53 protein-coding genes (1 of these 53 running past the window's edge) are annotated in these 57,671 nt (G+C 38.9%); all 53 read left to right on the top strand.

Going from position 1 to position 57,671, the window contains the following annotated elements:
• Positions 1 to 225: the final stretch of a ribosome maturation factor RimP gene (gene rimP / locus AC1UFB_RS01865; protein WP_025908947.1), read on the top strand. It extends 246 nt beyond the left edge of the window; the window shows 225 of its 471 coding nt (coding positions 247–471); its start codon lies beyond the left edge, outside the window; its stop codon occupies positions 223 to 225.
• Between the two features lie 41 nt (positions 226 to 266).
• Positions 267 to 1,382 carry a transcription termination factor NusA gene (gene nusA, locus AC1UFB_RS01860; RefSeq protein ID WP_025908946.1) on the top strand — a complete coding sequence of 372 codons (1,116 nt, stop codon included), beginning with the start codon at positions 267 to 269 and terminating at the stop codon, positions 1,380 to 1,382.
• Between the two features lie 12 nt (positions 1,383 to 1,394).
• Positions 1,395 to 1,670 carry an RNase P modulator RnpM gene (gene rnpM / locus AC1UFB_RS01855; RefSeq protein WP_025908945.1) on the top strand — a complete coding sequence of 92 codons (276 nt, stop codon included), beginning with the start codon at positions 1,395 to 1,397 and terminating at the stop codon, positions 1,668 to 1,670.
• Complete coding sequence (locus AC1UFB_RS01850) at positions 1,667 to 1,975, top strand: YlxQ family RNA-binding protein (RefSeq protein ID WP_100346932.1); 309 nt, start codon at positions 1,667 to 1,669, stop codon at positions 1,973 to 1,975. Before rnpM ends, AC1UFB_RS01850 begins: the two co-directional genes overlap by 4 nt.
• Positions 1,976 to 1,995: 20 nt before the next feature.
• On the top strand, positions 1,996 to 4,038 hold the full coding sequence (gene infB, locus AC1UFB_RS01845) for a translation initiation factor IF-2 (RefSeq protein ID WP_482588410.1): 2,043 nt from the start codon (positions 1,996 to 1,998) through the stop codon (positions 4,036 to 4,038).
• Positions 4,035 to 4,313, top strand: coding sequence for a DUF503 domain-containing protein (locus AC1UFB_RS01840; RefSeq protein WP_025908942.1), 279 nt, complete (start codon positions 4,035 to 4,037; stop codon positions 4,311 to 4,313). Before infB ends, AC1UFB_RS01840 begins: the two co-directional genes overlap by 4 nt.
• Positions 4,314 to 4,428: 115 nt before the next feature.
• Positions 4,429 to 4,794 carry a 30S ribosome-binding factor RbfA gene (rbfA, locus tag AC1UFB_RS01835; protein WP_025908941.1) on the top strand — a complete coding sequence of 122 codons (366 nt, stop codon included), beginning with the start codon at positions 4,429 to 4,431 and terminating at the stop codon, positions 4,792 to 4,794.
• Between the two features lie 101 nt (positions 4,795 to 4,895).
• Entirely contained in the window at positions 4,896 to 5,810 is a 915-nt protein-coding gene (gene truB / locus AC1UFB_RS01830) for a tRNA pseudouridine(55) synthase TruB (protein WP_100346933.1), read from the top strand.
• Positions 5,811 to 5,838: 28 nt separating this feature from the next.
• Positions 5,839 to 6,795, top strand: a complete 957-nt coding sequence (ribF, locus tag AC1UFB_RS01825; protein WP_025908939.1) for a bifunctional riboflavin kinase/FAD synthetase — start codon at positions 5,839 to 5,841, stop codon at positions 6,793 to 6,795.
• A 146-nt stretch (positions 6,796 to 6,941) separates the two neighbouring features.
• Positions 6,942 to 7,211: a 30S ribosomal protein S15 gene (gene rpsO / locus AC1UFB_RS01820; protein WP_025908938.1), complete on the top strand. Its 270-nt coding sequence runs from the start codon at positions 6,942 to 6,944 to the stop codon at positions 7,209 to 7,211.
• A gap of 171 nt (positions 7,212 to 7,382) precedes the next feature.
• Positions 7,383 to 9,509, top strand: coding sequence for a polyribonucleotide nucleotidyltransferase (gene pnp / locus AC1UFB_RS01815; RefSeq protein ID WP_025908937.1), 2,127 nt, complete (start codon positions 7,383 to 7,385; stop codon positions 9,507 to 9,509).
• Between the two features lie 120 nt (positions 9,510 to 9,629).
• The gene (locus AC1UFB_RS01810) at positions 9,630 to 10,601 is read left to right on the top strand and encodes a polysaccharide deacetylase family protein (protein ID WP_025908936.1); all 972 of its coding nucleotides are present in this window, start codon (positions 9,630 to 9,632) and stop codon (positions 10,599 to 10,601) included.
• Positions 10,602 to 10,672: 71 nt separating this feature from the next.
• Positions 10,673 to 11,917, top strand: a complete 1,245-nt coding sequence (locus tag AC1UFB_RS01805; protein ID WP_025908935.1) for a M16 family metallopeptidase — start codon at positions 10,673 to 10,675, stop codon at positions 11,915 to 11,917.
• A gap of 390 nt (positions 11,918 to 12,307) precedes the next feature.
• The gene (locus AC1UFB_RS01800) at positions 12,308 to 12,541 is read left to right on the top strand and encodes a YlmC/YmxH family sporulation protein (RefSeq protein ID WP_035320336.1); all 234 of its coding nucleotides are present in this window, start codon (positions 12,308 to 12,310) and stop codon (positions 12,539 to 12,541) included.
• Positions 12,542 to 12,771: 230 nt separating this feature from the next.
• Positions 12,772 to 13,671, top strand: coding sequence for a dipicolinic acid synthetase subunit A (gene dpaA / locus AC1UFB_RS01795; RefSeq protein ID WP_100346934.1), 900 nt, complete (start codon positions 12,772 to 12,774; stop codon positions 13,669 to 13,671).
• Positions 13,671 to 14,264 (top strand): dipicolinate synthase subunit B, encoded by a 594-nt coding sequence (locus AC1UFB_RS01790; RefSeq protein ID WP_025910560.1) that lies wholly within the window; start codon positions 13,671 to 13,673, stop codon positions 14,262 to 14,264. Before dpaA ends, AC1UFB_RS01790 begins: the two co-directional genes overlap by 1 nt.
• A gap of 185 nt (positions 14,265 to 14,449) precedes the next feature.
• Positions 14,450 to 15,493 carry an aspartate-semialdehyde dehydrogenase gene (asd, locus tag AC1UFB_RS01785; RefSeq protein WP_061784560.1) on the top strand — a complete coding sequence of 348 codons (1,044 nt, stop codon included), beginning with the start codon at positions 14,450 to 14,452 and terminating at the stop codon, positions 15,491 to 15,493.
• A gap of 40 nt (positions 15,494 to 15,533) precedes the next feature.
• Positions 15,534 to 16,760 (top strand): aspartate kinase, encoded by a 1,227-nt coding sequence (gene dapG, locus AC1UFB_RS01780; protein ID WP_061784559.1) that lies wholly within the window; start codon positions 15,534 to 15,536, stop codon positions 16,758 to 16,760.
• 80 nt (positions 16,761 to 16,840) lie between these two features.
• On the top strand, positions 16,841 to 17,713 hold the full coding sequence (gene dapA / locus AC1UFB_RS01775) for a 4-hydroxy-tetrahydrodipicolinate synthase (RefSeq protein ID WP_025910557.1): 873 nt from the start codon (positions 16,841 to 16,843) through the stop codon (positions 17,711 to 17,713).
• Positions 17,714 to 17,864: 151 nt separating this feature from the next.
• Entirely contained in the window at positions 17,865 to 19,526 is a 1,662-nt protein-coding gene (locus AC1UFB_RS01770) for a ribonuclease J (RefSeq protein ID WP_482588405.1), read from the top strand.
• Positions 19,527 to 19,671: 145 nt separating this feature from the next.
• Complete coding sequence (locus AC1UFB_RS01765; protein ID WP_100346937.1) at positions 19,672 to 19,890, top strand: hypothetical protein; 219 nt, start codon at positions 19,672 to 19,674, stop codon at positions 19,888 to 19,890.
• Between the two features lie 219 nt (positions 19,891 to 20,109).
• Complete coding sequence (locus tag AC1UFB_RS01760) at positions 20,110 to 20,871, top strand: ClpP family protease (protein WP_025908581.1); 762 nt, start codon at positions 20,110 to 20,112, stop codon at positions 20,869 to 20,871.
• Positions 20,868 to 21,077 carry a YlzJ-like family protein gene (locus tag AC1UFB_RS01755; RefSeq protein ID WP_025908582.1) on the top strand — a complete coding sequence of 70 codons (210 nt, stop codon included), beginning with the start codon at positions 20,868 to 20,870 and terminating at the stop codon, positions 21,075 to 21,077. The genes AC1UFB_RS01760 and AC1UFB_RS01755 overlap by 4 nt, the downstream gene beginning before the upstream one ends.
• 137 nt (positions 21,078 to 21,214) lie before the next feature.
• Entirely contained in the window at positions 21,215 to 23,569 is a 2,355-nt protein-coding gene (locus tag AC1UFB_RS01750) for an FtsK/SpoIIIE family DNA translocase (RefSeq protein WP_100346938.1), read from the top strand.
• A 367-nt stretch (positions 23,570 to 23,936) separates the two neighbouring features.
• Positions 23,937 to 24,662, top strand: coding sequence for a GntR family transcriptional regulator (locus tag AC1UFB_RS01745; RefSeq protein ID WP_025908584.1), 726 nt, complete (start codon positions 23,937 to 23,939; stop codon positions 24,660 to 24,662).
• Positions 24,663 to 24,790: 128 nt separating this feature from the next.
• Positions 24,791 to 25,870 carry a BMP family lipoprotein gene (locus AC1UFB_RS01740; protein WP_100346939.1) on the top strand — a complete coding sequence of 360 codons (1,080 nt, stop codon included), beginning with the start codon at positions 24,791 to 24,793 and terminating at the stop codon, positions 25,868 to 25,870.
• Between the two features lie 125 nt (positions 25,871 to 25,995).
• Complete coding sequence (locus tag AC1UFB_RS01735; RefSeq protein WP_100346940.1) at positions 25,996 to 27,525, top strand: ABC transporter ATP-binding protein; 1,530 nt, start codon at positions 25,996 to 25,998, stop codon at positions 27,523 to 27,525.
• Positions 27,519 to 28,580, top strand: coding sequence for an ABC transporter permease (locus AC1UFB_RS01730; RefSeq protein WP_412760565.1), 1,062 nt, complete (start codon positions 27,519 to 27,521; stop codon positions 28,578 to 28,580). The genes AC1UFB_RS01735 and AC1UFB_RS01730 overlap by 7 nt, the downstream gene beginning before the upstream one ends.
• Positions 28,577 to 29,536: an ABC transporter permease gene (locus AC1UFB_RS01725; RefSeq protein ID WP_025908588.1), complete on the top strand. Its 960-nt coding sequence runs from the start codon at positions 28,577 to 28,579 to the stop codon at positions 29,534 to 29,536. The genes AC1UFB_RS01730 and AC1UFB_RS01725 overlap by 4 nt, the downstream gene beginning before the upstream one ends.
• A gap of 623 nt (positions 29,537 to 30,159) precedes the next feature.
• Positions 30,160 to 31,455 (top strand): EF-P 5-aminopentanol modification-associated protein YfmF, encoded by a 1,296-nt coding sequence (gene yfmF / locus AC1UFB_RS01720; protein ID WP_025908589.1) that lies wholly within the window; start codon positions 30,160 to 30,162, stop codon positions 31,453 to 31,455.
• The gene (yfmH, locus tag AC1UFB_RS01715; protein WP_025908590.1) at positions 31,442 to 32,725 is read left to right on the top strand and encodes an EF-P 5-aminopentanol modification-associated protein YfmH; all 1,284 of its coding nucleotides are present in this window, start codon (positions 31,442 to 31,444) and stop codon (positions 32,723 to 32,725) included. Before yfmF ends, yfmH begins: the two co-directional genes overlap by 14 nt.
• Before the next feature lie 70 nt (positions 32,726 to 32,795).
• The gene (gene ymfI / locus AC1UFB_RS01710; RefSeq protein ID WP_482588399.1) at positions 32,796 to 33,521 is read left to right on the top strand and encodes an elongation factor P 5-aminopentanone reductase; all 726 of its coding nucleotides are present in this window, start codon (positions 32,796 to 32,798) and stop codon (positions 33,519 to 33,521) included.
• A 66-nt stretch (positions 33,522 to 33,587) separates the two neighbouring features.
• Positions 33,588 to 33,848 carry a DUF3243 domain-containing protein gene (locus AC1UFB_RS01705; protein ID WP_061785726.1) on the top strand — a complete coding sequence of 87 codons (261 nt, stop codon included), beginning with the start codon at positions 33,588 to 33,590 and terminating at the stop codon, positions 33,846 to 33,848.
• Positions 33,849 to 34,242: 394 nt separating this feature from the next.
• On the top strand, positions 34,243 to 35,034 hold the full coding sequence (locus tag AC1UFB_RS01700; protein WP_035320247.1) for a DUF3388 domain-containing protein: 792 nt from the start codon (positions 34,243 to 34,245) through the stop codon (positions 35,032 to 35,034).
• A gap of 12 nt (positions 35,035 to 35,046) precedes the next feature.
• Positions 35,047 to 35,994, top strand: a complete 948-nt coding sequence (locus AC1UFB_RS01695; RefSeq protein ID WP_225002363.1) for a helix-turn-helix domain-containing protein — start codon at positions 35,047 to 35,049, stop codon at positions 35,992 to 35,994.
• Between the two features lie 87 nt (positions 35,995 to 36,081).
• Positions 36,082 to 36,666, top strand: coding sequence for a CDP-diacylglycerol--glycerol-3-phosphate 3-phosphatidyltransferase (pgsA, locus tag AC1UFB_RS01690; RefSeq protein WP_025908595.1), 585 nt, complete (start codon positions 36,082 to 36,084; stop codon positions 36,664 to 36,666).
• A 13-nt stretch (positions 36,667 to 36,679) separates the two neighbouring features.
• Positions 36,680 to 37,918 (top strand): competence/damage-inducible protein A, encoded by a 1,239-nt coding sequence (locus tag AC1UFB_RS01685; RefSeq protein WP_061785730.1) that lies wholly within the window; start codon positions 36,680 to 36,682, stop codon positions 37,916 to 37,918.
• Between the two features lie 252 nt (positions 37,919 to 38,170).
• Complete coding sequence (gene recA, locus AC1UFB_RS01680; RefSeq protein WP_025908597.1) at positions 38,171 to 39,208, top strand: recombinase RecA; 1,038 nt, start codon at positions 38,171 to 38,173, stop codon at positions 39,206 to 39,208.
• A 281-nt stretch (positions 39,209 to 39,489) separates the two neighbouring features.
• The gene (gene rny / locus AC1UFB_RS01675; RefSeq protein ID WP_025908598.1) at positions 39,490 to 41,049 is read left to right on the top strand and encodes a ribonuclease Y; all 1,560 of its coding nucleotides are present in this window, start codon (positions 39,490 to 39,492) and stop codon (positions 41,047 to 41,049) included.
• A gap of 59 nt (positions 41,050 to 41,108) precedes the next feature.
• Entirely contained in the window at positions 41,109 to 41,906 is a 798-nt protein-coding gene (locus AC1UFB_RS01670) for a TIGR00282 family metallophosphoesterase (RefSeq protein ID WP_025908599.1), read from the top strand.
• Positions 41,907 to 42,140: 234 nt separating this feature from the next.
• Entirely contained in the window at positions 42,141 to 42,401 is a 261-nt protein-coding gene (spoVS, locus tag AC1UFB_RS01665; protein ID WP_003181955.1) for a stage V sporulation protein SpoVS, read from the top strand.
• A 78-nt stretch (positions 42,402 to 42,479) separates the two neighbouring features.
• Positions 42,480 to 43,394, top strand: coding sequence for a dipeptidase (locus tag AC1UFB_RS01660; RefSeq protein WP_061785728.1), 915 nt, complete (start codon positions 42,480 to 42,482; stop codon positions 43,392 to 43,394).
• Between the two features lie 179 nt (positions 43,395 to 43,573).
• Positions 43,574 to 45,331, top strand: coding sequence for a 2-oxoacid:acceptor oxidoreductase subunit alpha (locus AC1UFB_RS01655; protein WP_328100958.1), 1,758 nt, complete (start codon positions 43,574 to 43,576; stop codon positions 45,329 to 45,331).
• Positions 45,318 to 46,184 (top strand): 2-oxoacid:ferredoxin oxidoreductase subunit beta, encoded by an 867-nt coding sequence (locus tag AC1UFB_RS01650; protein ID WP_100346944.1) that lies wholly within the window; start codon positions 45,318 to 45,320, stop codon positions 46,182 to 46,184. The genes AC1UFB_RS01655 and AC1UFB_RS01650 overlap by 14 nt, the downstream gene beginning before the upstream one ends.
• 106 nt (positions 46,185 to 46,290) lie before the next feature.
• Positions 46,291 to 46,452 (top strand): hypothetical protein, encoded by a 162-nt coding sequence (locus AC1UFB_RS01645; RefSeq protein WP_222482823.1) that lies wholly within the window; start codon positions 46,291 to 46,293, stop codon positions 46,450 to 46,452.
• Between the two features lie 169 nt (positions 46,453 to 46,621).
• Complete coding sequence (tdh, locus tag AC1UFB_RS01640; RefSeq protein ID WP_100346945.1) at positions 46,622 to 47,665, top strand: L-threonine 3-dehydrogenase; 1,044 nt, start codon at positions 46,622 to 46,624, stop codon at positions 47,663 to 47,665.
• Positions 47,666 to 47,684: 19 nt separating this feature from the next.
• The gene (locus tag AC1UFB_RS01635) at positions 47,685 to 48,863 is read left to right on the top strand and encodes a glycine C-acetyltransferase (protein ID WP_119542603.1); all 1,179 of its coding nucleotides are present in this window, start codon (positions 47,685 to 47,687) and stop codon (positions 48,861 to 48,863) included.
• Between the two features lie 229 nt (positions 48,864 to 49,092).
• Complete coding sequence (gene miaB, locus AC1UFB_RS01630) at positions 49,093 to 50,622, top strand: tRNA (N6-isopentenyl adenosine(37)-C2)-methylthiotransferase MiaB (RefSeq protein WP_025908606.1); 1,530 nt, start codon at positions 49,093 to 49,095, stop codon at positions 50,620 to 50,622.
• 1 nt (position 50,623) lies between these two features.
• Positions 50,624 to 51,055, top strand: a complete 432-nt coding sequence (locus AC1UFB_RS01625; protein ID WP_061785716.1) for a YlbF/YmcA family competence regulator — start codon at positions 50,624 to 50,626, stop codon at positions 51,053 to 51,055.
• A gap of 198 nt (positions 51,056 to 51,253) precedes the next feature.
• On the top strand, positions 51,254 to 51,799 hold the full coding sequence (locus tag AC1UFB_RS01620) for an outer spore coat protein CotE (RefSeq protein ID WP_025908608.1): 546 nt from the start codon (positions 51,254 to 51,256) through the stop codon (positions 51,797 to 51,799).
• A 136-nt stretch (positions 51,800 to 51,935) separates the two neighbouring features.
• Entirely contained in the window at positions 51,936 to 54,584 is a 2,649-nt protein-coding gene (gene mutS, locus AC1UFB_RS01615) for a DNA mismatch repair protein MutS (RefSeq protein WP_025908609.1), read from the top strand.
• A 19-nt stretch (positions 54,585 to 54,603) separates the two neighbouring features.
• Positions 54,604 to 56,505 (top strand): DNA mismatch repair endonuclease MutL, encoded by a 1,902-nt coding sequence (mutL, locus tag AC1UFB_RS01610; protein WP_100346948.1) that lies wholly within the window; start codon positions 54,604 to 54,606, stop codon positions 56,503 to 56,505.
• A gap of 241 nt (positions 56,506 to 56,746) precedes the next feature.
• Positions 56,747 to 57,262 (top strand): hypothetical protein, encoded by a 516-nt coding sequence (locus AC1UFB_RS01605; RefSeq protein WP_482588390.1) that lies wholly within the window; start codon positions 56,747 to 56,749, stop codon positions 57,260 to 57,262.
• Positions 57,263 to 57,671: the final 409 nt, after the last annotated feature.

Raw genomic sequence — 57,671 nt, 5'->3', positions numbered from 1 at the left:
GCTGAGCGACCTTTAAAGAAGGACAAAGACTTTGAACGTTCAATCGGTAAGCATGTATACATAAAAACATATGAGCCAATTGAAGGAGCAAAGGAGTTTGAAGGCGAACTAGTAGCATTTGACGGTACAACAGTAACGTTATCAATTCGCATTAAAACACGTACAAAAACAGTGGAATTACCATATGAAAAAGTTGCGTTTGCTAGGCTGGCAATTGTGTTTTAACGCATTAGCAACTAGTGAATATTAAAGGGGGATTAACCAAAATGAGCAGTGAGTTATTAGATGCCTTGGTAGTTCTTGAAAAAGAAAAAGGCATTAGTAAAGATGTTATTATTGAAGCGATTGAAGCAGCGTTAATTTCTGCTTATAAGCGCAATTTTAATCAAGCGCAAAACGTGCGTGTTGATTTAAATTTAGATCGAGGAACAATGCGCGTATTCGCACGTAAAGACGTTGTAGATGAAGTGTATGATCCACGCTTGGAAATCTCAGTTGAAGAAGCACAAGGGATTAATCCTAACTTTCAATTAGACGACGTTGTAGAAATTGAAGTAACGCCAAAAGACTTCGGTCGCATTGCTGCACAAACAGCGAAGCAAGTTGTAACACAGCGCGTTCGTGAGGCAGAGCGTGGCGTTATCTATTCTGAGTTTAGCGATCGTGAAGAAGACATCATGACAGGAATTGTTCAGCGTCAAGACTCACGCTTTATCTATGTAAGCCTTGGGAAAATCGAAGCTCTATTGCCACAAAGTGAACAAATGCCCAACGAACAATATAAACCACATGACCGTATTAAAGTGTATATCACAAAAGTGGAAAAAACAACAAAAGGTCCTCAAATTTACGTTTCAAGAACACACCCTGGATTACTTAAGCGTTTATTTGAAAAAGAAGTACCAGAAATTTATGATGGTACAGTTGAATTAAAGTCAGTTGCACGTGAAGCTGGCGATCGTTCTAAAATCTCTGTTCACTCAGAATATGCTGAAGTAGATCCAGTCGGTTCTTGTGTAGGACCAAAAGGTCAACGTGTTCAGGCTGTTGTGAATGAATTAAAAGGTGAGAAAATTGATATCGTTCGCTGGTCAAATGACCCGGTAGAATTTGTGGCAAATGCATTAAGTCCATCAAAAGTATTAGAAGTAATGGTGGATGAAGAGGAAAAAGCAACAACGGTTATCGTGCCAGATTACCAGCTGTCATTAGCAATCGGTAAACGTGGACAAAATGCACGTTTAGCAGCTAAGTTAACAGGATGGAAAATTGACATTAAGAGTCAATCCGAAGCCGAGCAAGAAGGTATTTATATTCAAAAAAGTGATGACATGTTAGTGAGTCAGCATGCATTTGATTCAGACGAAGATGACATGGAATAAGAGGTGAGCCAAATGAACAATCGTAAAAAAGTCCCGATGCGAAAATGTGTGGCCACTGGTGAAATGATGCCTAAAAAAGAGCTAGTACGCGTTGTACGCTCTAAAGAAGGTGAAGTTTCGGTTGACTTAACGGGTAAAAAGTCCGGGCGCGGTGCCTATTTAAGTAAAGATAAAGAAGCCATTTTATTAGCAAAAAAGAAAAATGTCTTATCTACTCACTTGAGCGCACCGATTGAAGATGCAGTTTATGATGAATTGTTGACGCTTGTAGAGAAGGAGAAGCAATGACATTGAATAATGAAAAGTGGCTCTCTTTTTTAGGACTTGCAAATCGAGCACGTAAATTAATTTCTGGTGAAGAGCTTGTAATAGGAGAAGTGCGCAAAAAAAAAGCAAAGCTTGTTCTTTTAGCCGGTGATGCATCAGATAACACAACAAAAAAAGTCATCGACAAATGCACGTATTATCAAATTCCGGTTCGAACCGTTGTGGATCGCTACGTTTTAGGAGAAGCAATCGGTAAAGATGCACGTGTTGTCGTTGCAGTGATGGATAGTGGCTTTGCCAAAAAGCTAATCACGATGCTCGATTAATCTTTTTGGGGGTGAAAATATTGAGTAAAGTTCGCGTACATGAATATGCAAAACAATACAATATTTCAAGCAAAGACGTTATAGAAAAATTAAAAGAAATGAATGTTGAAGTGTCTAACCACATGACAACGTTAGAGGATGAGCATGTGAAAAAACTAGATGCAGCACTAAATAATAATTCAAAACCAAATAATAATGATAAAAAAGGCAACAAAAAGCCAGCAAAACCTGCTGCCAACAAAGGTGGAAAAGGTAATAAAAAGCCTCAGGGAGGAAAAGGAAGACCGGCTCCGGCACAACCAAAAGAACTTCCTGAAAAAATCACATACTCTGAAAGTTTAACAGTTTCTGAATTGGCAAAAGAGTTAGGCAAAGAGCCTTCAGAGATTATTAAAAAGCTGTTCATGGTTGGGGTTATGGCAACAATCAACCAAGAGCTTGAAAAAGAAGCAATTGAATTAATTGCTGGTGAGTATGGCGTAGAAGTGGAAGAAGAAGTTGTGTTAGACGCAACTGATTTTGAAGCAATGGAAATCATTGACGATGAGAAAGACCTTCAAATTCGTCCACCAGTTGTTACAATTATGGGTCACGTAGACCATGGTAAAACAACGCTATTAGATTCAATTCGTAACACGAAGGTAACGGCTGGAGAAGCTGGTGGAATCACGCAGCATATCGGTGCTTACCAAGTTGTGGTAGAAGAGAAGAAGATTACGTTCTTAGATACACCAGGACATGCCGCGTTCACAACAATGCGTGCGCGTGGAGCAAAAGTAACAGATATTACAATTCTTGTTGTTGCAGCTGATGATGGTGTAATGCCACAAACAATTGAAGCAATTAACCACGCGAAAGCTGCTGAAGTACCAATTATCGTAGCTGTTAATAAAATGGATAAAGAAGCAGCAAACCCAGACCGCGTTATGCAAGAACTAATGGAACACGGATTGGTAGCGGAAGAATGGGGTGGCGATACAATCTTCTGTAAGCTATCTGCTCTATCAGGAGAAGGTATTGACCAGCTTCTTGAAATGATCCTATTGGTAAGTGAAGTAGAAGAATTAAAAGCAAACCCAAATCGTCGTGCTGTTGGAACAGTTGTCGAAGCACAGCTTGATAAGGGCCGCGGTTCAGTAGCTACTTTACTTGTTCAAAATGGAACACTAAAAGTTGGAGATCCAATCGTTGTCGGAAACACGTTCGGTCGTGTTCGTGCAATGGTAAACGACATCGGTCGTCGCGTGAAAGAGGTTGGTCCTTCAACTCCAGTTGAGATCACAGGTCTAAACGATGTACCGTTAGCTGGTGACCGCTTCATGGTGTTTGAAGATGAGAAAACAGCTCGTCAAATCGGTGAGCTACGTGCTCAAAAGCAGCTTGAACAACAGCGTGGTGAAAAAACGCGCGTAAGCTTGGATGATTTATTTGAGCAAATCAAGCAAGGTGAAATGAAAGACTTAAACTTAATCGTAAAAGCTGACGTACAAGGTTCTGTTGAAGCTTTAGCAGCATCTTTACAAAAGATTGATGTTGAAGGCGTAAACGTACGCATCATTCACACTGGTGTAGGTGCAATTACAGAATCTGATATCATCTTAGCAACAGCTTCTAATGCAATCGTAATTGGATTTAACGTACGTCCAGATGCAGGTGCAAAACGCACGGCAGAAGCTGAAAAAGTAGATATTCGTCTACATCGTATTATCTACAAAGTGATTGAAGAGATTGAATCAGCGATGAAAGGAATGCTTGATCCTGAGTTTGAAGAAAAAGTTATTGGTCAAGTTGAAGTTCGTCAAACGTTCAAAGTATCTAAAATTGGTACAATTGCCGGCGGTTACGTCACAGAAGGTAAAATTACGCGCCACAGCAGCATCCGTTTAATTCGTGATGGTATCGTTATCTTTGAAGGTGAAGTTGATGCCCTAAAACGATACAAAGATGATGCAAAAGAAGTAGCTCAAGGCTACGAGTGTGGTATTACAATTAAAAACTTCAATGACATTAAAGAAGGCGATGTTATTGAAGCATATGTAATGGAGCAAATCGATCCTAAGTGATTGGATTAGTGGAATGTGAATGTTTAATTTATAACGCGGCCTCACTAAAGGATAAGCGAGCGGTTTTACAGCGGATTTTAATGCGCCTAAAACAAAAGTATAATGTATCGGTATCCGAAACAGATTTTCAAGATGTGTGGCAGCGTACAAAAATTAGCATAGTTGCAGTTTCATCTAGTCGCGTCGCAACGGAACAAGAATTACAAAAAGCAATTGCTCTAATGGATTCTTTTCCAGAAATCGAACGCACTATTACAACCTTTGATTGGTTATAATACCGATTATAAGCAGAAAATTTTTCTGTTGATGAAGTGTTGGAACCAATTGGATTTTTCAAGCTGATTTAATAGCAGTCAGCCTGTTGAAGTGGTATAAAAGGGGTGACACAGTATGAAAATTAGAGCAACTAGAGTCGGTGAACAAATGAAAAAAGAGCTAGGTGAGATTTTAAATCGAAAGATTAAAGATCCACGCATCGGCTTTGTAACGGTTACGGACGTTCAGGTTTCAGGCGATTTGCAGCAAGCAAAAGTATATATCTCTGTATTAGGAGATGCTGAGCAGCGTGAGAATACGTTAAAAGGTCTTGCAAAAGCAAAAGGCTTTATTCGCTCAGAGATTGGTCAGCGCATTCGCTTACGTAAAACACCTGAAATTACATTTGAATTTGATGAGTCAATTGATTATGGTAATCGGATTGAGTCGTTACTTCATGAAATTAAAAAAGAAAGCAACGATGAGCAAGACCATAATTAATGGATGATTAGGGTGCTCAAATGAGCATGATAAAGGGTGTCTCAACAAGTACATGTGCTTTTTGAGGCACCTTTTTTATGGAGGAAAAGGAGTTGAGTAAGTTGGATGGTGTTTTAGTTTTAAATAAGCCAGCGGGGATGACGTCTCATGACTGTGTCTTTAAAGTTAGAAAGCTACTAAAAACAAAAAAAGTAGGTCATACGGGCACGCTTGACCCAGATGTAACAGGTGTACTCCCCATCTGTATCGGTCGCGCAACCAAAATTGTAGAGTATTTAACAGGTGCAACAAAAACGTATGAAGGGGAAGTCACTATTGGTTTTTCTACCACGACGGAAGACTCATCTGGTGATGTGGTGGAAAGAAAAGAGATAAATGCGACGTTTACGCGTGCTCAAATTGAAGAGGTTCTTAAATCCTTAACGGGGACGATTGAACAAGTTCCTCCCATGTATTCAGCCGTAAAAATTAATGGTAAAAAGTTATATGAATACGCAAGGCAAGGGATTGAGATTGAAAGACCTGCGCGTACTATTCAAATTTATCAGTTTGAACTTCTTGATGACCGAGATGTATTTACGGGCGAAAACATTTCATTTCGCTTCCGTGTGACCTGTAGTAAAGGAACGTATGTTAGAACACTTGCTGTTATGATCGGTGAGAAACTTGGTTACCCGTCTCATATGTCTTATTTAAAAAGAACAGGATCGGGTCAGTTTTCTTTAGAGGATTGCTTAACGTTTGAACAGATTGAACTAGCAGTAAAAGAAGGAACAATTCAATCACTTTTACATCCTATTGAGCGTGCGCTCTTTCATTTGCCGAAATTCAAAATAAATGATACATTAGCAGAGAAAGTGAGAAACGGTGCGGTATTACCATGTCCAGAAGATGAATCTTTACTCGAGGGGCAATTTCTAATGGTGGATTCAGCTGGAAAATGCATGGCGATTTATGCGCAGCATCCCACAAAAAAACATTTAATTAAACCGGTAAAAGTCTTAGCAATCGACTGAATTGGTTAAGGAAAAGGTGAAGTGCGTTTTGGAAACGATAGAGATTCGACATCCACATCATTTAGGACGAGAGGTTGTACAGCGTTCTGTTTTAGCTCTTGGATTTTTTGATGGTGTACATTTGGGGCACCAGCAAGTGATTAAAACAGCAAAGCAAATCGCTGATGAGAAAAATGTAGCGAGCGCAGTGATGACTTTCACACCTCATCCATCCGTCATTCTTGGGAAAAACGTTCAGCACGTTGATATGATTACACCTTTAGAAGAAAAAAAACGACTTATTAAAAAACTGGGAATTGACTTTTTATATATAGTGCATTTCGATCGGGCGTTTGCATCTTTATTACCACAAGAGTTTGTTGATCAGTATATTATCGGCTTAAACGTAGAGCATGTTGTGGCAGGATTCGATTATTCATATGGTAAGCTAGGAAAAGGGACGATGGAAACGTTACCTTTTCACTCTCGTTCACAGTTTACGCAGACGGTCGTAGATAAGCTAACAACAAATGAAGAGAAAGTAAGCTCAACGTTAGTTAGACAATTCTTAGCTGATGGTGAAATGGAGAAAGTGAAATTGCTGCTTGGACGTAATTATGAAGTAGAAGGAACGGTCGTTCATGGTGAAAAAAGAGGCAGGCAAATTGGGTTTCCAACGGCAAATGTTTCCTTAGCCGCTGATTATCTCCTGCCAAGAACAGGCGTATACGCAGTGGAGTTAGAGCTAAATAATCAATGGTATCAAGGAGTATGCAATATAGGATATAAACCAACATTTCATGAAGACTTAAAAAAGCCCACAATTGAAGTGCACCTTCTATCATTTAATAAGCAAATTTACGGTGAGCATGTAAGAGTTCGTTGGCATAAGCTCATTCGTAGTGAGCGCAAATTTTCTGGAATTGAAGCGCTAATTGAACAAATTTCATTAGATAAAGAAGAAGCAAACCAGTACTTTTTAGGTGTTTCAAAAAACGTACAATAAACTAAAAGAAAAAGTAGAGATCTTCTTGCTTTTTTGAAAAGAAAGTAGTAATATAACACTTGTATGCAAAACAACCATTGCTTGGCATGACGATTCACCAACGTCTTGCTCGGTAACTGGGGTTTATAAACAAGGAGGTGAATAGGATGGCTATCACACAAGAGCGTAAAAATGAAATCATTAATGAGTACAAAACTCATGCAAACGATACTGGATCTCCAGAGGTTCAAATCGCTGTCCTAACAGAGCAAATTAACAATCTAAACGATCATTTACGTACTCACAAGAAGGACCACCACTCTCGTCGTGGACTTCTAAAAATGGTAGGTAGACGTCGTAACTTACTTAACTATCTTCGTAACAAAGACGTTACTCGTTATCGTGATCTAATCAACAAGCTTGGTTTACGTCGATAATAAGAAGAAAGCGGGAGCATTCCCGCTTTTTTAGTATGTACATTTAGATGTTTTGAAAAGATGCTACATAATGTGAAAAAAGCTATTGTTTTTTAGTATTTCGTTTATAATAAAACTATCACATTTATTTACATACATATATTTTATATGTAGAGAGGGGTACTCGTCGATATGGAACAAGAAAAACGAGTGTTCTCCATGGAACTAGCCGGTAGAAGGCTAGAGGTTGAAGTTGGTCAATTAGCAAAGCAAGCTAACGGAGCAGCACTGATTCGTTATGGAGACACAGTAGTATTAAGCACGTCAACAGCTTCAAAACAAGCGAAAGACGTAGATTTTTTTCCTTTAACAGTTAACTATGAAGAGCGTTTATACGCAGTTGGTAAAATTCCAGGTGGATTTATTAAGCGTGAAGGTCGTCCGAGTGAGAAAGCTATTTTAGCTAGCCGCTTAATTGACCGTCCAATTCGTCCGCTATTCGCAGATGGATTCCGTAACGAAGTACAGGTCGTAAGTGTTGTAATGAGTGTAGATCAAAACTACTCGTCTGAAGTTGCCGCTATGTTTGGTTCTTCTTTATCACTTTCTATCTCTGATATTCCATTCGAAGGCCCAATTGCTGGGGTTATCGTAGGGCGTGTAGACGGTAAATTTGTTGTAAATCCAGGTGTAGAAGACCAAGAAAAAAGCGATATTCATTTAACGGTTGCTGGAACAAAAGACGCTATTAACATGGTTGAAGCTGGTGCAGATGAAGTACCAGAAGAAGTGATGTTAGAAGCAATTATGTTTGGACATGACCAAATTAAGAAGTTAATTGAATTCCAAGAAGAAATTGTTGCAGCTGTTGGTAAAGAGAAAATGGAAGTGCAACTTTATACAGTAGATGCAGACTTAGAAAGACAAGTGCGTGAAATTGCAGAAGCAGACATGAACCGAGCTGTTCAAGTTCAAGAAAAGCATGCTCGTGAAGAAGCAATTAGCGAAGTAAAAGCAGCGGTAATTGCGCAGTTTGAAGAGCAACAAGTTGAAGCTGATGTATTAGGTCAAGTCAGTGAGATCTTATCTAAGCTTGTTAAAAGCGAAGTGCGTCGTCTAATTACAGAAGAAAAAGTGCGTCCAGATGGTCGAAGCATTGACGAAATTCGACCATTATCATCTGAAGTTGGCTTATTGCCGCGTACACACGGCTCTGGGTTATTCACGCGTGGACAAACGCAGGCACTTAGCATTTGTACACTAGGAGCGCTTGGAGATGTGCAAATTCTAGATGGCTTAAGCGTAGAAGAATCTAAACGCTTTATGCATCACTATAATTTCCCTTCTTTCAGCGTAGGTGAGACAAGACCAATGCGTGGACCTGGACGTCGTGAAATCGGTCATGGAGCACTTGGTGAACGTGCATTAGAGCCTGTTATTCCAACAGAAAAAGATTTCCCATACACAATCCGCCTTGTATCTGAAGTGTTAGAATCAAACGGTTCAACGTCTCAAGCAAGTATTTGTGCAAGTACGCTTGCAATGATGGATGCTGGGGTTCCAATTAAAGCTCCTGTAGCGGGTATTGCAATGGGTCTTATTAAATCGGGTGAGCATTACTCAATTTTAACTGATATCCAGGGAATGGAAGATCACTTAGGTGATATGGACTTTAAAGTAGCGGGAACAGCAAAAGGTGTTACTGCGTTACAAATGGATATTAAAATTGATGGCCTATCTCGTGAAATCTTAGAAGAGGCTCTTCAACAAGCACAAAAAGGACGCATGCAGATCTTAGATCACATGATTTCTACAATTAATACACCTCGTGAAGAGCTGTCTCAGTACGCTCCGAAAATCTTGACGATGGCAATCAATCCAGACAAGATTCGTGATGTTATTGGACCAAGTGGTAAACAAATTAATAAGATCATTGAAGAAACTGGTGTTAAGATTGATATTGAACAAGATGGTACAATCTTTATCTCATCAATTGACCAAGAGATGAACCTAAAAGCGAAGAAAATCATTGAAGATCTTGTTCGTGAAGTTGAAGCTGGACAAATGTATCTAGGTAAAGTTAAACGCATCGAGAAGTTTGGTGCATTTGTTGAAATTTTCAGCGGTAAAGATGGCCTTGTTCATATTTCTGAGCTTGCTGAAGAACGTATTGGTAAAGTGGAAGACGTTGTTGCTATCGGTGATGAAATTCTTGTAAAAGTAATGGAAATCGACAAGCAAGGTCGCGTTAACTTATCAAGGAAAGCAGTTCTGAAAGAGCAAAAAGAAAAAGAAGAGCAGGCAAAAGAAACAAAATAATTGCCTTGTTATTCCCCCACGCAGTCTAACTGATGTGGGGGTTTTATTACATTGGCTTGAAGACGCTGTTCTACCTTGTCCTTTTTCTACATACTTTGTATGGAAAAGGGGGAAGGATAAGTGAAACGTTCAATCATTCAATTTACTGCATTTTTATTTTTACTTGCAATTACATATAAATCAATTTATAATCCGTTTGCTACTGATTATGTAGAAGCATTTCAGACAACGGTTGAGCAAGCTGGTGTCGAAAGAAACGACCTATATCAGAAGATTGCCGAGAAAGCAAAGATATATAACGTTAAGCCTTCTAATGCAGCCATTGACCCAGTCTGGAAGAAAACGCCGGGTTACAATGGAATCGCTGTAGATGTAAAGGCTTCCTATGAGAATATGAAAAAAAGCGGTAAGTTTAATGAAGATAAGCTGGTTTATAAACAAATAAAGCCAAAGGTGCATTTAGATGATCTTCCATCTGAAGCTATCTATCGTGGACACCCTGAAAAGCCTATGGTATCGTTTACGATAAATGTGGCCTGGGGAAATGAATATTTACCAGATATGCTTCAAACTTTAAAGAAGCACGATGCAAAAGCAACGTTTTTTTTAGAAGGAAGATGGGTTAAAAATAACCCTGAGTTGGCAAAGATGATTGTAGATGAGGGACATGAAGTTGGAAATCATTCCTACTCGCATCCTAACATGGCTACATTATCATCAGGACAAATTGTTGATCAATTAAAGAAAACGAATGAAGTAATTACGGCTACTACTGGTAAGAAAGTAAAGTGGTTTGCGCCCCCAAGCGGTAGCTTTCGAAAAGAAGTAGTAACGTTAGCTTCAGAGCAAAAAATGAGTACAATTATGTGGACAGTAGATACAATTGATTGGCAAAAGCCGACAAAAGATGTGCTGATTAATCGCGTGATGAAAAAAATTCATCCAGGTGCAATCGTGCTGATGCATCCTACTGAGGCTACAGCGAATTCATTGGATCAGCTGTTAACGGATATTGAGAAAAAAGGGTTAGATGTTACGACGGTAACGATGCTGCTTGATGAAGAAAGAATGGTCAGTTATCGTAAAGATTAACGGATATCAAGCGTATTTTTCTTATAAACGTATCCCATTAAAATGAAGCAAATGACAAAGGAGGAGTTAGCTTGATTACTCGACATACATGCAAAAATGGTGTGCGAATTGTGCTTGAAAATATCCCAACGGTTCGTTCGGTAGCGATTGGAGTTTGGATTGGGACTGGTTCTCGAAGTGAACATCCAGAAATTAATGGTGTCTCACATTTTTTAGAGCACATGTTTTTTAAAGGTACTAAGACACGCTCTGCTCGTGACATTGCAGAGAGCTTTGATCAAATTGGAGGACAAGTTAATGCCTTTACATCAAAGGAATATACTTGTTACTATGCAAAAGTGTTAGATGAACATTCCAATCAAGCGCTTGATGTGCTAGCAGATATGTTCTTTAACTCTGCTTTTGATGAAGAAGAGTTAGCTAGAGAGAAAAATGTAGTATACGAAGAAATTAAGATGTATGAAGATACCCCAGACGACATCGTACATGACTTATTAGGTAAAGCTGTGTATGGTGACCATCCGTTAGGATATCCAATTTTGGGAACGGAAGAGACGTTAAAAACGTTTAACGGTGATTCGCTTCGTAGCTATATGGAAAAAATGTACATTCCTGAAAATGTTGTGATTTCAGTAGCGGGTAACGTAGATGATTCTTTTATTAAAGAAGTTGAAAAGTATTTTGGTACATACACTTCATCATATGATGCCCATCAGTATGTACAGCCAGCTTTTCATACAAATCACATCGCTCGCAAAAAAGATACAGAACAAGCGCATTTATGCTTAGGTTTCGAAGGGCTTCCAATTGGTGGAAAAGATGTGTATAGCCTAATCGTTTTAAATAACGTATTGGGAGGAAGTATGAGCAGTCGCTTGTTCCAAGAGGTACGAGAGCAACGTGGATTAGCTTATTCGGTCTTCTCTTATCATTCTTCCTACCGTGATAGTGGCCTTGTGACTATTTATGGTGGAACAGGTAGCAATCAGCTTGATGTGCTGTATGATACAATTCAAGATACGCTTACAGAGCTTACAGACACAGGGATTACGGCGAAAGAGCTTGCTAACAGTAAAGAGCAGTTAAAAGGAAACTTAATGCTGAGTCTAGAAAGCACAAATAGTCGTATGAGTCGTAACGGAAAAAATGAACTAATGTTGGGTCATCATCGCTCATTAGATGAAATTTTAGATCTAGTTAACAATGTGACAATTGACAGCGTTAATTCATTGGCACGTTCTATTTTCAAAGATGATTTTGCACTATCTTTAATTAGCCCTAGCGGTGAAATGCCAAAAGGATTGAATAAAAAATAAGAGTACGAAAGCGGCTGGAACATAAGTATTTCAGTCAATGATCTATCCGAACTATTGAGAGTTAACGACTCTTTTATAGTTCGGATTTTTTGTTGATTAGGAAACTAATTTTAAAGAATTAGTGGAATGGAGCGTAAGGCATGTGACTCCTAGGGGGACTAGAGGAAGAGCTGAGACTCCGCAGCGAGGAGGCTCAGATTCCTCCCTGCGGAAAGCGAGTGTCCGTAGCGGAATGGAACGAAACGAACCTGTTATTATAACCTAACTACCTTAGAAAAGACATAACTCGTCTTTGAGAAAGAAACATTTCGTTTTGTCCCACACTTTTTTATTTTCTTGTCATGTTTTTACTATGTTCATTGATAAACTAGTTATAAGGGGGAGAGGTTTATGAGGTTAAGTGAACTAAGCGGTAAGGAAATTGTGGATTTAAAGCGAGCTGAACGCCTTGGCGTACTGGGGCAAACGGACTTAGAATTTAATGAGCAGGGCCAAATAAAAGCGCTATTAATTCCTTCTATGAAATGGTTTGGTTTCCGAAAGCAGGGTAGTGATGTAAGAGTACCATGGTCTCATATTGAAAAGATAGGAACCGATATGGTTATAGTTAATTTAGAACAATAAGAAAATACATCGATTGAATAGTAGAAAAGCATGGCTGTTAGTAGCCATGCTTTTTTTGGACTCGAATATTTGTCATACAATGCGGAGAAAGATTCACCGATTCTCAGTTGTTTACATACTATGTTGAAGAAAATGCAATAGGTATCTAATGGTAATGAATGATTCTATGATATCTATAATTTTAAAGAACTAGACGTCTCTATTTAATATTAAAGAAGGTGAACAGACACATGTTAACGGATTTGCACATAGCTGTCATTGGTGGTGATGCAAGACAGCTTGAGGTCATACGAAAGCTCATCCAATTAGATGCAAAAACATCGCTTATAGGGTTTGATCAGCTTGATCACGGCTTTACTGGTGCGACCAAATATCAAATTGATGAACTAAATTTTTCCGATGTCGATGCCATTATTTTGCCTGTACCAGGTACAAATCATGAAGGGGAAGTCGATACCATCTTTTCAAATGAAAAAGTAATTTTAACAGAAGAGATCTTAGCTAGTACTCCTGCGCATTGTACCATTTATTCAGGAATTAGTAATGATTATTTAAATAGCCTTGTTCAAAAGACAAATCGAACACTCATTCAGCTGTTTGAGCGTGACGATGTTGCTATCTACAACTCAGTTCCAACAGTTGAGGGGACAATTATGCTGGTCATTCAACATACAGACTTTACAATACATGGAGCGAATATATCCGTTCTTGGATTAGGAAGAGTAGGAATGAGTGTGGCGCGCTCGTTTGCAGCATTAGGAGCAAATGTAAAGGTTGGTGCGCGTAAATCAGAGCATTTAGCACGCATTAGCGAAATGGGGTTAACACCGTTTCATTTAAACGATTTAGCTCAAGAAATAACGGATAGTGATATTTGTATTAATACGATTCCATATCCGGTTTTGACATCTAGTGTCTTAGCCAATATTCCAACGCATGCTCTTGTAGTGGACCTTGCATCAAAGCCTGGAGGTACTGATTTTCGCTACGCTGAAAAAAGAGGAATTAAAGCGATTCTAGCACCGGGACTTCCTGGAATCGTGGCACCAAAAACAGCAGGACAAATCGTTGCCAATGTCATTGTGACGTTACTGAAAGAAGCTGCTGATCAAAGGGAGGAGAAACAATAATGTCACTTAAAGGAAAACGAATTGGTTTTGGTTTAACGGGCTCTCACTGTACGTACGATGCAGTAATGCCAGAAATTGAAAAGCTTGTCAATTTAGGAGCAGAAGTAATGCCTGTGGTATCTTATACTGTTCAATCAACAAATACACGTTTTGGAGATGGAGAAGATTGGATTCGAAAAATTGAAGAAGTTACCGGGAACTCTGTTATCAATACCATTGTAAAAGCAGAGCCATTAGGACCCAAAATTCCACTTGACTGCATGGTGGTTGCTCCAATTACTGGAAATACAATGAGTAAATTTGCGAATGCTATGACCGAATCCCCAGTTCTAATGGCTGCAAAAGCAACGCTACGTAATAATAAGCCTGTTGTCTTAGGTATTTCAACCAATGACGCATTGGGTCTAAATGGTGTAAACTTAATGCGACTAATGGCTACTAAAAACATTTACTTTATTCCATTTGGTCAAGATGATCCTATTTCAAAGCCAAACTCAATGGTAGCTCGTATGCCGATGCTTTCTGATACGGTGTATGCGGCATTGGAAGGGAAACAAATTCAACCTGTTGTCGTGGAGCGTTTTCGCGATTAAGAAACAAAGTAGCGCGCCGCATCATAAAGTAATTTTAAGAATATATTTCTGTCAAAGGTGAAAAAAGAAGAGAAGATTTTAAAATCTTCTCTTCTTTAGCGCAATAAAATAAGGTATTATGTTAAAATAGTCAGTATATGCAGAAAAATGTTGAGTAGTTGAAAATTGTTGGAGGCGGTATTAAAATGACAAGAGAATTACATGTAGCAGTAGTAGGAGCAACAGGTGCAGTAGGACAACAAATGATAAAAACTCTACAAGAGCGTAATCTTCCAATTGGCAAATTAACATTATTATCTTCAGCTCGTTCAGCGGGTAAGAAAGTCACTTATAATGGAGAAGAAATAATCATTCAAGAAGCAAAGCCAGAGAGCTTTGAAGGAGTAGATATTGCTTTATTTAGCGCAGGAGGAAGCATTTCCAAGGCGTTAGCACCGGAAGCAGTGAAACGTGGAGCGATTGTAGTTGATAATACAAGCGCATTTCGTATGGATGAAAACGTACCTTTAGTTGTGCCAGAAGTAAACGAAGAAGCACTAAAAGCACATAATGGAATCATTGCAAATCCAAACTGTTCAACGATTCAAATGGTAGCAGCACTGCAGCCACTGCGTGAAAAATACGGTTTATCTAAAGTGATTGTATCGACGTATCAAGCTGTTTCAGGTGCTGGTGCCGCAGCAATTAATGAATTAAAGGAACAAGCACAAGCAATCCTGGACGAAAAAGAATTTACGCCAGAAATTTTACCAGTTGGTGGGGATAAAAAGCATTACCAAATTGCTTTTAACGCTATTCCTCAGATTGATAAGTTCCAAGATAACGGCTTTACATTCGAAGAAATGAAAATGATTAACGAAACGAAAAAAATTATGAGCATGCCTGAACTACCAGTAGCTGCTACTTGTGTTCGCTTACCGGTTGTTACAGGACATTCAGAGTCAGTTTATATTGAAATTGAAAACAATGATGCAACGGTAGCTGATGTGAAAAAATTACTAGCTGATGCACCTGGTATCGTTTTACAAGATGACCCAGAGAATCAAGTATATCCAATGCCTGCAGACTGCGTAGGCAAGCGTGAAGTATTCGTTGGTCGTATCCGTAAAGATTTAGATCACGAAAATGGCTTCCATATGTGGATTGTGTCTGATAACTTATTAAAAGGTGCAGCTTGGAATTCTGTACAAATTGCAGAGTCACTTATTAAGCTTGGCTTAGTAAAATAAGCGCAACTAGCGTGTTTCAGAGTATTAATGAGGTGTAAGTATGAAAATCATCATCCAAAAATTTGGAGGAACTTCCGTTCGTAATGAACAAGGAAGAGAACGTGCTATTCATCATCTGAAAAATGCACAAAAAGAAGGTTACAAAGTAGTGGTAGTTGTATCTGCAATGGGACGTAAAGGCGAACCATATGCAACGGATACGCTGTTATCACTTGTGAATGGTAATAAGGCTTCTGTGAATAAACGAGAGTTAGATATGTTAATGGCTTGTGGAGAATTAATTTCTTCCGTTGTATTCACTAACTTATTAAACGAAAATGGCATAAAGGCTACAGCTCTAAATGGTGCTCAGGCTGGTTTTATCACGAATAGTGATTTTACTAATGCCAAGATTATTGAAATGAAATGTGACCGTATAATAGAAGAATTAGAAGAGTATGATGTCGTGGTAGTAACAGGCTTTCAAGGAGCAAACGAAAGCGGTGATACAACAACGTTAGGTCGAGGAGGTAGCGACACGTCTGCTTCTGCTTTAGGAGCTGCATTACAAGCTGAATACATTGACATTTTTACAGATGTCGAAGGGGTAATGACAGCAGATCCACGCATTGTTGAAGATGCAAGACCGCTATCGGTTGTGACATATAATGAAATTTGTAACATGGCATATCAAGGTGCGAAGGTTATTCATCCAAGAGCTGTTGAAATTGCTATGCAGGCCAAAGTACCAATGCGCGTACGTTCAACCTATGCTGACTCTGAAGGTACACTAGTGACTTCCCATAGTGCGGCTCAACAGCGTGGAAGCGATGTCCAAGAGCGTCTTGTAACAGGCATTGCTCACGTATCCAATGTGACACAAATTAAGGTATTCAGTAAGGACGGTTATTACGACACGCAGGCTGAAGTATTTAAAGCTATGGCTCAGGAAAAGATTAGCGTGGACTTTATTAATATTTCACCAAAAGGTGTTGTGTACACTATTACTGAAGAATCAACAGATAAAGCGATTGCGGTTTTACAAGAGCTTGGTTACGAGCCTTCTGTTATCCGCAATTGTGCTAAGGTATCTATCGTAGGTGCAGGGATTGCCGGTGTGCCTGGCGTAACGGCTAAAATTGTAACGGCGCTTGCAAGCGAAGGAATTCAAATTTTACAATCAGCTGATAGTCACACAACAATTTGGGTACTTGTAAAAGAAGAGGATTTGAAGAAAGCAGTTAATGCACTTCACCGTGCTTTTGATTTATCAAAAGTAACTCAATAAAGTAAACAGACTCCATCAATTAAATATTGTTGATGGAGTTGTTTACCAATGGAGATAATTGAACGTCAAGGAGTGAAGACATGATTGATTTTGGTAAAGTAGCAACGGCTATGGTAACCCCTTTTGATCATAAGGGAAACATTGATTTTGAAAAAACAACACAGTTAATTAACTATTTGATTGAGAATGGATCAGATTCTTTAATCATTGCTGGAACAACGGGTGAATCACCAACGTTATCCACAGAAGAAAAGCTAGCTCTATTTAGACACTCAGTTAAAGTAGCGGCAGGTCGTGTTCCAGTAGTAGCTGGAACTGGTAGTAACAACACGTATGCATCGATTGAGCTAACAAAAAAAGCTGAAGAAATTGGCGTAGATGCTGTAATGATCGTTGCGCCGTATTACAATAAACCAAATCAAGAAGGTTTATATCAGCATTTTAAAGCAATTGCAGAGAGCACAAAGCTTCCTGTGATGCTTTATAACATTCCAGGTCGCTCTGTTATTAACATGGAGCTTACTACCATTGTACGCTTGTCAGAGCTTTCAAACGTAGTAGCAATTAAAGATGCAAGCGGAGATCTTGACGCTATGACAGCTATTATTAACAATACAGCTGATGACTTTGCGCTTTATAGTGGCGATGACGGTTTAACGTTGCCGGTATTATCAATTGGTGGTAATGGTATTATTTCTGTGGCGTCTCACGTATTAGGTAACGAGATGCAAGCGATGGTATCAGCATTTGAGACGGGTAAAGTAAAAGAAGCAGCTCAACTACATGGTAAATTATTGCCTGTTATGAAGGCTCTTTTCTCTGCTCCAAGCCCAACACCTGTAAAAACAGCTCTGCAGTTTAAAGGCTTAGACGTAGGATCTGTACGTTTACCACTTGTTCCTTTAACTGAACCTGAGCGTGAATCATTACGAAAAATGCTTAACACGCTATAATAAAAAGCCTCCTCATTCATAAAAGAATGCAGGGGGCTTTTTATTCATTAGAAAAGCATGGATGAAATTTCTTGTATTCCAATTCTGTCATCAGTTATAATGAAGACAAATGAGATTATGGACGGGTCTATGATTTTGGGAGGAAACGGAATTGGATAAAAAGACAGAAAATATTAAAATTTCAGCTTTGGGTGGTATAGGAGAAATCGGTAAAAATATGTACATCGTTGAGGTGAACGACGATATCTATGTACTAGATGCAGGAGCAAAGGTTCCAGGCGGGGATATGCTTGGAATTGATATGGTGATTCCTGATATTTCGTATTTAATTGAAAATAAGGAACGTGTAAAAGCTATTTTCTTAACGCATGGTCACGAAGAACAAATTGGTGCTATTCCATTTATTTCAAAAAAACTTGAAGTGCCCGTATATGGAACGGTATTTACCCTTGCGTTAGTAAAAGAAAGAATGAAAGAGGTTGGACTAAATAGTTTCTCATTGTTAAACGTTATCAGCTCATCGACACGTCTTTCGTTTGAGAACGTAAGCGTTTCATTTTTCCGAACAAACCACAGTATTCCTGACTCAGTAGGCATTTGTTTGCATACTTCACATGGTGCAATCGTACATACAGGAGACTTTATTTTCGATCAAAATCGTTTGTCAAAAAAACCTGATATTGGAAAAATGGCGATGATTGGTGAGCAAGGAGTATTGTGCTTGCTATCTGATAGTATCAATGCTGAAAAGCCTGGATATACAACATCTGAAGCTGTAATTGGTCAAGAGGTTGCTTCGCTGTTCCATCATACAAAAGGACGAATTATTGTAGCGACATATAGCTCAAACATTCAGCGGATTCAGCAGGTAATTCAGGCAGTGTATGAAACCAATCGCAAGCTAGTTGTAGTTGGAAAAAGTATGATGAAAACAATTGAAATCGCAGTGGAACTTGGACACTTATCAATACCCGAAGATTTAATTGTCCCTGTGCAAAAGCTTCGCGATATTTCTGAGCACGAAACGGTTGTGCTAACGACAGGGCATCAAGGAGAGCCAATGGCAGCATTACATCGCATGGCCAAACAATCTCATAAATTTATTCAAGTGAAAAAAGACGACACGGTGCTAATTGCTGCAACACCAATTCCGGGCCATGAAGTAATCTTTGCAAAAGTAATCGACATTATTAGTCGCTTAGGAGCAAACGTCGTTCATAGCCAAAAGCAAGTTCACGCTTCTGGGCATGGCAGTCAAGAAGAACTAAAATTCATGTTGAATTTAATGAATCCTAAATACTTAATCCCTGTAAACGGCGAATATCGTATGCAAAAATCACATGAAAAAATTGCAAAGGAAATAGGCTTAGGTGATGATGAAATTTTTGTACTTGATAAAGGTGATGTAATTGAGTATAAAGACGGTCGCATGCAGCCATCAGGACGTATCTATGCAGGAAATACGTTAATAGATGGACTAGGTGTGGGTGACATTGGTAATATTGTCTTACGTGATCGTCGCTTGCTATCACAAGATGGAATTTTAACAGTGGTGGTTACAATCAATAAAAAGCAGCGTACTGTTGTGGCAGGACCGGAAATTATTTCTCGAGGGTTTGTGTATGTAAGAGAATCGGAAGCTCTACTTACAGAGGCAGGAAAAGTGGTTGAAGAGATTTTAGCAAAGTGCATGGAAGAAAAAGTGATTGAATGGTCATCTTTAAAATTAAAAATGCGCGAAGCGTTAAATCAGTTTTTATATGAAAAAACAAGACGTAAACCGATGATTTTACCAATTATCATGGAAATATAAGAGTTAAGAGGCTGGAAGGTAAAAGCTAATGACATGAGGCTGGGACATAAGTAATTCAGCCAATGATAAACCTGAACGATTGAGAGTTTCTCACTTTTAATCGTTCAGGTTTTTTGTTGATTGTGAAAACAATGTTGGAAACAGGGTGGAATGGAGCGTAGGGCACTCGACTCCTGCGGGAAAGAGAGGGAAAACGGAGATCCCGCAGCGCAGCGAGGAAGCTCAGGTTCCTCCCCGCGGAAAGCGAGTGGCCGTAGCGCAATGGAACGAACGTGTTCAGACAAACCAAAAAGATTGGAACAGCTATTGTTCGTCTCTTAGAAGCAATCATTTTGTTATGTCCCAAACTCTTTTTGGTGAGTAGGAAAACAAGTTTAAAAAAGAGTGGAAAGTGAGTGGCTGCAGCGCAATGGAGTAAACTTGTACTTTCAACCTAACTCGTTTAGAACAGTCAGAGTTCGCCTTTGAAAAAGAAGCATTTGGACTCTTTTTATTAAGAAACAGTATGAATTGTAAAAGCGATGGATTTAATAAAAAAGAAAAGCTCATACTAACAATATTATTGTTGGAAAGGAGCAAAATGATGTTTGAACCCAATGAAATGAATTCTTCGGAAACAGCACCACAGCAACCTGAAAAAGGTGAAGAGAATACTAAAGGTGGTATTTTGGATAAAATTCAGCAGCTAGGACAAACAAACGTTGCACAGATGCCACAGGATTCAAAGATTCACTGTTTAACAATTGTAGGGCAAGTAGAAGGGCATATGCAGCTACCGCCTCAAAATAAAACGACAAAATACGAGCATGTTATTCCACAAATTGTAGCGATTGAGCAAAACCCTAACATTGAGGGTTTATTAATTATTTTAAATACGGTAGGTGGAGACGTAGAAGCTGGTTTAGCAATTGCTGAAATGATTGCTTCTCTTTCAAAACCGTCAGTATCAATTGTGCTTGGAGGAGGACATTCAATTGGAGTCCCAATTGCAGTATCCACTCATTATTCCTTTATTGCTGGCACTGCTACAATGACAATACACCCAATCCGTTTGACGGGCTTAGTTATTGGCGTACCTCAAACATTTGAATACTTAGATAAAATGCAGGAACGGGTGGTCAATTTCGTTACGCATCATTCAAATATTACCGAAGAAAAATTTAAAGAGCTTATGTTTTCAAAAGGTAATCTAACACGAGACATTGGAACAAATGTTGTGGGAGCCGATGCAGTTGAATACGGATTAATTGATGAAGTTGGCGGGGTAGGTCAAGCTATTAAAAAGCTTAATGAGCTTATTGAACAGAAGGGTCAACATCAACAGGAGAACCAGTTATTGCAATGATTTTGTATACAATGATGCCCCAAGAGCTAATTTATCCCGATACAACACAAGCCGAGCTTCCAAAACAGAAAATGATGCAGTATAATGGCATTTCCATGCTTGTAGAAGAAAACGAATACAATCAACAGCAAATTGTACGTATTTTAAGCACAGACCCTCAGCATTATTTAGACAAAAAATATTATCCTGGTCAAATTCTGTCGTAAGGATTTGAGTATAATTTTACTAAAACTATATGGTATAATAATAAATGAGTATGTTGCAGCCGAGTAATGGCTGCTTTTTTGTTCAGTTTATATGAATAAGAAAATCAACATAGGAAGACGTTGATTGGAGTGAGAACATGGCAAAGAAAAAGCGAAGAGGAAAATTTAAGAAAGAAGAATGGAAACGTATTGTCCGATTTGAACTCATAGGCTTATTATTATTAGCTATTACATTAATTGCGATGGCAGGGCTTGGTGCGGTTGGCCAGGCGCTTGTGCTGCTTGTTCGCCTTTTTATTGGTGAGTGGTACATGCTTATGCTAATCGGCTTGCTTGTGCTGGCAGGCTATATTATTTGGAAAAGGGCACTGCCACCGTTTATAACAAGACAACTAGTTGGTACATATTTAATTATTTTAGCAATTTTATTATTTAGTCACGTCACGCTATTTGAAAACCTTTCTAAGAATGGTACTTTTACTGATCCTTCAGTCATTTTAAATACATGGGATTTATACATGCTAGAAGCAACTGGGGAAGTAAATCGCAGTGATTTAGGTGGAGGAATGGTTGGAGCCGTTATGTTTGCGATGTTCTATTATTTATTTGACAGTTTAGGAACTGAGCTCATTGCTTCCCTCTTAATTGTGATTGGCGTGTTATTAATTACGGGACGTTCTTTACACGAAACGCTTCGAAAGGTATTAACGCCAATTGTCCGCTTTTTAGTCACGGAATTAAAAGAGGGTTGGGAAGATATTACAAATTGGGCTTCTAAAAAGAAGCAAAGATCTAAAGGGAAGAAAAAGCGTAAACTAACTGTGGAAGAAGAGGAGGAGAGTGATGAACAGGAAGTAGAAGCACCTGTCATTGCAAAGCAGCCTCCAATTATTGAGCACTTTGATTATGAAGAAGAAGCTGATTCACTTCCAGCGTCTGTTCAGGCTCAGCCAGACCCTCAGCCACAGCCAACAGTTAAGCCTGTTCAACCAGTGGAAAAGAAAGAAAGCCCAGCTCAACAAGAAGAAAAGGCGCCTGTTATTTCATTTGTGGAAGCTGAAAACATGGAATATGAACTTCCACCTATCCGATTGTTAACAATGCCGAAGAAAAGTAATCAAGCAAAAGAGAAGAAGAATATTTATAAAAATGCTGAAAAACTAGAAAAAACGTTTCAAAGCTTTGGTGTAAAAGCCACGGTTGCCAAGGTTCACTTAGGACCTGCTGTTACCAAATATGAAGTATATCCGGATGTTGGGGTGAAAGTAAGTAAAATCGTAAATTTAAGCGATGACTTAGCTTTAGCTCTTGCTGCGAAAGATATTCGAATTGAAGCGCCTATTCCAGGTAAATCAGCAGTAGGTATTGAAGTCCCTAATGAAGAGGTAGCAATGGTTTCGCTTCGTGAAGTCTTGGAATCCAAAGACAAAATGGATCCTGATAAAAAGCTGCTAGTGGGGCTGGGAAGAGATATATCTGGCGACGCTGTCTTAGCGGAATTAAATAAAATGCCTCATATGCTTGTTGCCGGAGCGACAGGAAGCGGTAAAAGTGTTTGTATTAACGGAATTATCATTAGTATTTTAATGAGAACGAAGCCCCATGAAGTCAAGCTCATGATGATTGACCCTAAAATGGTGGAACTTAATATGTATAATGGTATTCCACATCTACTGGCACCCGTTGTTACTGATCCAAAGAAAGCATCTCAAGCTTTAAAGAAAGTCGTAAGCGAAATGGAGCGCCGCTATGAGCTCTTTTCACACAGTGGTACAAGAAACATTGAAGGCTATAATGATCTTGTGAAGCGCCACAATGATGACTCGGATGCTAAGCAACCGACACTACCTTACATTGTTGTTATTGTCGATGAGTTAGCTGACTTAATGATGGTTGCTTCATCAGACGTTGAAGATTCGATTACTCGTTTAGCACAGATGGCGCGTGCAGCAGGAATTCATTTAATTATTGCAACACAAAGGCCGTCTGTTGACGTTATTACAGGGGTTATTAAAGCGAATATTCCGTCTCGAATTGCGTTTAGCGTATCCTCTCAAACCGATTCTCGTACCATTTTAGATATGGGAGGAGCCGAGAAGCTGTTAGGCCGTGGAGATATGCTGTTTATGCCGGTCGGAGCTTCTAAGCCAGTACGTGTACAGGGAGCATTTCTATCTGATGAAGAAGTTGAAGAAGTGGTTGATTTCGTTATTGCTCAGCAAAAAGCGCAATACCAGGAAGAAATGATTCCAACAGACGCGCCAGAACAAGTGGAAGAAGTAGCGGATGAATTGTATGATGAGGCAGTTCAGCTTGTAGCAGAAATGCAAACAGCATCTGTTTCAATGCTACAAAGGCGCTTTAGAATTGGGTATAATCGCGCAGCTCGCCTGATTGATGCAATGGAAGAACGTGGAGTTGTCGGACCTTATGAAGGTAGTAAACCTCGAGCAGTACTTGTTTCACAACAAAACGAAGATGTTGGAACATAATTAAATGGTTAGAGAAGACGTAGAGCATATGCCCTACGTCTTTTTTTGTCATAAATGCTGTTATTTTTTTATAAAAAGGTATTATAAAAAAATGTGTTATCATATTTTGTTAGGTAAAATACGAATGTTATTTTTTAAAATTAATTATTTGTTTGTCTTTAATAAATAAATATTGAAATATGGGGTTGTTAGACATGCTTACATGCAACAAATAGAAAAAATCAATATTTTTTAAAAAATATTAAAATTTTTTACATAAAATTAATATAACCTATTTATTTATGTCGAAAAAAATGATATATTATTTTCGATTAAAGAGTCAAACATCAGAGGTCTGATGACTAGTTTAGGGTATGGAGGAAGTGTGATGTCTATTCGAGCGGATAATCGACATTTGTATTTACAAGTGATTGATAACATTAAACAAAACATTGAACGAGGAGTTTTTAAAGAAAAAGAGAGACTTCCATCAGAGTTTGATTTGTCAAAACAGTTAGGCGTAAGCAGAGCGACGCTGCGTGAAGCACTTCGCATATTAGAAGAAGAAAACGTCATTGTCAGAAGACATGGAGTAGGTACGTTTGTTAATGCTAAGCCAACGTTTCTTTCAGGCATTGAGCAATTAAATAGTATAACACATATGATTGAACAAGCTGGAATGAAGCCGGGTACCATTTTCTTATCATCAAATGTGCAAGTGGCTTCAGAAAATGACATAGAGCGTTTTGGCTGTCAAATCGATGAAAAAATGCTTTTTGTTGAGCGTGTGAGAACTGCAAATAATGAGCCGGTTGTATACTGCATGGACAAAGTTCCACAAGCAATACTACCTGAAGATTTTGAATATAAGCAAGAGTCTTTATTAGAAATTCTTGAAAAACAGGCTGGCAAACATATTTCATATGCAGTAGCTCATATTGAGCCGATCGGGTACCATGAAAAAGTTTCTCCCATTTTACAATGCAGTCCAGAGACAGCGCTTCTTGTACTGCGACAAATGCATTATGACCAATATGATGAACCAATTTTATATTCCATTAACTATTTCAAAGCAGATAAATTTAGTTTCCAAGTATTAAGAAAAAGAGTTTAATAGGTTTTAAGTTTTCGCAATTTTAGTAATGATTGTGCGCTGATTCTTTTAAGGAGGTGTTCAATACCAAGCGCGACGAACGTGAAGTAGAACTACGATTCTTTTACACTATTTGGGGGGTTAATAAAATGACAAAACGTAAATATGGAATGGCTTTATCACTTATGTTAGCAGCAGGTACATTATTAAGTGCCTGTGGATCTAGTGACTCAGAAAGCGGAAGCGGTGAAAAAGCGGCTTCTGATTTTAAAGTAGGGATGGTTACAGATACTGGTGGAGTTGATGACAAATCATTTAACCAATCAGCATGGGAAGGTCTTACAAAATTCGGGAAAGAAAATAAATTAGAAGAAGGTACAGGTTATAAATATCTGCAATCGGCTGAAGCTGCTGAATACCAAAGTAACTTATCAACGTTTGCTGAAGCAGGCTATAACCTTACGTACGGTATCGGTTTCTTACTGAAAGAGGACATTAAAAAAGTAGCTGGTCAATATCCAGAATCACATTTTGCACTAGTTGATGACACGTTAAAGTCAGAAAACTTAGATAACGTTGCAAGCATTCTATTTAACGAAGAGCAAGGCTCATTCTTAGTAGGTGTAGTTGCAGCTAAACAAACAGCAACCAATAAAATCGGCTTTGTTGGTGGAGTAGAATCTCCGTTAATTAAAAAGTTTGAAAATGGCTTTAAAGCAGGTGTTAAAGCTGTAAACCCAGACGCTGAGGTAGTTGTTCAGTACGCGGAAGACTTCAACGCTCCAGAAAAAGGTTCAGCGATTGCATCAACAATGTATAGTCAAGGTGCTGACATTGTATATCACGCAGCAGGTGGTACTGGTAACGGAGTATTCACTGAAGCGAAAAACCGTGCGAAAAAAGGTGAAAAGGTTTGGGTAATTGGCGTAGACCGTGACCAACACCAAGAAGGTATGCCAGAAAACGTAACGCTAACATCGATGGTAAAACGTGTGGATATTGCGGTTGAAGAAGTAGCAAAACAAGCAAAAGACGGAAAATTCCCTGGTGGAGAAGAAGTAGTGTTTGGACTTCAAGAAGATGCGGTTGGTATTGCTCCAACTATGGATAATGTAACAGACGAGTCAAAAACCGCGGTTGAAGAGTACAAGCAAAAAATCTTAGATGGCGAAATTAAAGTACCAGCAACAGATGATGCATATAAAGAATTTGAGAAAACTCTTAAATAATTCTTCATATCACAACAGGATAGATATGAAAAAAGGCTAGTGAACCACTAGCCTTTTTCATAGCCTTTAAGATGATAAGAAAAAGTAATAGACTTTACTCTAGATACAAATAGGGAGTGAACATAGTGGAATATGTAATTGAAATGCTAAATATTCGTAAAGAGTTTCCGGGTATCGTAGCGAATGATAACATTACACTCCAAGTGAAAAAAGGAGAAATCCATGCTTTACTAGGTGAAAATGGTGCAGGGAAATCAACGCTGATGAACGTTCTTTTTGGGCTTTATCAACCTGAAAAAGGTGAAATAAAGGTCAAAGGAAAAGCTGTTAAAATTACGAATCCAAATATTGCAAATGACCTAGGAATTGGAATGGTTCACCAGCACTTTATGCTTGTGCAAAATTTCACGGTTACTGAAAATATTATCCTCGGAAATGAGCCTACAAAAGCAGGAAAGATTAACATTGCAAAAGCTGCTAAAGAGATTGAGGCACTATCAAATCAATACGGGCTTTCTGTTGATCCATATGCAAAAATTGAGGATATTTCAGTTGGTATGCAGCAGCGTGTCGAAATTTTAAAAACCTTATATCGCGGTGCAGAAATCTTAATCTTTGATGAGCCGACAGCGGCTCTTACACCTCAAGAAATCACAGAATTAATTGAAATTATGAAGCGTTTAATTAAAGAAGGAAAATCCATTATTTTAATTACTCATAAATTAAAAGAAATTATGGCAGTTTGTGACCGCTGTACGATTATTCGCAAAGGTGTAGGGATTGGAACAGTGACGGTTTCTGAGACCAATCCAGATGAATTGGCGTCCTTAATGGTTGGACGTGAAGTGCATTTTAAAACAGAAAAGAAAACAGCAGAACCAAAAGATGCTGTGTTAACAATAGATGGCTTAGTCGTGGAAGATGCCCGCGGAGTAGCAGCTGTTAATGATCTATCGCTAACTGTCAGAGCGGGTGAAATTGTAGGAATTGCAGGAGTAGATGGTAATGGGCAAACAGAACTAATTGAAGCCCTCACAGGTCTTACAAAAATCAAATCAGGTTTTATTAAGCTAAATGAAAGTGACCTCACAAAGCTATCAGCACGTAAAATTACTGAATCAGGTGTAGGACATATTCCTCAAGACCGCCATAAGCACGGCCTTGTTTTGGACTACACAATTGGTGAAAACATCGCACTTCAAACGTATTACAAAGAACCAATGTCTAAAAGAGGTATTTTGAACTATAAAGAGATTTATAGAAAAGCGAAAGAACTCATTGCAGAATATGATGTTCGCACACCGAGTGAGTATACGCAAGCTCGAGCCCTTTCTGGAGGTAACCAGCAAAAAGCCATTATCGCTCGTGAAGTAGACCGCAGTCCGGAGTTATTAATTGCAGCTCAGCCGACACGCGGATTGGATGTGGGAGCAATTGAGTTTATTCATCGTAAATTAATCGAAGAGCGTGATAAAGGAAGAGCGGTTCTTCTTGTATCTTTAGAACTGGATGAAGTTATGAATTTAAGTGATCGTATAGCTGTTATCTACGAAGGTAAAATCGTTGATATTGTGAACCCAAACGAGACGAATGAGCAGGAGCTTGGGTTATTAATGGCAGGCGGAAAGCGCGAGAAAGCAGGTGAAACATCATGAAATGGCTAAGAAATGAGCGAACCATTCATATTCTAATTCCAGTTATCTCGGCAATTTTAGGGTTACTTGCTGGTGCAATTATCATGGTTCTTGGAGGCTATGATGCGGTAAAAGGGTATGATTCTTTATTTAACGGTATGTTGGGTAGTCCAAAAGCTATAGGTGAAACGATTCGTGCAATGACGCCTCTTGCTTTAGCTGGTATTGCCGTGGCGTTTGCCTATAAGACAGGCTTATTTAATATTGGGGTAGAAGGTCAGCTACTCGTTGGCTGGTTAGCAGCGGTTTGGGTAGGCTACGCTTTTGAACTTCCGTCTGTTATTCATATACCACTCGCAATCCTTACAGCAGGTGTTGCTGGTGCATTGTGGGCCTTTATTCCTGGGTTTTTAAAAGCACGCTTTCATGTTCATGAGGTTATTGTCTCTATTATGATGAACTATATTGCACTGTATACAACCAGCAGTATCATTCGTGAGTTTTTATATGCAGGAAATGAAAAATCGTACAACATCCATGAGTCAGCTTCATTGGCATCTTCATTTTTAGCTGAAGCAACGAACAATTCTCGTTTACACTATGGGATTATTGTCGCGTTTTTAGCAGCTTTTGTAATGTGGTTTCTATTGAACAAAACGTCAAAAGGCTTTGAACTTCGGGCCGTTGGGTTTAATCAGCAGGCTTCTAAATATGCAGGGATGAATGTATCTCGCAACATCATCCTTTCCATGTCAGTATCCGGTGCATTTGCAGGATTAGCCGGTGCAATGGAAGGCCTTGGTACATTCCAATATATGAATACTTTTACGTCATTTACTGGAACAGGGTTCGACGGAATTGCTGTTGCTCTTTTAGGAGCCAATAGTGCAATTGGTATCTTACTTGCTTCTTTCCTATTTGGAGGGTTGCAAACAGCAGCACCACAAATGAACTTTATGGCGGGGGTGCCGTCGGAATTAATTGAGATTGTTATCGCTCTTATCATTTTCTTCGTGGCGTCCAGTTACCTTATTCGTTGGATTATTGGTCGTTTAAGTAAAGGAGGAGCACAATGAGTTTCTTAGACGTTTTAATTATAATTATTCCAGCTGCGCTGTACTCTGCGGCACCGCTTATTTTTACAGCATTAGGTGGAGTGTTCAGTGAGAAGTCTGGTGTTGTAAATATTGGTCTTGAAGGTCTTATGATGTTTGGTGCATTTACGGGAATTGTTTCAACACTACTTCTTCAAGATTCATTGGGTGCATGGGCACCTTGGGTTTCAATTTTAATTGCAGCAGGGGTTTGTGCAATCTTTTCACTTATTCATGCCGTAGCAAGTATTACGCTTAAAGCAGATCAAGTAGTCAGCGGAGTTGCGCTCAACTTCTTAGCTGGAGGTTTATCTATCTTTTTAATCAAGAAAATCTTTGGAAAAGGACAAACGGATTTTATTCAATTCCGTATTGATAAAACAAGCATTCCTGTTCTATCTGATATCCCGGTTATTGGTAAGCTATTTTTCTCTAATGTTCCAGTGACGTCATACTTAGCAATTTTGTTAGCCTTTGTTGTATGGTATATCATTTACAAAACGCCGTTTGGGTTGCGTCTTCGTTCTGTAGGTGAACATCCGATGGCTGCAGATACAATGGGAATTAAAGTTATCAGAATGAGATATGTAGGCGTTATGCTATCTGGTGTGTTAGCAGGTATCGGTGGTGCTGTATATGCAACATCAATCGCCACAAATTTTTCAGCAGGTACCATTTCTGGACAGGGCTTCTTAGCGCTTGCTGCCATGATCTTTGGAAAATGGCATCCAATTGGTGCGATGGGAGCGGCTCTCTTCTTTGGCTTAGCACAATCCCTAAGTATTACAGGAGCACAGATTCCAGTTATTCAAGACATTCCAACTGTTATTTTAACAATTGCTCCTTACGTCTTAACAATTTTGGCGCTAGCTGGATTTGTCGGTCGAGCAGAGGCACCGAAAGCACTTGGTACGCCTTATGAAAAAGGTAAAAGATAATAGAATGGTTTTCTGAGGCTAGGACATACGTATTTCAGTTAATGATCTATCCGAACTATCGCGAGTTAACTCCTTTCGATAGTTTGGATATTTTTTGTTAGTGCGGAAAACAATTAAAAAACTAGTGAAATGAAGCGTAGGACACGCGACTGCTGCGGGAGATAAAGGAAGAGCTGAGACCCAGCAGCGCAGCAAAGAGGCTGGGATTCCGCCCCATGGAAAGCGAGTGTCTGCAACGCAATGGAACGAACTTGTTTTTAAAAACTAACTATTGTAGAAAAATCATGATTCGTTTTTGAGAAGAGGTCATTTAGTTATGTTCCAGCCTCTCTTAGTTCAGATGTAGTTTGTGGAAAAAGGAAAGTGTTTCTGTCACAGTGAATGTACAAATACAAGGTGAACTGTTAATTGGAAATATAATTTATTTTGCACCTATGCAAAAAAGCTAAATTGCTTATCTTATTTAGTCTTTATTCAAGAAGGACTTATACGAAAGTTGTTTCCTTGAAAATCTTTCCTCTAATTGGATATAGTGAAGGTAAGACTAAAAACGGCAAAATAAACTAAAAATAAAGGTATTGTGTTGTTTTTAGCAAACTTACTATTAATAAGGAGGTATCTCTATGAAATTATTGACTGAACAAAAGCACGAATTGAATGGCTTAACGCTACATACAATTCCAACTACAAAGTATAAAACCAATACGTTTATTTTAAAATTAAATGCTCCATTGAATGAAAAAACGGTGACGATGCGAGCTCTTTTACCTTATGTATTACAAAGTGCTACAGAATCTTTTCCAACGACAACACAGCTGCGTACATATTTAGATGAACTCTATGGTGCAACTTTGCAGGTGGATTTGACGAAAAAAGGTGATAACCACGATATAACCATTCGAATTGATATAGCGAACGAAAAATATTTAAAAGATTCAACTCCTCTTCTTCAAAAAGCACTCACGCTGCTTGGTGAAATCCTCTTGAAGCCGGCAACGGAGGAGGGAGCTTTCTTAAATGATGCAATGGAAAAAGAAAAGCGCTCTCTGCGTCAACGTATTCAAGCAGTCTTTGACGATAAAATGCGCTATGCAAACCTTCGCTTAGTTGAAGAGATGTGTAAGGAAGAGCCGTACTCTCTACATGTTAATGGTCGAATTGATGATATTGAGTCGATTACAGCAGCTACGCTTTATGAGTATTATCAACATGTATTAAAAGAAGACGCCATTCATCTCTATGTCATTGGCGATTTTCATGAACAAGAAGTAAAAACCACGGTTGAGCAAGCGTTTGATTTGCCGCAGCGTCAACCAAAAGAAATCAAACGTTCAATTACGAAAAAAGAAATTACCGATGTAAATGAAGTCGTAGAAAAACAAGAGGTAAAGCAAGGGAAGTTAAACATTGGCTACCGTACAAACGTTGTATACGGAGATCGTCAGTACTTTGCTCTTCAAGTGTTTAACGGTATATTTGGCGGCTTTTCTCATTCAAAGTTGTTCATCAATGTCCGTGAAAAAGCAAGCTTAGCTTACTATGCTGCATCGCGAGTTGAAAGTCATAAAGGTCTTCTGATGGTTATGTCAGGAATCGATGCGAAAAACTATGATCAGGCTGTAACCATTATTAAAGAACAAATGGAAGAAATGAAAAATGGATCGTTTACCGATAGCGAAATCGCTCAAACAAAAGCAGTTATTCATAATCAACTGTTAGAAACGGTGGATACACCACGAGGGCTGGTTGAAGTTATGTACCATAATGAATTAACAGGGAAAAGTATTTCCGTTGATGAATACCTCAAACAAATTGATGCAGTATCAAAACAAGAAATTGTGAAAGTAGCTGAGAATATTCAGATGGATACAGTGTATTTCTTAACAGGAAAAGGCGGTGAAAACAATGGAGAAAATTGAATTTTCCCAGCTGAAAGAGCAGCTTTATCATGAAAAAATGGACAATGGATTAGAAGTTTATATTTTACCAAAGCCTGAATTTAACAAGACGTTTGCGACGTTTACCACAAAATATGGTTCCGTTGACAATCAGTTTGTTCCGCTTGGGGAAGATAAAATGATTAAAGTTCCTGATGGGATTGCGCATTTTCTAGAGCATAAGCTGTTTGAAAAAGAAGATGGTGATGTATTCCAACAATTTAGCAAGCAGGGGGCATCTGCCAATGCATTTACATCATTTACGCGAACAGCATATTTATTTAGCTGTACGTCTAACTTTGAACAAAATTTAGAGACGCTTGTAGACTTTGTTCAAGAACCGTATTTCTCTGAAAAGACAGTCGAGAAAGAAAAAGGAATTATTGGACAAGAGATTACGATGTATGATGATAATCCGGACTGGCGCTTGTACTTTGGAACAATTCAAAACATGTATAAAAATCATCCTGTGAAAATTGATATTGCTGGTACCATCGAGTCCATTTCTCATATTACAAAGGATTTGCTTTATACGTGCTACGAAACGTTTTATCATCCGAGTAATATGTTATTATTTGTGGTAGGGCCCGTTGATGCAGAAAAGGTAATGACTCAAATTCGTGAAAATCAAGCTAAAAAAGATTATGAAGATATGCCTGAAATTACTCGTCATTTTGATAAAGAACCAGAAACAGTAGCGGAACAAAAGCAGGTATTAAATATGCCTGTTCAAGCCTCTAAAGCAATGGTTGGTTTAAAAACAAGAAAGCCTGAACGTTCGGGGCAAGATATGCTTCGACATGAGCTTGCGATGAACATTGTACTTGACCTTGCGTTTGGAAAAAGCTCTTCTTACTATGAGGAACTTTATAAAAATGGACTGATTGATGAGACATTCTCATACGACTATACTGAAGAAAATGGCTTTGGTTTTGCGTTAATTGGTGGAGATACAGAAAATCCGGAAAAATTTTATGCTCGCATTAAAGAAATTTTGCTTGAAGTGAAATCCAACGGTTTGCAAGAAGAAGAATTAGAACGAGTAAGAAAGAAAAAAATTGGAGAATTTTTGCGAGCTTTAAATTCTCCAGAGTTTATTGCCAATCAGTTTACTCGCTATGCGTTTAACGATATGAATTTATTTGATGTTGTAGATACGCTTGAGAAACTGACAGTTGCAGATGTGAAGCACGTAATGGATGATATGATCCATGAGGAGAGCTTTACTGTATGTGAGGTTGTACCAAAATAAGTGATAAGATAGTATATGAAAAGCTGACGTTGAGTCAGCTTTTTTAATGGATAATATAAGGAGAATCAACATGGAGAAATATGCGCTAATTACAGGAGCAAGTGGCGGAATTGGCAGTACTATTGCGGAGAAAATGGTAAAGGAAGGGTATGGGGTAGTTCTGCATTACCACCAAAACGAAGCTTCAGTTAACGAAATTGCTAGCCGACTTCGCTTCTACACAAACAATATTATCGTTGTGCAAGGAGATTTATCTTCAAAAGATGGCGTAGATCGGTTTTTAGCTACTCTTTCTGTTCCGATAGACGTACTTATTTATAATAGCGGTCAAAGTTTATCAGGATTAATGACTGATGTTTCAGATAACCAAATTGAAGAAATGGTGTATTTAAGCGTAACAGCTCTTTATCGAATCACCAAGTTTGTTCTTCCTAAAATGATTCAGAAGAAAAATGGGAATATTATCGTTGTCTCATCTATTTGGGGATTAGAAGGAGCTTCTTATGAAGTGTTGTATTCAATGGTGAAAGGCGCTCAGAATACTTTTGTCAAAGCATTGGCCAAAGAGGTTGCGTTAAGTGGAGTTCGAGTAAATGGGGTTGCACCAGGAGCTATTTTAACAAATATGTTAGCCGATTATACAGAAGAAGATGTTGAAATGATGGAGCAAGAAATTCCCATGGGACGGATTGGGAAGCCGTCAGAAATTGCAGATGTTGTGGCTTATCTAACGTCTAATCAGTCTTCTTATATGACAGGGCAAATTTTATCAGTAGATGGCGGTTGGCATACATAATAACGCGAATAAAAAAGAGGAAGGTGTACAAACTATGATATGAATAAACCTTAAGGAGGGCTACTCATGTCAGTATTAGACAATTGGGATAACTGGAAAAACTTTTTAGGCGATCGCTTACATCATGCTCAAAACGAGGGTATGAACAACGAAGTAATCAATGACTTAGCATATCAAATTGGTGGCTACTTAGCGAACCAAGTTGACGCAAAAAACGAACAAGAAAAAGTATTAGCAGATTTATGGAGCGTTGCTTCAAAAGAAGAGCAACATGCAATTGCTAATATGATGGTGAAGCTTGTTCAAAACAATGGTTCTGCTCATTAATATAACCATGCTAATGAAATGAACAAAAGAAGGAGTCGGCTCAAGTTTTTTGAGAAACGACTCTTTTTTATTTATAAATAAGTCAATGATAAGCAAAGATAAAAAATACAGCGCTTACAATAAGAACATTTACATAAGAAATAGGTTTTACACTTTATAATTTAATGAAAATCATTTATATTTAAATTATGTGAAAAAAGGGGAAAGATAACAGCGGGTACCATTTCATAGGCTCGCATTTTTTACGTATCTAATAACAGCTTCTCCGAGTAGTGTTTGAGGTGATTTATTAATCGTTCTTCAAGCATTTTTGTGCTGTGAATGAGCGTTTTAATATGTTCATTCTATTATTGGATTAGGTTTAGACGGAACAAATGGGATGAGGAGGGGTTTCGTGAATAAAATTGAGTGGTACTTAGAATATCAAATACAGAAAAATCGACCTGGTTTATTGGGAGACATTTCGTCTCTTTTAGGAATGTTGGCAATTAATATTGTTACAATTAATGGGGTAGATGACAAAAGGCGTGGTTTATTACTAAGGTGTGATTCCCATGAGCAAATTGAGCGGCTTGAATCTATATTAAAAACAATGGATAATATTGTTGTGACAAAGATGCGTCCTCCCAAGCTACGAGATCGTTTAGCTGTTCGTCACGGTCGTTACATTCAACGAGATGCTGATGATAAAAAGACATTTCGATTTGTACGAGATGAACTTGGACTGCTAGTGGACTTTATGGCAGAGCTTTTTAAGCAAGATGGTCATAAGTTAATTGGTATCAGGGGAATGCCTCGTGTAGGTAAAACAGAGTCGATTGTTGCTGCTAGTGTTTGTGCGAATAAGCGATGGTTATTTGTATCATCAACGCTTTTAAAACAAACGATTCGCAGTCAGCTAATTGAAGATGAGTATAATTCTAATAACATCTTTATCATTGACGGTATTGTATCAACAAGAAGGGCGAATGAGAAACACTGGCAGCTCGTTCGTGAAATTATGAATGTGCCTGCGACAAAGATTGTTGAGCATCCCGATGTATTTGTACAAAATAGTGAATATACGCTGGATGACTTTGCATATATCATTGAATTACGAAATGATCCAGATGAAGAGATTACATATGAAGTCATTGAAGGATCGCAAATGTTTCCAAACGGTGGATTATCCATGTTTGATTTTTAGCATAATTGGTAGGTGTTAATATTGACAGAGTTAGGGCAAAGGTTAAGACAAGAGCGAGAAAATAAAGGGATGTCGCTAGAGGATTTACAAAAAAACACAAAAATTCAAAAGCGCTATTTGATTGGTATTGAAGAAGGCAACTATGATGTAATGCCAGGGAAATTTTATGTGCGAGCGTTTATCAAACAGTATTGTGAAGCTGTAGGATTGAATCCTGATGACATTTTTGATCAGTACAAAACGGATATTCCAACGACTCAAACCGATGATATTCCACAGCCGTTATCTCGTGTTCGCAGTCGAAAAGAAATTCCCCAAAATACGAAAGCGTCAAAAGCAGCAGATTATTTACCGACGATTTTAGTAGTTGCTGGTGTGCTGGTAGTCGGAATTATCATTTGGGTGATTGCTCAAAATATTGTATCCGGGCGTCAAGAAGATCAGGCTGCAAATACTGAACAAACGAATAACGAAGTACAACAATCTGAAGAGCAGCAAGCATCTAATGAAGACCAAGCTGCTAAAGAAGCGGCAGAAAAAGAAGCAATAGAAAAAGAAAAGGCAGAAAAAGAAAAAGCTGCTAAAGAAGATGAAGAGAAAAAAGATGAAGAAAAAGAAGAAACAAAGCAAGCTTATAAAGAAGTTCAAAAGTCAGGCCGCAATGGAACATATGAGCTATCTGGAACAGATGAGTTTAAGCTAGAAGTGTCGTCTACTCAAGCTGATACATGGTTAGATGTAAAAAATGGTAAGGGCAATTCATTTTATAATGCCATGTTAAAAAATGGTGAGACAAAAGAGTTTGACTTCACGAAAGAAAGTGAAGTTCGAGTGAATATTGGATTCTCACCAGGGGTACAATTGAAAATTAATGGACAAGATGTTTCTTTACCGTTTGATGCAAATCAACAGGTTAGACAAGTTGTAACGATTAAATATGAGCAGGAAAAAGCTCAATAAGTAGCTTAGCAGTATCAAAAATGGTTAAGTCGTGCCGACAACAGTTTGCACGGCTTACGTTTTTGTATGTAATTGGAGGAAACAATAGTGAATTTACCAAATAAGATTACAATCTCTCGAATTTTTTTAATCCCGCTTTTTTTAATTTTAATGATGGCACCGTTACCTTTTGGTGAAGTTAGCGCTGCTGGAATGGACGTGCCAATCGCTCATTTATTAGGGGCAGCGTTATTTATTATTGCGTCCACAACAGACTGGATCGACGGGTACTACGCTCGTAAGTATAATATGGTTACAAACCTTGGGAAATTTTTAGATCCGCTAGCAGATAAGCTATTGGTTTCAGCAGCTTTGATTGCTATTGTAGACTTAGACTTAATTGCCGGTGCAGGTTGGGCTGCAATTATTATTATTAGCCGCGAATTTGGAGTAACAGGCTTACGTTTAGTTCTTGCTGGAGAAGGTGAAGTCGTTGCTGCAAATATGCTAGGTAAAATTAAAACGTGGACACAAATTATTGCTATTTCAGCTATTTTACTTTATAACTTACCCTTTGAATTTGTGTCATTTCCATTTGCAGCAATTGCCCTATGGATTTCTGTTGTATTTACAGTAATTTCTGGATGGGATTACTTTGCGAAAAACAAGCAAGCATTTGTTAATTCAAAATAATGGGGATGATTTCATGAACGCGGAAATTATTGGAGTAGGTTCAGAGCTTTTGCTAGGCCAAATTGCCAATACAAACGCGCAATACCTATCTAAAAAGTTTGCAGAGCTTGGTATTAACGTATATTATCATACGGTAGTTGGCGATAATGAAAGCCGATTGAAAGAAGCAATTTTGACCGCCAAAAAACGTGCGGATTTGATTGTGTTTACAGGTGGGCTTGGGCCAACCAAAGATGACCTTACAAAAGAAACAATTGCTTCAGAACTAGGTGTCTCACTTGTAACAGATCAGCAAGCGCTTGAAAGTATCGAAGCGTATTTCGAAAAAACGAATCGGACAATGACGCCTAATAATAGGAAGCAAGCAATTGTACTTGAAGGTGCAACAATACTGCCAAACGATTATGGAATGGCACCAGGAATGGGCATTACGGTGCGTGGTATTCACTACATGTTATTTCCTGGTCCACCAAAGGAACTTTACCCTATGTATGAATCGTATGGACAAGCATATTTAGCAGAAAAGCTAGATATGAAAGAGCAAATTGAATCTCGCGTTTTACGTTTCTTTGGAATTGGAGAGTCTCAGTTAGAAACAGATATTGAGGATTTATTAGATGCACAAACAAACCCAACCATTGCGCCGTTAGCTGCTGATGGAGAAGTAACGCTTCGCTTAACGGCTAAGCATGGAGATGTGGTTGAGGCTCATCGAATGCTTGATGAAGTAGAAAAGCAGATTATGAGCCGTGTAGGAGAGTTTTTCTACGGATACGATATGACATCTCTACAGGCTGAACTCATTGCTACAATGCGAGAGCAAGAAGTGACCGTTGCTTCAGCTGAAAGTTTAACTGGCGGATTGTTTAGTGGGACGCTAACGAGCATTCCTGGAGCTGGAGATGTTGTAAAAGGTAGCATTGTTGCTTATCACACTGAGGTAAAGCACAATGTGCTACATGTAGCAAAAGAAACCCTAGAGCAAGACGGGGCAGTTAGCGAGAGATGCGCAGAAGAAATGGCTGTTGGTGTGAAAAAGCTGACAGGCTCTGATGTTGGTATTAGCTTTACAGGCGTCGCTGGTCCGTCTAAGCAAGAAGGTAAAGAAGTTGGTACAGTTTACATTGGTATAGCTTTTAAAAATGAAAAAACACGCGTGTATTCGCTAAAGCTTACAGGCAGTCGTGATGGTATCCGTAAACGCACTGTGAATTATGGAATTTATTATCTTTTACAACTATTGAAACAGTAATATATTGAAGCGGTGTAGTCCCTCCTTGTGTAAATAAGGAGGGACTTTTCCTTCATAAAATAGTTATTTTTTTAAAATATAGTCTTGGCTGTTAAAATAAAAAAATCGAACGTTTATTCGCTTTTTTGCTTGTCAAATGACTCAAAAGCGAGTATAGTTATGTATAGAAAGTTAATTAAAACGTCATTGCTACTACAATGTAGTAATCTTAAATTATAAAACAAAGCAAGCAAGTATAGAGGAGGAAATCGAGTGAACGATCGTCAAGCAGCCCTTGATATGGCTCTAAAACAAATTGAAAAGCAATTCGGTAAAGGTTCAATTATGAAATTAGGAGAACAAACGGAACGTAAAATTTCAACTGTGTCTAGTGGTTCTCTAGCGTTAGATGTTGCGCTTGGTGTAGGTGGGTATCCACGCGGACGTATTATTGAAGTTTATGGTCCAGAAAGCTCTGGTAAAACAACAGTTGCGCTTCATGCAATTGCAGAAGTACAGCAGCAGGGTGGACAAGCAGCGTTTATCGATGCTGAGCATGCGTTAGACCCGGTGTATGCACAAAAGTTGGGTGTCGATATTGACGAGCTTCTTTTATCACAGCCTGATACAGGTGAACAAGCACTTGAAATTGCTGAAGCGTTAGTTCGTAGTGGAGCAGTTGACATTCTGGTTATTGACTCTGTTGCAGCCCTTGTGCCTAAGGCTGAAATTGAAGGTGAAATGGGAGATTCTCACGTTGGTTTACAAGCTCGTTTAATGTCTCAAGCACTTCGTAAGCTATCAGGTGCTATTAATAAGTCGAAAACAATTGCTGTTTTCATTAACCAAATTCGTGAAAAAGTTGGCGTTATGTTTGGTAACCCTGAAACAACGCCAGGTGGACGTGCGCTTAAGTTCTATTCTTCAGTGCGCCTTGAAGTTCGTCGTGCTGAGCAGTTGAAGCAAGGTAACGATATTGTAGGAAACAAGACAAGAATTAAAGTTGTCAAAAACAAAGTAGCACCACCATTCCGCGCAGCTGAAGTGGATATTATGTACGGAGAAGGAATCTCAAAAGAAGGAGAAATTTTAGATATTGCTTCTGATTTAGATATCGTACAAAAAAGTGGAGCTTGGTATTCTTATAACGAAGAACGTTTAGGTCAAGGCCGTGAGAATGCGAAGCAGTTCCTAAAAGAAAATGTTGATATTCGTCAAGAAATTGCTGGCCAAGTTCGTGAATATCATGGATTAGACGAAGCGGCAGAGCAAATGCCTGAAGACGATGCTCAAGATGAATTGAAAATTTAATAACACTTCTTTTGCTTAAAAAAGACTCTTTTTTTAAAAAGGGTCTTTTTTTTGAAAAAAATGTTAATCATAGTGATAGCAGGGGCAAGGATTTTCGTGACATAGCATTTTCATAGGCTTGACAATAAAAATGGACAGACTTACAATTAAGATGTATATTTTCCCTTTTTAAAACATTTTAGCGTTTAAAAGCCTTTGTGTGTATATTGAAAGGTGAAAGCGATATACATGCCGACATGAAATTAAAAACTTACAAGTTTATAGCAAGGGGAGGTGAAATGATGGATATAATTACAATCATCTTCGCTTTGCTTGGCCTAATCGTCGGTGCAGTTGTTGGCTTTTTTGTTTGTAAATCGATTGCTGAAGCTAAGGTTGCGGGAGCAAAGTCAAACGCAGAACAAATTATCGATGATGCAACCCGTGAGGCGGAAGCTTTGAAAAAGGAAGCTTTATTAGAAGCGAAAGATGAAATCCATCAGCTTCGTACAGAGGCAGAACTAGATATTCGTGATCGTCGAGCAGAACTTCAAAAACAAGAAAATCGATTAATGCAAAAAGAGGAAAATCTTGATCGAAAAGACGAGTCACTTGATAAACGTGAAGCGGCACTTGAAAAGAAAGATAATTCTCTTACCGTTAAACAACAGCATATTGAAGAGATGGAAAGCAAAGTTGAAGAATTAGTCAAGGCTGGTCAAGCGGAATTAGAACGCATTTCAGGCTTAACGAGAGACGATGCACGAGCGATTATTTTAGATCGTGTTGAAAATGAACTTTCCCATGATGTTGCGATGATGGTGAAAGAAACAGAAAATCGTGCCAAAGAAGAAGCCGATAAAAAGGCTAAAGAAATTCTTTCGCTTGCGATTCAACGTTGTGCAGCGGATCACGTAGCTGAAACAACGGTTTCAGTTGTTAACTTACCAAACGATGAGATGAAAGGTCGAATCATTGGTCGAGAAGGTCGAAACATTCGTACATTAGAAACATTAACAGGTATTGATCTTATTATTGATGATACACCAGAAGCAGTTATTTTATCAGGTTTTGACCCTATCCGCCGTGAAACGGCACGTATCGCCTTGGACAAACTTGTTCAGGATGGACGTATTCACCCAGCTCGAATTGAAGAGATGGTTGAAAAATCTCGTCGTGAAGTAGATGAGTATATTCGTGAGGTTGGTGAACAAACAACGTTTGAAGTTGGAGTTCATGGCTTGCATCCAGACTTAATGAAGATATTGGGCCGTTTGAAATTCAGAACGAGCTATGGTCAAAACGTCTTAAAACATTCGATGGAAGTTGCTCATTTAGCTGGATTGATGGCTTCTGAACTTGGTGAAGACGCTACGCTTGCGAAGCGTGCAGGTTTACTTCACGATATTGGAAAAGCAATCGACCACGAGGTAGAAGGAAGCCACGTTGAAATTGGCGTTGAGCTAGCTACGAAATATAAAGAGCATCCTGTTGTTATTAACGCAATTGCTTCACATCATGGTGACACGGAACCGACGTCAATTATTGCTGTTCTAGTTGCTGCGGCCGATGCTTTATCAGCTGCAAGACCGGGTGCTAGAAGTGAAACGTTAGAAAACTACATTCGTCGCTTAGAAAAGCTTGAAGAAATCTCTGAGTCTTATGAGGGTGTTGAAAAATCATTTGCTATTCAAGCAGGACGTGAAGTCCGCATTATGGTTAAACCAGATACGATTGGTGATTTAGAAGCGCATCGCTTAGCGCGCGATATTCGCAAACGCATAGAAGATGAACTAGATTATCCTGGTCATATTAAGGTAACAGTAATTCGAGAAACACGAGCTGTTGAATACGCGAAATAAGTAAAATAAAGTGGCTATTGCCACTTTATTTTTTTGAGTCAGAAATAAGGAGCTAAAAGATGAGAATTTTATTTGTTGGAGACGTTGTTGGTTCTCCAGGTCGAGATATGGTAGAAGAATATTTACCACGCTTAAAAAGAAAATACGCCCCAGGCTTAACGATTGTAAATGGTGAAAATGCGGCGTCTGGAAAAGGAATTACAGAAAAAATTTATCGAGCATTTTTACAAGCTGGTGCAAACGTAGTAACGCTTGGTAACCACGCATGGGATAAGCGTGAAATTTTTGATTTTATTGATGATGCTAAGAACTTAGTGCGTCCAGCTAATTTCCCAGAGGGAACGCCAGGAAAAGGAATTACATATGTAACCTACAATCAATATGAAGTAGCTGTTATTAACTTACAAGGGCGAACGTTTATGGCCCCTCTTGATTGCCCGTTTAAAAAGATTGATGAGTTGATTGCACAAGCAAAGCAACGTACGCCAATTATTTTTATTGATTTTCATGCTGAAACGACAAGTGAGAAGCAGGCAATTGGCTGGTATGTAGATGGTCGCGTAAGTGCTGTAGTGGGTACTCATACTCATGTTCAAACAGCTGATAATCGTATCTTGCCGCAAGGTACTGCGTATATTTCAGATGTGGGAATGACAGGTCCTTACGATGGTATCTTAGGTATGGAGCGAGAAGCAGTGATGAAGCGCTTTTTAACATCGCTTCCGGTTCGCTTTGAAGTTCCTAAGGAAGGCCGAACGCAGCTGAGTGGAGTTATTATTGACCTTGATGAAAAAACAGGTCAAGCTAAAAAAATTGACCGAATTTTAATTAATGACGATCATCCTTTTTTTGAGTAAGTGAGATGAAAAAGCGGTATGTTTCTTTGGAGACATACCGCTTTTTTTGTCGTTTTACTGAGCGAAAAAGAACAGAGATTAGCGAATCTGTACAAATGACAAGTTTTTGAACAATTAGAGAAAACAAGCAGGAATACGTTTACTATTTCGTGAATATAGTATCATTGAAATCAATTAAGTCATTGGTCTAATGATCTCTCATCATACATTGTAAAGAATAAGGAGGAGTTAGATATGGAAATTTTAAAGGTTTCGGCGAAGTCTAACCCGAATTCAGTTGCTGGTGCTTTAGCAGGAGTATTGCGCGAACGCGGTGCAGCTGAAATTCAGGCGATTGGCGCTGGTGCACTAAATCAGGCAGTAAAAGCAGTAGCGATAGCTCGAGGTTTTGTAGCGCCAAGCGGTGTCGACTTAATCTGTATTCCTGCTTTTACCGATATTCAAATTGACGGGGAAGAGCGGACAGCGATTAAACTCATTGTTGAACCTCGTTAATCATAAAATGGACGGGACCTGCTAGGGATGACCTAGCAGGTCTTTTTTGCAGATAATAGATTGAAAGGAGTAGGGAAAATGATTTTCGATGCACATTGTGATGTATTAGCCAAGCTATGGTGGAATCAGCATCTATCTGTACAGGATAGCCCAAACCTTCATACAACAATTGATGGAATGAAGCAAGTGGGTGGTAAAGTACAAGTATTTGCTATCTTTGTACCAGAAGCTGTTCAAGCCGAGCAGCAGTTTGATGTAGCTCTTGAAATGGTACACCTCTTTAAAAAACATATTATTAGTCTTCCGAATGTGAAATGGATTCAATCACAGGAAGATGTTTTGCGCTTAGGTAAGAGTGAAATAGGCGCAATGTTGAGCTTAGAGGGATGTGATGCCATCGGCGTTCATCTCGTCCGTTTACAGACGTTATTTGCTTTAGGGGTTAGGTCAGTAGGCTTGACATGGAACTATGCGAACGCGGCGTGTGATGGTATTCTAGAACCACGTGGAGCCGGCTTGTCTAGCTTTGGTAAAGAAATTGTAAGGGAAAATAATCATTATAAAGTCTGGACAGATGTTTCTCACTTATCAGTGCGAGGTTTTTGGGATGTAATAGAAGAATCAGATTTCGTAGTTGCGACTCATTCAAACGTGTATTCCTTATGTTCCAACCCGAGGAATTTACGCGATGACCAAATTGATGCGTTATTGAAAAAAAAGAGCGTTATTGGTATTACCTTTGTCCCACAGTTTCTAACGGATAAAAAAGAAGCAACCGTGGATGATGTGTTAAGACACCTTGATTATATATGTAGCAGAGGAGGAGAGTATTCAGTTGGATTTGGCTCAGACTTTGATGGTATTGATCAAACGGTAGTAGGGCTGGGGAAGTTTAAAGATTATCACAATTTAATTAATCAACTACATAAGCGTTATTCCGCGGATCAAGTGCATCGTTTTTTATTTTCAAATTTTGTGCAACGATTACCATAATGAACCTAGTAAATACTCTGAAAATATAAATCTGTGAATTATGTGGAAAGGGTTGCATTTTAGTACATGTGGGAATAGAATTGTAGACGGATTAAGAAACTTAGTATTTTATTGCTCGTTTTTAGAGTGATTTCGTTAGAAAAAAGAGCAATCTTGACAGAATAAAAGGAGTGGCTTAGATGGTAAAGCAGCTTTCATGGAAAGTTGGCGGTCAGCAGGGTGAAGGAATCGAAAGTACAGGTGAAATTTTCTCAACTGCCTTAAATCGATTAGGGTACTATTTATACGGCTATCGTCATTTTTCTTCACGTATTAAAGGTGGACATACAAACAATAAAATTCGCGTAAGTACAACGCAAGTACGTTCTGTATCGGATGATTTAGATATTTTAGTAGCGTTTGACCAAGAAACGATTGATGTGAATGTACATGAGCTTCGTCAAGGTGGAATTGTCATTGGAGATGCAAAGTTTAAACCAGCACTTCCAGAAAGCTGTACAACGGCAACATTGTATTCCGTTCCGTTTACAGAAATTGCAACTGAGCTTGGTACATCTTTAATGAAGAACATGGTAGCAGTAGGAGCTTCAAGCGCTGTTTTACATATTGATACAGATGTATTCGAAGAAGTAGTATTAGAGATTTTTGGTCGCAAAGGACAACAGGTTGTTCAAAAGAATATGGAAGCCATTAAACGAGGCGCAGAGTATATTCGTGAGCAGCTTGGTGAGAACTTAGAAACGATGAGACTTGAACCAGCAGATGGACAAAAGCGCATGTTTATGATTGGAAATGACGCTATTGCTCTAGGTGCTGTAGCAGGTGGAGCTCGCTTTATGCCGGCATACCCAATTACGCCTGCATCAGAAATTATGGAATACTTAATTAAAAAGCTTCCGCAGTTTGGTGGTACGGTTATTCAAACTGAGGATGAAATTGCAGCATGTACAATGGCAATTGGTGCAAACTATGCTGGCGTTCGTGCGTTAACAGCATCAGCAGGTCCAGGACTATCTCTTATGATGGAATCAATTGGTCTTGCAGGGATTACAGAGCAACCAATCGTTATCATCGATACACAGCGTGGAGGTCCAAGTACAGGACTACCAACTAAACAAGAACAATCAGATTTAATGGCAATGATCTATGGTACCCATGGTGAAATTCCTAAAATTGTGATGGCGCCAAGTACAGTTGAAGAAGCCTTCTATGATACCATTGAAGCATTTAACTTAGCTGAAGAATACCAGTGTCCTGTTATCATGCTGACAGATTTACAGCTTTCACTTGGGAAGCACTCTGTGAATCCTTTAGATTATAGCCGTATTCAAATTCGCCGAGGAAAGCTTCAAGAAGCTGAGCTTCCTGAGCTTGAAGCGAAAGAATACTATAAGCGCTATGAAGTGACAAAAGATGGCGTTTCTCCTCGTGTTGTTCCTGGTATGAAAAACGGTATTCACCACGTAACAGGAGTTGAACATGATGAAACAGGAAAGCCTTCTGAGTCACCAATCAACCGTAATAATCAAATGGATAAACGTATGAGAAAGTTAGACAACATTCAGTTTAAAACACCAATTCACCTGCACTCAGATGAAGTTGATTCAGATGTTTTATTCGTTGGCTTTAACTCAACAAGAGGAGCAATTGAAGAAGCGATGGAACGCTTAAAAGCAGATGGACTTCGCGTCAACCATGCGCATATTCGCTTGATTCATCCGTTCCCTGTTGATGAAATTCTTCCTTATGTAAATGGAGCGAAGAAGGTAATTGTAGTGGAAAATAACGCAACGGGTCAATTAGCCAATATTTTAAAGATGAATGTCGGTAATCACCATAAAGTGCAGAGTATCTTAAAGTATGATGGAAACCCATTCTTACCGCAAGAAGTCTACACAAAAAGTAAGGAGATGTGCTTGATTAATGGCAACGTTTAAAGATTTTCGTAATAGTGTAAAACCTAACTGGTGTCCAGGGTGTGGAGATTTCTCGGTTCAAGCAGCAATTCAACGTGCATCGGCTAACGTAGGACTAGAACCACATGAATTAGCGGTTATTTCTGGTATTGGATGCTCTGGTCGTATTTCGGGTTATATTAATTCATACGGATTTCATGGTATTCATGGACGCGCTCTACCAATTGCACAAGGTGTGAAAATGGCTAACCGTGATTTAACAGTTATTGCTTCTGGTGGAGATGGAGATGGATTTGCCATTGGTATGGGGCATACTGTTCATGCAATTCGCCGTAACATTGATGTGACGTATATCGTAATGGATAACCAAATTTATGGTTTAACAAAAGGGCAAACATCTCCTCGTAGCGACGTAGGATTTAAGACAAAGAGTACGCCAGAAGGTTCGATTGAATCATCTTTGTCCGTCATGGAACTTGCTTTAACATCTGGTGCAACATTTGTGGCACAGAGCTTTTCAACTGATTTAAAAGAGCTTACAAGTTTAATTGAACAGGGTATTCAGCATAAAGGGTTTTCTTTAATTAACGTATTCAGCCCATGCGTAACGTATAACAAAGTGAATACGTATGATTGGTTTAAAGAGAATTTAACAAGCTTAAAAACAATTGAAAACTATGATCCAGCAAACCGTATGCAAGCGATGCAGACATTGATGGAGCATAATGGTTTAGTAACCGGCTTAATTTATCAAAATGCTAACCAACCTTCTTATCAGCAGCTTGTGCACGGTTATAGCGACCAACCACTTGTTGATTCTGATTTAATGATGTCAGAAGATAAATTTAAAGAGCTTGTAGCTGAATTTATGTAAACAAAAAGAGACTGAGACATAAGTAGTTCAGCCTCTACTATACCTGAACGATTGAGAGTTCATCACTTTTAATTGTTCAGGTTTTTTGGTTGATTGTGAAAACAGGGTGGAATGGAGCGTAGGACACTCGACTCCTGCGGGAAAGAGAGGGAAAACGGAGATCCCGCAGCGCAGCGAGGAAGCTCAGGTTCCTCCCCGCGGAAAGCGAGTGACCGTAGCGCAATGGAACGAACGTGTTGAGACAAATCAAACAGATGGGAACAGCTAGTGTTCGTCTTTTAAAAGCAATCATTTTGTTATGTCCCAAACTCTTTTTGATATTTTTTCTCCCTTGGTGACATATGTATATATGGAGAGGACTCGGTTATTTACCTGTATTTAAAAAGGTGTTAATATATTTGTTATGAAAGCGTTTTTATAAAAAGGGGATGTGCACCATGGGTGGAAAGATGAAAGCGTTGGTGAAGGATAAAAGAGGGTTTGGAGCTGTTTTGGCTGAAGTTGATATTCCATCGATTGCCGATGATGAAGTATTAATTAAAGTGAAAGCAACTTCAATTTGCGGTACAGACGTTCATATTTATAAATGGGATAAATGGGCATCTTCACGAGTCAATCCTCCTTACGTGTTCGGTCATGAATTTTCGGGGGAAGTTGTTCAAGTTGGTCAAAATGTAGCAGGAGTACAGATTGGGGACTCTGTTTCTGCTGAAACGCATATTGTATGCGGACGCTGTATGCAGTGCTTGTTAGGTAATGCTCATATTTGTCAAAAGACAAAGATTATTGGCGTTGACCGAATGGGCTGTTTTGCTGAGTACGTAGCTGTACCAGCTCGAAATATTTGGAAAAACCCTAATCACTTATCACATGATGTTGCGTGTTTGCAGGAGCCGCTTGGAAATGCAGTTCATACAGTTTTAAATGACAGTATTGCGGGTAAATCTGTCTTAGTAATAGGGTGCGGACCTATCGGTTTAATGGCCGTAGCCGTTGCAAAAGCTTCCGGAGCATCTTTAGTGATAGCAATGGATGTGAATGAGTATCGCTTGAGCCTTGCCAAGGACCTTGGAACTCACATTGTACTTAATCCACTTGAACAAGATCCTCTAGAGGTTATCAATAAGCTGACAAGTGGAAATGGTATTGATGTTGTCTGTGAGATGTCGGGCCAGCCGACAGCAATGAATCAAGGTTTTAAGATGGTAGCAAATGGAGGGAGAGTATCTATTTTAAGCTTACCAACGACACCTGTTTCCATTGATGTGACGAATGATATTGTATTTAAAGGGGTAACGGTTCAAGGTATCACAGGGCGTAAAATGTTTTCAACTTGGTATACAGTGTCTAATTTATTGGCAGGAAATCAGCTGAATATGAATGAACTAATTACGCATCGCTTGCCACTAGAAGACTATGAAAAAGGCTTTGAGCTCATGATGGAAGGAAAATGTGGGAAAGTTGCATTTATCTTAGAGTAGTTGAAAGGGGAAGGGGTAAATGAGAGGATTTGAGTTTTTAGATCAAGAGCTACAGGAAATGAAGAAAGCAGGTACTTTTCGCAAGCTTATACCAATTGAGTCAGAACAAGGATCAAAAGTGCAGATTAACGGGCAGACGCTTATTCAGCTATCGTCAAACAACTATCTAGGTTTAACATCCCATCCAAAAATGAAGGATGCGGCTATTGAAGCGGTTCAAAAATATGGTGCTGGTACGGGATCTGTGAGAACCATTGCAGGAACATTCTCTATGCATGAGGCGCTGGAGAAAAAATTAGCAAAATTCAAGCATACGGAGGCAGCACTTGTGTTTCAATCTGGCTTCACGACAAATCAAGGCGTGCTTTCATCAATTTTAACAAATGAAGATGTTGTTATTTCTGACGAATTAAATCACGCATCCATCATTGATGGGATTCGATTAACAAAAGCTGCTCGTAAAGTCTATAAGCATGTGGATACGGAAGATTTGGAAAGAGCTCTTAAAGAGTCAGGAGACTATCGTAAACGGATTATTGTAACGGATGGTGTATTCTCAATGGATGGTAATATTGCACCGCTTCCGAAAATCGTTGAGTTAGCTGAACAATATGATGCTCTTGTAATGGTGGACGATGCTCATGCCTCCGGAGTGCTTGGTGAGAATGGCCGAGGTACAGTCAATCATTTCAGTTTAGACGGACGCGTTCATATTCAAGTAGGGACGTTAAGTAAAGCAGTTGGTGTTCTTGGCGGTTATATCGCGAGCTCCCAGACATTAATTGATTATTTAATTCACAAAGGTCGACCTTTTTTGTTTAGTACTTCTCATCCACCAGCAGTGACGGCCGCATGCAGCGCAGCTATCGATGTATTGCTTGAAGAGCCAGAGCTCATTGAAACATTGTGGGAAAACACGGCATTCTTTAAACAAGGGTTATCTAAGTTAGGCTATGATATCGGACATAGCGAAACGCCTATTACACCCGTTATCATTGGAGATGAAGCATTGACGCATCAGTTTTCAGAAAAGCTAGCAGAAGCAGGCGTCTTTGCTCAAGGAATTGCGTTTCCAACGGTTGCTAAAGGGAAAGCAAGAATCAGAACAATCGTAACGGCTCAGCATACAAAGGAAGAATTAACAGCTTCTCTTAGCGCTTTTGAAAAAGTAGGAAAAGAGTTGAAGATTTTAGTATAAACGTCAAGAAAATACTGCAGGCTGCAGTATTTTCTTTTTTACAGCTCAAGGGTATGTTATTGTGTTCAATAGATGAAAGTTATATACTAATATAATGTGATTCCGTTTCGTTTTTTGTATGAATGAGGACAAAAAATAAAGACATGAATGGCATTTTTTTAACGAGTTTATAAAGCAACGCATAACAATGAAAAAATTAGTAAATGTGCACGTTGAAAGGAGCTTTTATATGAACGAAAAACAACGTTTAGAAAGTGGACAAGTAACTCCAGCGGACAAAAAATCCGAGAAGGATTACAGCAAATATTTCCAAACAGTATATATGCCACCTTCTTTAAAGGACGCAAAAAAGCGCGGTAAAGAAGAGGTTGCTTATCATAACGACTTTTCTATTGAAGAGCGTTTCAGAGGCATGGGACAAGGCCGTAAGTTTTATATTCGTACATACGGCTGTCAAATGAACGAGCATGATACGGAAGTAATGGCAGGAATTTTCTTAAGCTTAGGCTATGAGCCAACTGACTCCGTTCAAGATGCACACGTCGTTTTATTAAATACGTGTGCCATTCGTGAAAATGCTGAAAACAAAGTATTTGGTGAACTAGGGCATTTAAAGGCTTTAAAGCGTGAGCGTCCAGACTTATTGATCGGAGTATGTGGCTGTATGTCACAGGAAGAGTCAGTCGTTAATAAAATCTTACAAAAACATCAGCATGTTGATATGATTTTTGGAACGCATAACATTCACCGCTTGCCTCATATTCTAAATGAAGCATATATGGCAAAAGAAATGGTGATTGAAGTATGGTCAAAAGAAGGAGACGTTATTGAAAATCTGCCACGTGCAAGAAAAGGCAGCATCAAAGCGTGGGTAAATATCATGTATGGCTGTGATAAGTTCTGTACGTACTGTATCGTTCCTTATACACGTGGTAAAGAGCGTAGCCGTCGTCCAGAAGAAATCATTCAAGAGGTGCGTCATTTAGCAGCTCAAGGGTATAAAGAAATTACGCTTCTTGGTCAAAACGTAAATGCATACGGAAAAGACTTTGAAGATATGGAATATGGTCTAGGTGACTTAATGGATGAGATTCGTAAAATTGATGTTCTGCGTATTCGCTTCACAACAAGTCATCCACGTGACTTCGATGACCGCTTAATTGAAGTGTTAGCAAAAGGTGGAAACTTAGTTGATCACATCCATTTACCAGTTCAGTCAGGTAGCTCAGATATTCTGAAGATCATGGCGCGTAAATACACGCGTGAGCACTACCTAGAGCTTGTTCGTAAAATTAAAGAAGCAATTCCAACAGCATCTCTTACCACTGATATTATTGTTGGTTTCCCTAATGAAACGGACGAGCAGTTTGAAGAAACGCTATCATTGTACCGTGAAGTGGAATTTGATAGTGCTTATACGTTCATCTACTCTCCTCGTGAGGGTACACCAGCTGCTAAAATGAAAGACAACGTACCGATGGAAGTGAAAAAAGAGCGTCTTCAGCGCTTAAATGCACTTGTAAACGAAATTTCTGCAAAGAAAATGCAGGAATACGAAGGTCGTGTTGTCGAAGTATTAGTGGAGGGTGAAAGTAAAAACAACCCGAATGTGTTAGCTGGCTATACTGAAAAGAATAAGCTTGTAAATTTCGTAGCACCAGAATCAGTAATTGGTCAAGTTGTAAAAGTGAAAATTACAAAAGCTAAGACATGGTCTTTAGATGGAGAGATGGTAGAAGAAGCAGCAGAGGTGAAGTGAAATGTCGCAGTACACAAAAAGTGATGTGATTGCAAGAGCGAAAGAACTTGCAAAAATGATTTCTGAAACGGAAGAAGTTGAATTCTTCAAGCGTGCAGAAGCTCAGCTGAACGAAAACCAAAAAGTTCGTGAAAAAATTGCGAGCATTAAAAGCCTGCAAAAACAAGCGGTTAACTTTCAGCACTATGGAAAAACTGAAGCGTTAAAGCAAGTGGAAGAAAAAATCGATCGAATCCAAGCTGAGTTAGATGAGCTGCCAATTATTCAGCAGTTTCAAGACTCTCAGGTTAACGTTAATGATTTGCTTCAACTTGTGGCGAGCACAATTTCAAATACGGTCACTGATGAAATTATTGTGGCAACTGATGGTGACGTACTTCGTGGTGAAACGGGCTCAAAAGTTCGTAACACTCCGGGGTCAAGCTGCCATTGATAAAAAACTCCCCTCCGCTGGGAGTTTTTTTATGTTGTACAATTTTCTCTAGAATAATTGTCACATTTCTCTAAGGTGTTGCATACAATGAAACATAGGTTTTTTATGTCTTTAACCTAGTTTTACAAAATAATGTGCAAACAAGCGATAGAACCTGCATAGGATGAAATGAAGATAGTTTGAGGAGGGTATGCTCACATGTCACAACACTATAGAGAAATTATTACAAAAGCAGTCGTAGGTAAAGGGCGTAAGTTTACGCAGTCATCACACACGCTTACACCACCGAACCGACCGACGAGCATTTTAGGTTGCTGGGTAATTAACCATCAGTATGATGCTAAAAAGCGCGGAAATACAGTTGAAGTGGACGGCAAATATGATATTAACGTCTGGTATTCTTTCAAAGATAATACAAAAACAGAAGTGTTTACAGAGACGGTTCACTATCGTGATGTGATTAAGCTTCGCCAGAAAGATGACGATGCTTTTGGAGATGATTGCGAAATTATCGTACGAGTGCTACAGCAGCCAAATTGCCTTGAGTGTACAATTTCACCAAACGGAAACAAAACGATTGTCCAAGTAGAGAGAGAGCTTTTAGCCGAGGTAATTGGTGAGACAAAAGTATGCGTAGCCGTTAATCCAAAAGGATGCGATGATGGTGATGAACTTGATTTAGACGTTGATGACGATGAATTTGAAGACCTCAATCCAGATTTTATTTTAGGTGACGATGAATAACTAGGAAGAATTTCTTCCTAGTTTTTTTATGTGCACCAAAAGTGATTAGCAAGTTTTACAATCATGAAGTTTTTTGCAAACCTATGTTATAATACGTGTAGAAAAAATGATTAACAGAAGTTTTTGGAGGAATAGTATGGCAACATATACGCCAATGATACAGCAATATTTAAAAATCAAGGCAGACTATCAAGATGCCTTTTTATTTTTTAGATTAGGTGATTTTTACGAAATGTTTTTTGAAGATGCAACGACTGCATCTCAAGAATTAGAAATTACGTTAACAAGCCGAGACGGAGGGGGCGATGATCGCATCCCAATGTGCGGTGTACCTTACCACTCAGCGCCTACATATATTGAAAGATTAATTGAAAAAGGCTATAAGGTGGCAATTTGTGAACAAGTAGAGGACCCTAAGAAAGCCAAAGGCGTCGTAAAGCGTGAAGTCATTCAAGTCATTTCACCAGGGACTCTAATGAACGAAAAAGGACTGCAAGAAAAAGAAAATAATTATATTTGCTCGGTCACGCATTTCCCAGATGACACGTTTGGATTAGCGCTATCGGATTTATCGACCGGGGAAAATAGCGTCACGCTTATTTCTTCATTCCATGACGTTGTTTCTGAAATCTATGCCAAAGAAGCAAAGGAAATAGTTGTTTCAAGCAGCTTTTCTGCTGAATTGCTGCAAACAGTGAAAGAGAGAATGACCATCACTATTTCGTTTGAAGAAAGTACAAAGGTTGAAGATGCCTTTTTACATTTAACTGAATCACTTCAACAGCAAAAATTAGTAGATACATTTGCTCGTATTTTACAATATTTAGTACGTACACAAAAGCGTTCTCTTGAACATTTACAGCCTGTACAGCTTTATCAAATCAATGAATATATGAAGATTGATTTGTTTTCTAAGCGAAACTTAGAGTTAACAGAAACGATTCGTTCAAAAGGTAAAAAAGGATCTCTTTTATGGTTATTAGATCAAACAGTCACGGCAATGGGTGGACGTTTATTAAAAAATTGGATTGACCGCCCGCTTCTAAGCAAAGAGAAAATTGATGAGCGTTTAAATATGGTGGACGTTCTTATGAAACAATTTTTTGAACGTGAAGAACTGCGAGATTTATTAAAAGAAGTGTATGACCTAGAGCGTTTAGCAGGTCGCGTAGCATTTGGTAACGTTAATGCGCGTGACTTAGTACAGCTGCGCAAATCCCTGCAAAAGGTTCCTGAAATTCAAGAAGTGGTTTATCGATTAAATAATCCATATGCTTCTAAACTCGTTGAAGATATTGACCCATGTGAAAGGTTAACTGCGCTACTGGAAAGAGGATTAAAAGAACATCCTCCTCTATCAATTAAAGAAGGGGATATTATTGCAGATAATTATAACCATCAGCTTGATCAATATCGAGATGCTAGTCGGAACGGGAAGACATGGATTGCTTCTTTAGAGCAGAAAGAGCGTGAAAGAACAGGGATTCGTTCGTTGAAAATTGGTTATAACCGCGTGTTCGGCTACTACATCGAAGTAACGCGTGCCAACTTGCATTTACTACCTGAAGGGATGTATGAGCGTAAGCAAACCTTAACGAACGCTGAGCGCTTTATTACACCTGAGCTTAAAGAAAAAGAAGCGCTTATTTTAGAAGCGGAAGAAAAAATTGTTGAGCTTGAGTACGAGCTGTTTGCGCAAATTCGTGAAGAGGTCAAAGTATATATTCCTCGTCTTCAAGCGTTAGCTAAAAAAGTAAGTGAGCTTGATGTATTGCAGTGTTTTGCAAAGGTCAGTGAAGAGCGTCATTATACAAAACCTACATTTTCTACTAATGGAGATATTCATATTAAAAATGGGCGTCATCCCGTTGTTGAAAAAGTGATGAATGCACAAGAGTATGTACCAAACGACTGTCAAATGACTGACGATAGCTCAATCTTACTCATTACAGGACCAAATATGTCGGGTAAAAGTACGTATATGCGCCAAGTAGCGCTAACAGCCATTTTAGGACAAATCGGCTGCTTTGTTCCTGCAGAAGAAGCAGAGCTGCCCATCTTTGATCAAGTGTTTACGCGAATTGGAGCAGCGGATGATTTAATCTCAGGTCAAAGTACGTTTATGGTTGAAATGTTGGAAACGAAAAATGCAGTTACCAATGCGACACAGTCAAGCTTAATTTTACTGGATGAAATTGGACGAGGTACGTCAACATATGATGGAATGGCGCTGGCTCAAGCAATTATTGAATATGTGCACGAACATATTGGATGTAAAACACTATTTTCTACACACTATCATGAGTTAACGGTATTAGATCAACAGCTTTCAGCACTGCGTAATGTGCATGTTAGCGCAATTGAAAAGAACAATAAGGTGGTCTTCTTACACAAAATTAAAGAAGGGCCAGCAGATAAGAGTTATGGTATCCATGTTGCTGAGCTAGCAGAGCTTCCAGAGCCTTTATTGCAGCGTGCGCGCGTCATTTTAGCAGATTTTGAGAACGCGAGCGAAGAGCAAAAAGTGAAGCCGACTGCTGATGCAGTAGCTGAACCTGAACCTCAGCCAATTGAGCAACCAAAAGCTGAAACTAAAACAGATACCGAGCAAAGTCAACTTTCATTTTTCGGAGAAGAAAAAGAACAGCAGGTAAAAGAAGCCAGTTTATCGAAGCGTGAAAAGCAAATTCTAGCAGAATTAAAGCAGCTTGATCTTCTTGAGATGACGCCGCTTGATGCAATGAACGCCATGTATAAGCTACAAAAACTACTAAAGAAGAAATAGACTTGAAAGGGGTGAGTCTGTGGGTAAAATTAGACAGCTTTCAGACGAACTTTCAAATAAAATCGCAGCAGGAGAGGTTGTAGAACGACCTGCTTCTGTTGTGAAAGAGCTCGTTGAAAATGCGATTGATGCAAATAGCACAGTTATTGAAATTGAACTAGAAGAAGGAGGGTTATCAAAGATTCGTATTTTAGATAACGGAGACGGGATTGCACCTGAAGATTGCTTAACTGCTTTCCGTCGACATGCGACGAGTAAGATTAAGACTGAGAATGACTTGTTCCGAATTCGGACATTAGGTTTTCGCGGTGAAGCACTGCCAAGTATTGCGTCTGTATCCATGCTTGAAATTAAGACAAGTACCGGTGATGAAGCCGGTACCCACTTAAAGCTTCGTGGAGGAGAAATAACGCATCACGAACCGTCTTCAAGCCGAAAAGGTACAGAAATTATTGTAGAAAACCTATTTTTCAACACGCCAGCACGCCTTAAATACATGAAAACAATTAATACAGAATTAGGAAACGTAACGGATGTTGTGAATCGCCTTGCCATGGCGAATCCTCATGTATCCATTCGTTTAATTCACCAAGGTCGTCAGCTTCTCTATACAAACGGAAGTGGAGATGCGCGTCAAGTGTTAGCTGCTATCTATGGGATGGCAGTAGCGAAAAAGATGATTCCGTTAAAGGTAGAATCGCTAGATTATGATATCACCGGCTATATTGCCTTACCGGAAGTAACACGTGCATCTCGAAGCTATATGTCTACGACAATTAACGGTAGATTTATAAAAAACTATGGGCTTTTAAAAGCTATCCAGCAAGGCTATCATACGCTGTTACCGATTGGACGCTTTCCGGTTGTATTTTTAGCTATTAACATGGATCCATTGCTAGTAGATGTGAACGTACACCCAGCAAAGCTTGAAGTAAGGTTAAGTAAAGAAGCAGAGCTGTATGAGCTTGTAGAAGAGGCAATTAAAGCTGCGTTTAAAAAACAGCAGCTTATACCAGAAGTGACAGCAGCTTCTCGCTCTAAACAACCAGTGCTGCCAACGGAGCAGCAAACCTTCACGTTTAATCATGGATTGCCTAAAGAGCCTCTTCCTTTATCGAAGGAATTTGTTGAACCGAGCAAAGGTCAGCCTTTCTTTAGCAAGAACGTTGCCGAAACGCAAGAAAAGCCAGGTTTTATGGTGACAGAAAATGTTGAAAATGAGCTTGAATACGATGAGCTGGAAGAGCAGGATGCAGAACCAGTGTTTTCTTATGAGGAAGAAAATGATGTACAAAAGCAAGAATCGGGTAATGAGAAAGTCGAAGAAGTGCAAGCAGAGCGAGTTCCTCCCATGTATCCGATTGGTCAGATGCACGGTACGTATATATTAGCTCAAAATGAAAACGGCTTGTTTATCATTGACCAGCATGCGGCTCAAGAGAGAATCAAATATGAATTCTTTAAGAAAAAGCTTGGTCAAGTAGATGCAGAAGTGCAGGAACTTTTAATGCCACTCACGTTTGAGTTTTCAGGCAACGAAGCGCTCATTCTAGAAGAAAATCGTAGAGCTCTTGAAGATGTCGGCGTATTTTTAGAACCGTTTGGCCAAAATGCTTATATCGTTCGAGCACACCCTCAGTGGTTCCCAAAAGGTGAAGAAAAAGAAACAATTGAAGAGATGATTCAGCAAGTATTTGTGATGAAACGTGTAGATATAGAAAGCTTACGTGAAGAAGCTGCTATTATGATGAGTTGCAAAGGTTCAATCAAAGCGAATCATCACCTTCGAAATGATGAAATTTTAGCTTTACTTGAAACGCTAAGAAAAACAACCGATCCGTTTACTTGTCCGCACGGGCGACCAATTATCATTCACTATTCAACATATGAAATGGAAAAAATGTTTAAGCGCGTGATGTAAAGTGATTTATACAATGTTTTACCCCATTTGATGAAGTTATATCTGCACCATTTTTCACCGTAATTGTGTGTTTAAAAGTAAAATTGCAAAGCGGTATGTGGTGCAGGTATTTTTTTAAAAGAAAAGATTGTTTTTCTTTTATTGTGTATGTAGATTCTGTAAGTCAGCTACCTATACGTTAGTAGTTTCTATTGCATATACTAGCGGTAGAAATTAAACATAATGTGAAGGGGAAGTTATGATGAATAACGATTTTAACAGATTACAAACCAATTCAAACCATGATATCGGTTCTAATAGAGATAATGAGTCGGGAAATAAAAATATTATTAGCAATAGTGGAAGCTCTAACGTTAATATTAATATACCTCAGATAAGAGAAACATCTCAAAATCGCTCGGGGCGTCGTAGAAAATGTCGAGCAGAAAACCGCTCTCAAGGTCGTGTACAATCTGAATCAGAAAACCGTTCTGGCCGTCGCAGAAAATGTCGGGCAGAAAACCGCTCTGGTGGTGGCACACAACCTCAATCTGGAAACCAATCCCAACCTCTTGTTCGACCCCAGTCAGAAAATCCTTCTGGAAATCGTGTACAATCTGAATCAGAAAACTGCTCTGGTGGTGGCAGAAAATGTCGAGCAGAAAACCGCTCTCAAGGTCGTGTACAATCCGAATCAGAAAACCTCTCTGGAAATCGTGTACAGTCACAATCAGAAAACCGCTCTCAATGTAGAAGGAATCCTTTTCGGTTCTTTTAATTCAGAAGGTAGAACTTTTAAGAGGAACAGATGTAGAATGCTAATTTTCAAAGCGAAAAAAGAATCTCCATCATTGTTTTGGAGTTTCGTGCTTGCTCAAAACTAGCTTTCAAACAATACCTGTTTCTCTTCTTTTTATAGGCCTGTAAAGAAATTTTTATGTACATTCAGCTTTTTTTCTTTTTTAGTAAATATCTTTTCCAACCAAGTTACTGTCATTGGTGTATGTTCAGGTTAAGAGTTGACTTTTTCTAAAAACCATTCATATTCTTTTATTATTTCATCACACTAGTGTCGCATTAAAATAATTCAACGCTTTATAAAAATCTAAATTTTCAGCAATTTTATCTTTGCATAAAAAAGCCTTTATAATGGTTGGGCGGTACTAAACCATCCAAATCCAAAATAA

It is taken from the genome of Priestia sp. KCTC 13724, assembly GCF_056820425.1.
Note: the sequence above shows the minus strand (reverse complement) of the source record. Positions and strands in the feature narration are given on the sequence as shown.

Coding starts and splice junctions, on each gene's coding strand:
- spoVS (WP_003181955.1), top strand. CDS start 42,141: ATGGAAATTTTAAAGGTTTCGGCGAAGTCTAACCCGAATTCAGTTGCT.
- AC1UFB_RS01670 (WP_025908599.1), top strand. CDS start 41,109: ATGAGAATTTTATTTGTTGGAGACGTTGTTGGTTCTCCAGGTCGAGAT.
- miaB (WP_025908606.1), top strand. CDS start 49,093: ATGAACGAAAAACAACGTTTAGAAAGTGGACAAGTAACTCCAGCGGAC.
- AC1UFB_RS01740 (WP_100346939.1), top strand. CDS start 24,791: ATGACAAAACGTAAATATGGAATGGCTTTATCACTTATGTTAGCAGCA.
- AC1UFB_RS01760 (WP_025908581.1), top strand. CDS start 20,110: ATGTTTGAACCCAATGAAATGAATTCTTCGGAAACAGCACCACAGCAA.
- ymfI (WP_482588399.1), top strand. CDS start 32,796: ATGGAGAAATATGCGCTAATTACAGGAGCAAGTGGCGGAATTGGCAGT.
- asd (WP_061784560.1), top strand. CDS start 14,450: ATGACAAGAGAATTACATGTAGCAGTAGTAGGAGCAACAGGTGCAGTA.
- nusA (WP_025908946.1), top strand. CDS start 267: ATGAGCAGTGAGTTATTAGATGCCTTGGTAGTTCTTGAAAAAGAAAAA.
- AC1UFB_RS01790 (WP_025910560.1), top strand. CDS start 13,671: ATGTCACTTAAAGGAAAACGAATTGGTTTTGGTTTAACGGGCTCTCAC.
- AC1UFB_RS01635 (WP_119542603.1), top strand. CDS start 47,685: ATGAGAGGATTTGAGTTTTTAGATCAAGAGCTACAGGAAATGAAGAAA.
- AC1UFB_RS01745 (WP_025908584.1), top strand. CDS start 23,937: ATGTCTATTCGAGCGGATAATCGACATTTGTATTTACAAGTGATTGAT.
- AC1UFB_RS01655 (WP_328100958.1), top strand. CDS start 43,574: ATGGTAAAGCAGCTTTCATGGAAAGTTGGCGGTCAGCAGGGTGAAGGA.
- AC1UFB_RS01725 (WP_025908588.1), top strand. CDS start 28,577: ATGAGTTTCTTAGACGTTTTAATTATAATTATTCCAGCTGCGCTGTAC.
- AC1UFB_RS01705 (WP_061785726.1), top strand. CDS start 33,588: ATGTCAGTATTAGACAATTGGGATAACTGGAAAAACTTTTTAGGCGAT.
- AC1UFB_RS01755 (WP_025908582.1), top strand. CDS start 20,868: ATGATTTTGTATACAATGATGCCCCAAGAGCTAATTTATCCCGATACA.
- dapA (WP_025910557.1), top strand. CDS start 16,841: ATGATTGATTTTGGTAAAGTAGCAACGGCTATGGTAACCCCTTTTGAT.
- AC1UFB_RS01800 (WP_035320336.1), top strand. CDS start 12,308: ATGAGGTTAAGTGAACTAAGCGGTAAGGAAATTGTGGATTTAAAGCGA.
- AC1UFB_RS01685 (WP_061785730.1), top strand. CDS start 36,680: ATGAACGCGGAAATTATTGGAGTAGGTTCAGAGCTTTTGCTAGGCCAA.
- rny (WP_025908598.1), top strand. CDS start 39,490: ATGGATATAATTACAATCATCTTCGCTTTGCTTGGCCTAATCGTCGGT.
- AC1UFB_RS01650 (WP_100346944.1), top strand. CDS start 45,318: ATGGCAACGTTTAAAGATTTTCGTAATAGTGTAAAACCTAACTGGTGT.
- AC1UFB_RS01620 (WP_025908608.1), top strand. CDS start 51,254: ATGTCACAACACTATAGAGAAATTATTACAAAAGCAGTCGTAGGTAAA.
- rpsO (WP_025908938.1), top strand. CDS start 6,942: ATGGCTATCACACAAGAGCGTAAAAATGAAATCATTAATGAGTACAAA.
- AC1UFB_RS01660 (WP_061785728.1), top strand. CDS start 42,480: ATGATTTTCGATGCACATTGTGATGTATTAGCCAAGCTATGGTGGAAT.
- AC1UFB_RS01605 (WP_482588390.1), top strand. CDS start 56,747: ATGAATAACGATTTTAACAGATTACAAACCAATTCAAACCATGATATC.
- AC1UFB_RS01850 (WP_100346932.1), top strand. CDS start 1,667: ATGACATTGAATAATGAAAAGTGGCTCTCTTTTTTAGGACTTGCAAAT.
- tdh (WP_100346945.1), top strand. CDS start 46,622: ATGGGTGGAAAGATGAAAGCGTTGGTGAAGGATAAAAGAGGGTTTGGA.
- rnpM (WP_025908945.1), top strand. CDS start 1,395: ATGAACAATCGTAAAAAAGTCCCGATGCGAAAATGTGTGGCCACTGGT.
- dpaA (WP_100346934.1), top strand. CDS start 12,772: ATGTTAACGGATTTGCACATAGCTGTCATTGGTGGTGATGCAAGACAG.
- rbfA (WP_025908941.1), top strand. CDS start 4,429: ATGAAAATTAGAGCAACTAGAGTCGGTGAACAAATGAAAAAAGAGCTA.
- pnp (WP_025908937.1), top strand. CDS start 7,383: ATGGAACAAGAAAAACGAGTGTTCTCCATGGAACTAGCCGGTAGAAGG.
- yfmH (WP_025908590.1), top strand. CDS start 31,442: ATGGAGAAAATTGAATTTTCCCAGCTGAAAGAGCAGCTTTATCATGAA.
- dapG (WP_061784559.1), top strand. CDS start 15,534: ATGAAAATCATCATCCAAAAATTTGGAGGAACTTCCGTTCGTAATGAA.
- mutS (WP_025908609.1), top strand. CDS start 51,936: ATGGCAACATATACGCCAATGATACAGCAATATTTAAAAATCAAGGCA.
- AC1UFB_RS01625 (WP_061785716.1), top strand. CDS start 50,624: ATGTCGCAGTACACAAAAAGTGATGTGATTGCAAGAGCGAAAGAACTT.
- AC1UFB_RS01750 (WP_100346938.1), top strand. CDS start 21,215: ATGGCAAAGAAAAAGCGAAGAGGAAAATTTAAGAAAGAAGAATGGAAA.
- yfmF (WP_025908589.1), top strand. CDS start 30,160: ATGAAATTATTGACTGAACAAAAGCACGAATTGAATGGCTTAACGCTA.